The following is a 55192-nucleotide window of genomic DNA, read 5'->3' as shown; positions in this document are numbered from 1 at the left end:
GCCGCTCGCCGTCTTCGGCGGGCTGTACGGCGTGCTGCTCGGCCACGGCGTGTTCCGGCCCGGCACCTTCGGGCCCGCCGGCCTCTACTGGATGGCGGCCTTCCCCCTGTCCCGGCTTCTCCAGGAGAGCGTGGCCGGGGTCGGCATGGCCGATGGTGTGTTCGGCTTCCTCGCCTACCAGGCGATGGTGGCACTCGGATTCGCCATCGGCTTCGTCTGGATGCACGAACGGCTCATGCCGTACTGGCTGCTGCGCCGCGCGGGCGCCAACCCGCGCGCTGAGGCGCTGCTCGGCCTCTATGTGCAGTACGCCCAGGCCTTGCGCGCGAGGAAGGGAGCAAAGCGTTGAACCTGCCCGTCTGGGTCTGGCTGGCCACGATCGGCGGATTCGGTCTCATCCTGGCGCTCGACTTCTGGCTGGTGGCCCGCAACCCACGCGAGCCGTCCTTCAAGGAATGCGTGGGCTGGGTGTCGTTCTACGTCGGTCTGGCCGTCGCGTTCGGCATCGGCCTGCTGGTGGTCTCGGGACCGGCGCACGGCGGGGAGTTCTTCGCCGGCTGGATCACCGAGTATTCGCTCAGCGTGGACAACCTGTTCGTCTTCCTGCTGATCATGAGCCGGTTCCGTGTGCCCCGGCAGTATCGCCAGAAGGTGCTGCTCATCGGCATCGTCCTGGCGCTGGTCATGCGGGGCGCGTTCATCGCGGCCGGGGCCGAGGCGGTCACCAGGTTCGACTGGCTGTTCTACGTGTTCGGTGCCTTCCTCGTCTACACCGCGTGGAAGCTGATCGGCCACGAGGAGGAAGAGGCGGAGTTCTCCGAGAACATCGCCCTGCGCACGGTGCGGCGGGTGCTCCCGACCACGGACACCTACCACGGCGCGAAGCTGACCGTGCACCTCGGCCGCAGGATGGTGACCCCGATGCTGATCGTGATGGTCGCCATCGGGACCACGGACCTGCTGTTCGCGCTCGACTCCATCCCGGCCATCTTCGGCCTCACCAAGGAGCCCTACCTGGTGTTCACCGCCAACGCCTTCGCCCTTATGGGGCTGCGGCAACTCTTCTTCCTCATCGGCGGCCTGCTGGACCGGCTCGTCTACCTGAGCAAGGGGTTGTCGGTGGTGCTGGCCTTCATCGGGGTGAAGCTCATCCTGGAAGCGCTGCACCACGACGGCGTGTCGTGGGCGCCAGAGATCCCGATCCTGGTGTCTCTCGGGGTCATCGTCGGGACTCTCGCCGTCACCACGGTGCTGAGCCTGATCAAGTCCGCCCGCGATGCCAAGAAGGAGCCGGTTTCCGTAGATCGCTGACGATGCCGCGGTGGGGGGTGCTATGGCGGCCCCTGCCGCGGCTCAGCGCCTCGGGGTCTTGCGTACGTCGTGTTCGGCGGCCCACTGCCGCAGGTAACGCTCTGCGTCGTCGGCCGAGTAGTGCTTTCTGAGCGCTGCGCTCAGGCCGATGCCGATCGCCCGGCCATCTGCTGCCTGGCCCGGGGGATCACCAAGGAGAAAGCGGATGAACGCCTTCATGGTCATGCACCTCCCATCCGTGCTGCTCCAGCCTCTACCCGAGGTGTTTCGGAGCATGTCGTTTACTGTGAACACCAGATCAACCCGCCGTCATCCCGCCTGCTGGGCGCGCGGACGGCGGCGGCGCACCGGCTTCGGGGCGGGCTGGACGGGTTCGTTCACCCGCTGCTCCATGTAGGAGACGCGGGTGTGCTCGGTATGCTCGCGCATGATCTTCGCGGCGCGGCGCTCGTCGCCCGCCTCGATGGCGTCGATCAGCGCCGTGTGCTCTTCCCACGAGGCCATGCCGCGCTGGCGGGCCACCGGGGTGTGGTACCACCGCACCCGCCTGGCCACCTGGCTGGCCAGCTCGGCGAGCACCCTGTTGCCGGACAGCGCGGTCACCAGGGCGTGCAGCTCCGAGTTGGTGGCCACGGCCGAGTCGACGTCGTCGGACTGCACCGCCGCGATGCCGCGCGCGCACAGGGCACGCAGCCGCTTGACGCCGTCCTCGCCGGCGTGTTTCGCGGCGAGCCTGGCGGACTCGGTCTCCAGCAGCCCGCGCACCGCGAGCAGCTGGTCGGCTTCCTCTACCGTGGGTACGTGCACGAACGCGCCCTGGCCGGGGTGCAGGTCGACCCAGCCCTCACCGCTGAGCTGCTGCAGCGCCTCGCGAACCGGCTGCCTGGACACGCCGAGGAGATCGGCCAGCTCGCTCTCGACCAGGTGCTGGCCGGGCTTGAGCTGGCCGGAAACGATGAGCTCCTGAATGGCCTCGATGACGCTCTCCCGGAGCGTGGCTGGACGCTGAATCTTGGTGGCCGCCGTCTGACCGGCCTGATCCGACAGCAACATGGTCACGTCTCCAGGGGCTGCGTGGTTTAACGGTTTTTCGTCGACTGCCTACAGCATACCGTTCGCTGGGTGAACCCGGCTGGTGAACCTCGTCACAAGGGGATCGTGGCGGGCAGGCCCGGAATGCGCAGGCGCGGAGTGGCAAGGGCCGGCAGCGCGGCCAGCGCGGCGGCGGTCAGGAGCGCGGCCACGGGCGTGGTGAGCGCGAGAACTGCGAGGGCGACGGCCCCCAGCCCGGCGAGGGCTTTGGCGCTGTAGACGACGGCGTGGATCTCGCCGGCCCGCTCGACGCCGAAGAACTCGCGCACCAGGCTCGCGAGGAGCGGGTAGAACGCCCCGCCGCCCACCCCGGCCGCGATGACGCCCAGCCACAGCAGCACCCCACCGCCTGCCCAGCCCGCGGCCAGCAGGACCTGGCCGAGGGCGAGGGCGCCCAGGACGGCGGCGAGCACCCGCCGGCGGCCGAAGAGCTCCGAGTACCGCATCGCCAGCGACCGGCTCGTGCCGTTCAGCGCCACCAACAGCGCCACCGCGGCCCACGACCCGGTGCTCGCCACCACGATCACGTCGAACACCGATACCGCGCCCGCGAACGTCAGGATGAGGGCGAGCGCCGGCAACGTCCGCGTGCGCAACGCTTGAGGCAGCAGGAACTGCTTGGCGGCCTCGGGGGTGACGCGCAGCCGCGCCGCGTCCAGCGCGTGCGAGCGCGGGTCCACGTCGTCGGGCCACCACAGCGCCGGGGCGAGCCGCAGGTGCCGGGCCGCCGCCCCGATGACGGCCACCGCGACGACCGCGGCGACCAAGAAGGCGGCGGACGTCGCGCCCGGCGCGATCCCCGCCCAGATCAGCAGCGGCACGGCCCCGTACCCGAAGGCGCCGGTGATCAGCCCGACCCGGGCGGCGGGCCGCTCCGGGTACCAGGAGGAGACGACCTCGCCGCACACCCCGTAGACCAGGCCCGCGCCGAGCCCGCCGAGCAGCGCATAACCGGCGACGGTCACGCCACCTGTGAGCAGCGACGACATGTCTCCGCCCGAGCGTGCGGCGGCGGCCAGGCCGATGCCGCTCAGCACGGCGCCCGTGGCCAGGGCGGTACGCACGTCGAGGCGTCCCCGCCGGACCAGGTGGAGCGCGGGCAGCGCGCCCGCCGCCTGGCAGGCGATCCAGATCGCCAGGAGGGTCAGGCCGGCGGCCTGCTGGGTGAGAAGCGCGGCGTAGCCGTACTGGAGCGGGCTGATGGCCGCCATGGCGCCCCAGGCGAGCCAGAACATGCGGGTGCGGTCGGCCGGGACGGGTCCGGGGAGGTACGCGCGCCCCCGCCAGTCCTTGATTGCATTCTCCATACTGTATGGAATATCCAGAAGACCGAGCCCTGTCGAGACCTAGACGGAGAATACTCCATACGGTATACCGTAGACAAAGGAGGCTCGAATGGACCTGTACGAGTACCAGGCGAAGGAGCTCTTCGGGCGTCATGGGATCCCTATCCCGGCAGGCAAAGTAGCGGCCACCCCGGCCGAGGCCCGCGAGATCGCGGCCGAGCTGAACGCGCCCGTTGTCATCAAGGCCCAGGTGAAGACCGGTGGACGGGGCAAGGCGGGCGGGATCAGACCGGCGGCGGGGCCGGTCTCGGCCGAGCAGGAGGCGGCCCGCGTGCTCGGGATGGACATCAAAGGCCACGTAGCCCGCCGCGTGCTGGTCGAGGCGGCGACCGTGCCGTTCGAGGAGTATTACGCGGCATTCCTGGTGGACCGCGCCGAAGGTGGCTTCCTGGCGATGGTGTCGGGCCAGGGCGGCATGGAGATCGAGGAACTGGCGGCCACCGACCCCGACGCCATCGTGAAACTGGCGATCGATCCGGTGACGGGGGTGGACGCGGACACCGCGCGGCTGCTGGCGGCCAAGGCGGGCCTCCCCGAGCAGGCCGCCGACGTGCTGGAGAAGCTGTGGCACGTGCTGGTCGCTGAGGACGCGCTGCTGGTCGAGGTCAACCCGCTGATCTGCACGACCGACCAGCGCATCGTTGCCCTTGACGGCAAGGTGACCTTCGACGACAACGCGGACTTCCGGCACGCCTGGGAGTACGCCGAACCTACGGACAGCTTGGAAGACCGGGCCAGGGCCAAAGGGTTGAACTACGTCAAGCTCGACGGCCGGGTCGGCGTCATCGGCAACGGCGCGGGCCTGGTCATGAGCACCCTGGACGTGGTGGCAGGGGCGGGGGCGGCGCCCGCGAACTTCCTGGACATCGGCGGCGGCGCGTCCGCCAAGGTCATGGCCGACGGGCTGGAGATCATCCTGGCCGACCCGGACGTGCGCTCGGTGCTGGTCAACGTCTTCGGCGGCATCACCGCCTGCGACGCCGTCGCCAACGGCATCGTGACCGCACTCGAGCTCCTGGGCGAGCGCGGCCACGCCCGGCCCATCGTCGTACGGCTGGACGGCAACAACGCCGAGGTGGGGCGGCGCATTCTCAGCGAGGCCCGGCACCCGGCCGTCCGCCAGGTCTCCACCATGGACGGTGCCGCCGAGACGGCGGCCAGACTCGCGGCAGGTGCGTGAGATGGCGATCTTTCTGACCAAGGACAGCCGGGTGCTCGTGCAGGGCATGACGGGCGCGGAGGGCACCAGGCACACTGCCCGCATGCTGGCCGGCGGCACCGACGTCGCAGCCGGGGTCACCCCGGGCAAGGGCGGGCGGTCGGTGGACTTCGGCGAGCGCACGGTGCCGGTGTTCGGCTCCGTGGCCGAGGCGGTGGCAGAGACCGGCGCGGACGTGTCGGTGGTCTTCGTGCCGCCGCGGTTCACCCGCGGCGCCGTGGAGGAGGCGGTGGCGGCGGGTGTGCCGCTGTGCGTGGTGATCACGGAGGGCGTCCCGGTCCACGACGCGGTACGGTTCCGCGCGCTGGCGAACGGACGTACCAGGATCATCGGCCCCAACTGCCCTGGCCTGATCAGCCCCGGGCAGTCCTCGGCCGGGATCATCCCCGCCGACATCACCTCGGCCGGCCGCATCGGCCTGGTCTCCAAGTCCGGCACGCTCACTTACCAGCTCATGTACGAGCTCCGCGACCTCGGCTTCTCCACCGCCGTCGGCATCGGCGGCGACCCCGTCGTCGGGACCACCCACATCGACTGCCTGCGGGCGTTCCAGGACGACCCGGGCACCGACGCGATCGTGATGATCGGCGAGATCGGCGGCGACGCCGAGGAACGGGCCGCGGCGTACATCGCCGAGCACGTCACCAAGCCGGTCGTGGCGTACGTCGCCGGATTCACCGCGCCGGAGGGCAAGACCATGGGGCACGCGGGCGCGATCGTGTCCGGCTCGTCCGGCACCGCGCAGGCCAAGAAGGAGGCCCTGGAGGCGGTCGGAGTGCGGGTCGGGCGCACCCCGTCGGAGACGGCCCGGCTCATGCGGTCGGCACTGGCGGGTGCGTGATGAGGTTTGACGTCAACCTGTCCATCCTGTTCACCGACCTGCCGCTGCTGGAGCGGCCGGCCGCGGCGGCCAAGAACGGGTTCGACGCCGTCGAGCTGTGGTGGCCGTTCGACGGGCCGGACCCGACCGGCGCCGAGCTGGCGGCGCTGCGGCAGGCCATCGAGGACGCCGGAGTGCGGCTCGTCGGGCTGAACTTCGACGCCGGCGACATGGCCGCGGGGGAACGCGGGCTGCTCGCTAGGCCGGACGGCTCGGCCCGGTTCCAGGCCAACATCGACGCCGCCGTGCGGCTGGCCGGCGAGCTGGGCTGCGGGGTGCTCAACGCCCTGTACGGCAACGGCCCGGACGTCGACAGGGACCTGGCCACGGCGAACCTGCGCAGGGCGGCCGACGCGGCCGCCGGCATCGGCGCGACCGTGGTGGTGGAGGCCCTCAACTCCCACGAGAACTCGAAATATCCGATCACGTCGTCGCAGGCGGCGTTCGAGCTGATCGACGAGGTGGACCGGGAGAACGTGGCCTTCCTGGCCGACCTCTACCACCTGCACCGGATGGGCGAGGACGTGCTCACGCTCATCGACCGGCACAGCGCACGGTTCGGCCACGTGCAGATCGCCGACGACCCCGGCCGGGGCCGGCCGGGGAGCGGGCGGATGCCGTACTCGGAGATCTTCGCGCGGCTGGAGGCCGCGGGCTATCGGGGTCACATCGGCCTGGAGTACCGGCACGAAGGGCCGGGCGCGTTCGACTGGAGGCAGGGATGAACATCGGGTTCGTCGGCTTGGGGATCATGGGCAGCCCGATGGCGGCCAACCTCCTCAAGGCCGGACATGCCGTGACCGGGTATGACGTGAGCGCCGAGCGCGTCGACCAGCTCGCCGGCCTGGGCGGCAAGGGCGCGTCGAGCGTGGTCGAGGCGGTCGGGGGCGCGGACGTCGTGATCACCATGCTGCCCGACTCGCCGCAGGTCGAGGAGGTTGCGCCGCTGGTCATCGAGTACGGGCGCCCCAACCTCCTCTACATCGACATGAGCACGATCAAACCGGAGACCTCCCGCTGGGTGGCGCGGCAGGCGGCGGCCGCCGGCGTACGGGCCGTGGACGCCCCGGTCAGCGGCGGCGAGCGCGGCGCGGTCGACGGCACGCTCTCGATCATGATCGGCGGCGCGGCCGAGGACGTCGAGGCGGCCCGGCCGATCCTGTCGACGCTCGGCACGACCGTGGTCCATGTCGGCCCGGCCGGCGCCGGGCAGACCGTGAAGGCCGCCAACCAGCTCGTCGTCGGCGGCATCTACGGGCTGGTGTCGGAGGCGATCGTGCTGCTCGAGGCGTCCGGCGTGGACCCGGCCGGCGGGCTCGACGTGCTCGCGGGCGGCCTGGCCGGCTCCAGGATCCTGGAGCTCAAGCGGCACACCATGGTCAAGCGCGAGTTCGCCCCCGGCTTCCGCATCGACCTGCACCACAAGGACATGGGCATCGCGCTCGCCGCCGCCCGCGAGGCCGGAGTCAGCCTGCCGCTCACCGGGCAGGTCGCCCAGCTCGTGGCCGCGGCCAGGGCGCAGGGCCACGGCTCGCTCGACCACTCCGCCCTGCTCAAGGTCGTGGAAAGGCTGAACGGATGAATCGGATTCCCTGTATGGAGGCCGTGGTGGCGGTGCTGGAGTCGGAGGGGGTGGACACCGTCTTTGGCATCCCCGGGGCGGCCATCCTGCCGCTCTACGCCGCGCTCCAGCACAGCTCGATCCGTCACATCACGGTACGCCACGAGGAAGGCGGCACCCACGCGGCCGACGGCTGGGCCAGGGTGACGGGGAACGTCGGCGTCTGCATCGGCACGTCCGGCCCCGCCGGCACCAACATGATCACCGGCCTCTACACCGCCCTGGCCGACTCGATCCCGATGATCTGCGTCACCGGCCAGGCCATGACCTCCAAGCTGCACCAGGAGGCGTTCCAGGCGGTCGACATCGTGGAGATCGCCCGGCCGGTGACCAAATGGGCGGTCCAGCTCAAGGAGCCCGCCCAGGCACCGTGGGTGTTCAGGGAGGCGTTCAGGATCGCGCGCTCCGGGCGGCCCGGGCCCGTGCTCATCGACCTGCCGATCGACGTGCAGCGCGGCAGCTGCCTGTACGACCGGGACCTGGACGCGCCGCTGCCCGTCGAAGTGCCCAGGCCGCTGCCCAGGGCGGTGAGCGCGGCGGTGGACATGCTGTCGGTGGCCAGGCGGCCGATCATCCTGGCCGGCGGCGGGGTGATCATCGCCGACGCGACCGAGGAGCTGCGCGCGCTGGCCGAGCACCTGCAGCTGCCGGTGCAGGTGACGCTCATGGGCAAGGGCGCCTTTCCCGAGGACCACCCGCTGTTCGCCGGCATGGCCGGCATCCAGACCCAGACGCGGTGGGGCAACGCCGCGTTCCTGGAGAGCGACCTGGTCCTGGCCGTGGGGGCGCGCTTCGGGGACCGGCACACCGGTGACCTCGACGTCTACCGCAGGGGCCGCAAGTTCATCCACGTGGACATCGAGCCCACGCAGATCGGCCGGGTCTTCGAGCCCGACCTGGGGATCGTCGGGCACGCCCGGCCGGTGCTGGAGGAGCTGCTGGACGAGGCACGCCGTCGTACCGCCAGGAGAGAGCCGGGCACGTGGGTGCGCAAGGTCGCCGACCTGCGCCGCACGATGGGGCGGCGCGACGACTTCGACGACGTGCCGATCAAGCCGCCGCGGGTGTTCAAGGAGATCAACGAGTTCTTCGACCGGGACACCACGTTCGTCACCGCGATCGGGCTCTACCAGATCTGGTCCGGCCAGTTCCAGACGACCTACCTGCCGCGCCGCTACCTGGTGTGCGGTCAGGCCGGGCCGCTGGGCTGGGAGGTGCCGGCGGCCATGGGCGTCAAGTGCGCTCATCCCGAGCGGCAGGTCGTGGCCGTGGTGGGCGACTACTCCTTCCAGTTCCTGATGGAGGAGATCGCGGTTGCGGCTCAGTACCGCATCCCGTTCGTCATCGTCATGATCAACAACGAGTACCTGGGGCTGATCAGACAGGCCGAGATCCCGTACGGCATGAACTACGCCGTGGATCTGCACTACGGCGAGGGCGGCATCGACCACGTCAAGGCCATGGAGGCGTTCGGCTGTCCGGCCCGGCGGGTGGAGGTCCCTGGGGACCTGCGGGACGCGCTGGCCTGGGCGTCGGACGAAGCGGCGCGGGAGCGGCTGCCGGTGCTGGTCGAGGTGATGGTCGAGCGCGAGGCCAACGCCGCCATGGGGCCCTCGCTGGAAGCGATCAAGGAGTTCGAGCCGCTGCCCGAGCTCATCACCGCCGACTGGTCCGACTGATTCCGACCCGATACCGACCCGATTCCGACCGAGGAGGGATGTACATGCGGCTCAAGCCGGGTACGGGCTGGCGGGACGCGTACGACCGTTGTTGTGCGGTGGCGCCCGAGGCCTTCCACGACGACCGGGTGCTCAATCACTGGGGCGGCGTCTGGCACCGGGACGGGCGCCCCGTGCCCGGTTTCTCACCGCTGGACGGCACCGCCATCGCCGGACCGCCCAGGCTCGACCGGGCCGGTGCCGGGCGGGCCGTGGCCGGCGCCGTCGAGGAGCACCAGCGCTGGCGGCACCTGCCGCTCGCCGAGCGCAAGGCCATGGTCTCGGCCGCCGTCGACTCCATGGCCGCCCACCGCGAGCTGCTGGCCCTGCTGCTGGTCTGGGAGATCGGCAAGCCGTGGAAGACGGCCTGCGCCGACGTGGACCGCTGCCTGGACGGGGTCCGGTGGTATGTGACGGAGATCGACCGCATGGTCGCAGGACGCCTGCCGCTGCCCGGGCCGGTCAGCAACATCGCCAGCTGGAACTATCCGATGAGCGTGCTCATGCACGCCATGCTCGTGCAGGCGCTGGCCGGCAACGCGGTCATCGCCAAGACCCCCACGGACGGTGGCCTGAGCTGCCTCACGCTCGCCTCCGCGCTCGCCGTACGGGAAGGGCTGCCGTTCACGCTGGTCAGCGGGGGCGGCTCGGAGCTGTCGCCGGTGCTCGTCGGAGGTCGTTCGCTGGGGTGCGTGTCGTTCGTGGGCGGCAGGGGCGCCGGGGCCAAGGTGGCCGGCTCGGTGGCCGACCTGGGGCGCCGGCACGTGCTGGAGCAGGAGGGGCTCAACTGCTGGGGAGTGTGGCAGTACGGTGACTGGGACCTGCTCACGCGGCAGATCCGGGCGTCGTTCGACTACGCCAAGCAGCGCTGCACGGCCTACCCGCGGTTCGTGGTGCAGCGCTCGCTGTTCCACGAGTTCCTGCGGGCTTACGTGGCGGCGGTCGGATCGTTGCGCTTCGGGCACCCGCTCGCCGTCGAAGACCCCGATGACGCCCTGCCTCAGCTGGATTTCGGCCCGTTGATCAACGCCTCGAAGGCCAAGGAACTGTCCGACCAGGTGGACGAGGCGATCGCCCGGGGCGGCGTCCCGATCCATCGGGCGTCACTCGACACCGGACATTTCCTTCCGGGGCAGGATATTTCCGCCTACTTTGCCCCGACGGCCCTCCTCAACCCGCCGCCCTCGTCCCCTCTCCACCATGCCGAGCCCTTCGGCCCGGTCGACACGATCGTCCTGGTGGACACGGAGGCGGAGCTGCTGGCCGCCATGAACGCCAGCAACGGCGCCCTCGTCGCCACCCTGTCCTGCGACGAGGAGGAGACCTTCCACCGGCTGGCGCCCGAGGTGCGGGCCTTCAAGGTCGGCCACAACCGGCCGCGCTCACGGGGCGACCGCGAGGAGCTCTTCGGCGGCCTCGGCGCGTCCTGGCGCGGCGCCTTCGTCGGCGGCGACCTCCTGGTCCGGGCCGTGACCGCGGGCCCGGACACCGAACGCCTCCCGGGCAACTTCCCCCACTACACCCTGTTGCCCTAGATCGTTGACCTGGATCGTTGACCTAGATCAGCCCGAAGCGGGTCGCCGCGAGCAGCACCAGGAAGGTCATCATGGCGACCCGCAACACCTTCGCGCCGACCCCCAGGGACGGCCACGACAGGTACGCCAGCCACGCCACGAACGCCAGCACGACCAGCGCCGCCGCCCCGCCCAGCGGATTGGTCACGGCGAACCCGGCCAGCAACAGCACCACCAGCACCACAGGGGCCACCCACCGGGGCACCTGCGTGAACAGGTAGGTCATCGGCACCGCGCTCCGCTGCTCCACGGCTTTGCGCAGCCCGGTCGCGCCCGGCGTGAAGAACCGCTCACCCTGGGGGAGCGGGCGCTTGTTTTTCGCAGCCACGCCCCGAGCCTACGGGACCCGCGGGCACACCCGCGCAGGATGCGTCGACGAACACCTCGCCTATGGGCCCGTTGTGAACCTTCTTCCCCTCTAGGCTGGTCGCGTGCTCGCCGTGATCAGATACACCGTTCCAGAGTCCCAGTCCCAAGACTTCGTCAAGCAGGCCCACGCGATCCTCGACATGTTCGCCACCCAACCGGGCTACCAGCGTGGCAGGCTGGCCCGGTCGGTGGACGAGCCCAATCTGTGGGCGCTGGTCACCGATTGGGAGGGCGCAGGGTTCTATCGCAGGGCGCTCTCCGCCGCCCGGATGGTGATGTATCCGCTGATGATCCTCATGGTGAACGAGCCCAGCGCGTATGAGGACGTCTACATACAGGACGGGGCGTAAACAATTCTCGCGCGCGAGAACGTGTGACCGTCCCCTAAGCTGGGAGCTCACGAATTTTACTCGCCGACCTCCAGCCGGAAAGAGAACCAACCACAATGGCACGACGCACCGACGTCATGGACACCATCGTCAGCCTCGCCAAACGCCGCGGGCTCGTATACCCGTCGAGCGAGATATACGGCGGACTGCGCGCGTCGTGGGACTACGGTCCCCTGGGCGTCGAGCTGAAGAACAACGTCAAGCGGCAGTGGTGGCTGTCGACGGTCCAGGCCCGCGAGGACATCGTCGGCCTCGACTCCTGCGTCATCCTGGCGCCCGAGGTGTGGCGGGCCAGCGGCCACGTCGACACCTTCACCGACCCGCTGACCGAGTGCCTGTCCTGCCACAAGCGGTTCCGCGCCGATCACCTCATCGAGGCGTACGAGGAGAAGAACGGCAAGACGCCCGAGGGCGGCCTGGCCGACATCACCTGCCCCAACTGCGGCAACAAGGGCACCTTCACCGAGCCGCGGCAGTTCAGCGGCCTGCTCAAGACGTTCCTCGGCCCGGTCGAGGACGAGTCGGGCCTGGCCTTCCTGCGCCCCGAGACCGCGCAGGGCATCTTCATCAACTACCTCAACGTGCAGCAGTCGGCGCGTAAGAAGATCCCGTTCGGCATCGGCCAGATCGGCAAGTCGTTCCGCAACGAGATCACACCGGGCAACTTCATCTTCCGCACCCGCGAATTCGAGCAGATGGAGATGGAGTTCTTCGTCAAGCCGGGCACGGACGAGGAATGGCACCAATACTGGATCGACGAGCGCTTCCGCTGGTACTCCGACCTCGGCATCAACAAGGACAACCTCCGGCTCTACGAGCACCCCAAGGAAAAGTTGTCCCACTACTCCAAGCGCACCGTCGACGTCGAATACCGGTTCAACTTCACCGGCTCGGAGTGGGGTGAGCTCGAGGGCATCGCCAACCGCACCGACTTCGACCTGACCGCCCACTCCAAGGCGTCGGGCGTCGACCTCAGCTTCTTCGAGCAGGACACCGGGGAGCGTTACGTCCCCTACGTCATCGAGCCGGCGGCCGGCGTCGACCGGGCCGCGCTGACGTTCCTGCTGGACGCCTACAGCGAGGACGAGGCGCCCAACGCCAAGGGTCAGATGGAGAAGCGCACGGTCATGCGGCTCGACCACCGGCTCGCCCCGGTCAAGGCCGCGGTGCTGCCTCTGTCGCGCAACGCCGACCTGTCGCCGAAGGCCCGGGACCTGGCCGCGCAGCTGCGCCGCAGGTGGAACGTGGAGTTCGACGACGCGGGCGCCATCGGCCGTCGTTACCGGCGTCAAGACGAGATCGGCACGCCGTTCTGCATCACGGTCGACTTCGACACGCTGGAAGACCAGGCGGTGACGATTCGCGAGCGGGACAGCATGGCCCAGGAGCGCATCTCCATCGACGCCGTGGAGTCCTACCTGCGTCAGCACCTCAATGATTGATTTTTAGAGTTCGTCTCACAGGCCGCTCGCCGTTTCTCGGCGGGCGGCCGTTTTCTTCAAGGGCCAGGCCATCCTTTACGGCAAGCCGGCTCCTCCCGCCGCACTTCGGCTTGCCGTTTTTCTTCAAGGGCCAGGCCATCCTTTACGGCAAGCCGCCTCCTCCCGCCGCACTTCGGCTTGCCGTTTTTCTTCAAGGGCCAGACCATCCTTTACGGCAAGCCACGTGGGCTCCTCCCGCCGCACTTCGGCTGATGGCCCTCCAGGGGGACGCTCCTCCGCCTCACCGGCGCGCCGCCGTGACGCGCGCATGCTCGGCCGGCTCCGTGGTGCCACGTGCCCGTTCGCGGGACGCTGATCAGGACAGGTGGCGGTCGAACCAGGCCAGGACCCGCTCGTAGGCCTGGGAGGCCGCCTGCGCGTTGTACCGCTGTCCCGTGTCGTTGAAGAACGCGTGCCCCACCCCGGGGAACGTCACGATCTCGTGCGTCAGCCCGGCCTTCTGCAGGGCGGCCTCGGCGGCGTCCCTGGTGGCGTTCACCCGGTCGTCCTGCTCGGCGTACACCCCGAGGACGGCGGCCTTGGTGCCGGCCATGTCGGCGTTGTCCGGCAGCGGTCCATAGAAGGGCACGGCGGCGGCCAGGCGAGGCTCCGCGGACGACAGCAGCAACCACGTCATCCCGCCTCCGAAGCAGAAGCCCATCATGCCGAGCTTCGCCCCCTCGGCCCGCCGCTCCAGCTCTCCCACGGCGGCCTTCATGTCGGCCACGAACCGCTCCGGCTGGATCTCCCCGAGCTTGGCGGTGGCCTGCGCGGTGTCCGTGAACGACGCGGTACCGCCCTCCCGGGACAGCAGGTCGAGAGCCAGGGCCGAGTAGCCGCTCGCGGCCAGGCGGCCGGCGACCGAGCGGATGTGGTCGGTGAGGCCGCGGTTCTCGTGGATCACCAGGACGGCGCCCTTGGCGTCGCCTTCGGCGGCCGCCCACGCGGCCTGCAACGTCGTGCCCTCGGGCCCGGCGAACGTGATCGCCTCCGTCGGCAGCGGCGCAGGCCCCGCCGGGCTCGCCGTCGTGGTGGCGGGAGCGGGCGTGGTCGCCGCCGTGGTGGTGGGCGCAGCCGCCTCCTCGGATGCGCCGCAGGCGGCCAGGAGGGCGGTGGCGGCGGGCAGTCCCAGGCCCAGCAGCGCGAGCCGCCGCAGCGCCTCGCGGCGGGGGATGAGGCCGTCCGCGTGGTCGTGGGCCACCTCTTCCGCGAGGTAGCGCTGGATGGGCGTCATGCCGGAGGTCTACCCTGCCCAACCGAAAAATCGTGTAAAGGCGAAGGTTACGCCGGTTTTCGCGGTCGCCTGATGACATGCCTTCTAAGCCCGGAATGGGGCCTATACGAGGGACAAGGGAAACCATGCGTACATCACGTTTCGCTCTTGTGTTGCTGGCCGTAGCCGCAGCGCTGATGACGGGGAGCGCCGCGTTCGCCGAACCTGAGCCGAGCGCGCTGGAGCTACGGGTCGTCATGGACGACTGCCCCCTGACGGAAACGCAGCCATGACGGACCCCGCGCTCCTGGAAAGGGCGCTGTTCGAGGTCAAGCGGGTGATCGTCGGGCAGGATCTCATGGTCGAGCGGCTGCTCGTGGCGGTGCTCGCCAAGGGGCACTGCCTGCTCGAAGGCGTGCCCGGCATCGCCAAGACGCTCGCCGCCGAGACCATGGCCACCGTGGTCGGCGGCACGTTCGCGCGTATTCAGTTCACGCCCGACCTGGTGCCCGCCGACATCGTCGGCACCAGGATCTACCGGCCGTCGACCGAGAGCTTCGACATCGAGCTCGGCCCGGTCATGGCCAACCTGCTGCTCGCCGACGAGATCAACAGGGCGCCCGCGAAGGTGCAGTCGGCCCTGCTGGAGATCATGGCCGAGCGGCAGGTCAGCATCGGCGGCGTCACCCACGAGGTGCCGACGCCGTTCCTGGTGCTGGCCACGCAGAACCCGATCGAGTCCGAGGGCGTCTACCACCTGCCCGAGGCGCAGCGAGACCGCTTCCTCATGAAGATCGACGTGGACTATCCCAGCGAATCGGAGGAGCTGGCGATCGTCTACCGCATGAGTGTGGACCCGCCCACGCCCCAGCAGATCCTCGACCCTGCTCGCGTCGTCGCGTTGCAGCGGCGGGCGGAGGAGGTCTTCGTCCATCACGCGGTCGCCGAGTACGCCGTCCGCCTCGTCTACGCCACCCGCGACCCCGACCGGTACGGGGTGCAGGACGCGCGGCGGCTGCTGGCGTTCGGCGCGAGCCCCAGGGCCACGCTCGGCCTGTTGGCCGCCGGCCGGGCGCTGGCGCTCCTGCGGGGACGCGACTACGTGCTGCCGGAGGACGTACGGGACCTGGCGCACGACGTCATGGCCCACCGGCTGGTGCTCTCCTTCGACGCGCTGGCCGACGGCGTGATGCCCAGGCAGATCGTGGACCGCGTGCTGGCCGCCGTGCCGCTGCCGGTCATCGCCCCGCAGCAGGAAACGCAGCCGCAGGGGGCTGTGGCATGAAGCCGTACCTGATGGCAGAGCCCGCGCTGCGCAGGCTCGAGCTGACGATCACCAGGAGGCTGGATGGATTGCTCCAGGGCGAACACCTGGGGCTGCTGCCAGGTCCCGGGAGCGAGCCGGCGGAGACCCGGCCGTACCAGCCGGGCGACGACGTGCGGCGCATGGACTGGAACGTCACCGCCCGCACGAACGAGCCCTACGTGCGCGACCTGGTCGCCGACCGGGAGCTGGAGATCTGGGCCCTGCTCGATGCCACCGCCAGCATGGACTTCGGCACCGCGGCGATGGAGAAGCGCGAGCTGGCCCTGTCCGCGCTGGCCGCGGTCGGCTTCCTCACCCAGCGGACCGGCAACCGCATCGGCACCCACATGCTGCACGGCGGCGGCGTCAGGACGCTGCCCGCCAGGACGGGCCGGCCGCACCTGATGGCGTTGCTGCAGGCCGCGTTCGGGCTGCCCCGCACGCCGCCGGGGGTGGCCGAGCCGCTGCTCGGCGTGGCGGCCGAGCAACTGGGCCGGGTGGTGCGCCGCCGCGGCCTGATGGTCGTCGTGTCGGACTTCCTGGACTCGCCCGAGACGTGGGAGCTGCCGCTGCGCAAGCTCACCGCCAGGCACCAGGTGCTGGCCGTGGAGGTGCTCGACCCGCGCGAGCTCACCCTGCCGAACGTGGGGATCCTGACGCTGATCGACCCGGAGACCGGGCGGCGGCGCGAGGTCTCGACCGCCAGTGCGCGGCTGCGGCGCAGGTACGCCGAGGCGGCGGCCGGGCAGCGCGACGCCATCGCGCAGGCGATGCGCCGGGCCGGGGCTACCCACCTGCGGCTGCGTACCGACCGGGACTGGGTACGCGACCTGGTCAAACACGTCATGAGACAGCGCCGCCTGGCCACGCTGGCCGCCAGCCCCGCCTTCCCGGCGCGCTCGGCCGGCTCGGGAGCGGTCAGTCCGGGAGCGGTCAGTCCGGGAGCGGTCGGCCCGGGAGCGGCCGGCCCGGGAGCGGCCGGGCCCAGAACGGCCGGGCCGCCCGAGGGAGGTGATGTGGCGTGACGTTGCTCGCGCCAATCTGGTTGTTGTTGCTCATCCCGGTGGCCCTGCTCGCCGTCACCTATGTGGTGGTGCAGCTGAGGCGCAGCGCGTACGCCGTCCGCTTCACCAACCTCGACCTGCTCGACAAGGTCGCGCCGAGACGGCCGGGCTGGCGGCGGCACCTGCCCGCGGCGGCACTGCTGCTCATGTTCGCCCTGCTCGTGGTGGGTTTCGCCCGGCCTCAGGCCGAGGTCACGGTGCCCAGGGAACGGGCGACGATCATGGTGGCGTTCGACGTGTCCGCGTCCATGGGCGCAACCGACGTCTCCCCGAACCGCTTCGAGGCGGCCAAGCAAGCGGCCAGGCAGTTCGTGCAGGGCCTGCCGGAGCGGTTCAACCTGGGCCTGGTGTCGTTCTCCTCGGCGGCCGCGGTCGCCGTGCCGCCGACCACGGACCGGCAGGCGGTGCTGACGGCGCTCGACCGGCTCACCATGGAGTCCGGCACCGCCATCGGCGACGCGGTCTACTCCTCGCTGGAGGCCATCGCCTCGCTCGACTCGGAGGAGGAGACGCCGCCCGCGCACGTCGTGCTGCTGTCGGACGGCTCCAACACCACCGGCCGCACGGTCTCCGACGCGGCGGCGGAGGCGGCCAACCGGCGCGTCCCGGTCACCACCATCGCGTACGGCACGCCGGACGGCACCATCAATCTCTCCGGCCGCGACGTGCCGGTGCCCGTGGACGGCCCCGCGCTGCGCGGGCTGGCCGACACCGCGGGCGGCGGTTTCTACGAGGCGGCGACCGGCGACCAGTTGCAGGCGGTCTACGAGGACATCGGAACCTCGGTCGGTTACCGGACCGAGCGTCAGGAGGTATGGCAGTGGTTCGTGGCGGCGGGCCTGATCTTCGCGTTGATCGCGGCGATGACGTCGATGTTGTGGTTCTCGAGGCTCCCGTGAGGGGGCTGGGCAGCCCGCGCGGGCCCGAGTTCGTCACCCTGCCGATGCAGGACCGCTCCGAAGCGGCCGCGGCGCCCGGCATCACGCTTCCGCAGGGGCCCAGGTCGGCCCCGACGACACCCAAGACCCCGCCCAGGGGACGCCTGCTGGTGGCCGCCGCGCTCGTCGCGGCGGTCACCGGGGCGGGGGCGGGCGTGGTGGGGGGCCGGCTCTTCGAAGGGTCCGAGCCGGCCCCCGCCGCTGCCGCGCTCCCCAGGGCGGCGCCCGTCCCCTCGGCCAGCCTCAGCGGACTCAGCGCGACGGCGGCCCGCGTCCTGCCCAGCGTGGTGTCCGTGGAGGTCGGCCGAGGCGGCGGATCGGGGTTCGTGGTGGACGACCGTGGCCACATCCTCACCAACGCGCACGTGGTGCAGGGCTCCGACCAGGTGACCGTGATACTCAACGACGGCCGCCGGCTGTCCGCCCAGGTGATCGGCGAGGACGACGACGAGGACCTGGCCGTGCTGGAGGTGTCTTACCCGGGCGATCTGACACCCGCCACGCTCGGCAGGTCCGGGGACCTTGCGGTCGGCGACCAGGTGCTCGCGATCGGCTCGCCCCTGGGCCTGTCGGGTACGGTCACCGCCGGCATCGTCAGCGCACTCGACCGCGAGGTGCGGCTGGGCGGCGCCCGGCGGACGGCCGTGCAGACGGACGCGTCGATCAACCCGGGCAACTCGGGCGGCCCGCTGGTGAACACCCGGGGCGAGGTCGTCGGCGTGAACACCGCGATCGCGGCCGGGCGGGGCGGCGGCAACATCGGCATCGGCTTCGCCATCCCCATCGATCGGGCCGCTCCCATCGCGGAACGAATCATCCGAAATTAGGAGTGCCCAAACTAGGGTGCAAGATATGCGACTGCTTGTGGTGGAGGACGAGGAGGACCTGGTCGACGCGTTGCGCGTGGGCCTGGTCAGGGCCGGATACGCGGTCGACGTGGCCTACGACGCGCCGGCCGCGCACGAGAAGTTGCAGGTCAACACGTACGACCTGGTCCTGCTCGACCTCAACCTGCCCGGCGGCGACGGCTTCCAGCTGTGCCGCACCGTACGCGCCGCGGGCAAGGGCGTGCGGATCATCATGGTGACCGCCCGCGACCGGCTGGACGACCGCGTACGCGGGCTCGACGAGGGAGCCGACGACTACGTGGTCAAGCCGTTCGCGTTCCCCGAGCTGCTGGCCAGAGTGCGGGCCCTGCTGCGCAGGGACTCCAGCGGCGGCACGTCGGTGATCCAGGTGGGCGGATTACGGATCGACACCGCGCGGCTGGAGGTCACGCTGGACGGCCGGTCGCTGGCGCTCACTCCCAAGGAGTACGGCGTGCTGCACTACCTGATGACCAGGCCCGGCCACGTCGTGTCCAGCGAGGAACTGCTCGAGCACGTCTGGGACGAGCACGCCGACCCCTTCACCAACACCGTGCGCGTCACGGTCGGCAACTTGCGCCGCAAGCTGCAGGAGGAGGGCCTCATCGAGACGGTGATCAGCCGGGGCTACCGGCTCAAGGAGCCGACATGATCCACACCATTCGCTTCCGGCTCACCGTGCTCTACTCGGGTCTGCTGTTCGTGCTGGCCACGCTCGTACTCGGCGGCATCTACTACGCCGTCTCGAAGTCCACCGACCAGCGCCCGTACACCACCGAGTACGCCAAGGTGTACAACGACGGGCGGTATGTCGACAAGCGTCAGGTCGTCTTCGTCGAGGAGGTGGAGAACGCCATCAACGTCCGGACGATGGCCACGCTCCGCGACTACTCCCTCTACACCCTGGCCGGTCTCTACGTCGCCAGCCTGGGCATCGGCTGGGTGCTGTCCGGCCGCGTGCTGCGTCCGGTCAGGTCGATCACCCGCACCACGGAGGACATCCAGGCCACGGACCTGAAGCGGCGCATCAACCTGAACGGGCCGCGCGACGAGCTGAAGGACCTGGCCGACACGATCGACACCATGCTCGACCGCCTGGAGGAGGCGTTCCGGGCGCAGCGCCAGCTCATCGACGACGCCTCGCACGAGCTGCGCAGCCCGCTGACCATCATCCGGGCGAACGTGGACGCCGTGCTCGCCGACCCTGACGCCAGCGAGGAGGAGCGGGTCAGGGCCGTGGCCATCGTGGACCGCGCGACCACTCGCATGACCAGGCTGGTGGAGGACCTGCTGGCCAGCGCCAGACGGCAGGGCGGCGCGTTCGCCGACACCGACCTCGACCTGTCCCGGGTCGTGGCGGAGGCGTGCGAGGAGCACGTGGCCCCCGCCGCCGCCCGCGACGTGACGATCACCCGCGATCTGGGGCGCGGCCTGGAGATGACCGGCGACTCCGACGCGCTGCGGCGTGCGGTGGCGAACCTGCTCTCCAACGCGGTGCGCCTGTCGCCCCCCGGCGGCACGATCAGGGTCGCGACAGGCCGGTGGGAGGGCTGGTTGTGGGTCGCGGTCCGGGACGACGGCCCAGGGCTGCGAGAGGCCGACCAGGAGCGGGTGTTCGACCGGTTCTGGCGCGGCGAGGCCAGCCGCCGCGACCGCCACACGGGCCTCGGCCTGGCCATCGTCCGGCAGATCGTGGAGTCGCACGGGGGACGCGTCGCGGTGTTCTCCCGGCTGGGCGAGGGGGCGACGTTCGTATCGTGGTTCCCACCGCGCGACGGCGTGCCCGGCGTGCCGCCCGAGGACAACCCGCTAGGGTGACCGCCTGCGGCAGACGGCGCGGGTGACGAGGAAGGCCACCACCGGCAGCACGAACACGGCTGCCCGCAGCCCCAGGATGATCATCTCGTAGGTGGCGGTCGGGACCGTCAGCAACGCGGGCGGAGCAGGTGGCGGCTGCGGGAATCCGGGTGCGGAGTGCATCACGGGCGGGATCTCCGAGACCCACGTCCCCGCCCACAACACGGTGAAGAACGTGATGACCGCGACGCCCAGAGCCGTACGCACCGGCGCCTGCGACGGCCGGTCCAGCAGCTGGTGATGATCCCCGTCGCCGGTGAACCGCCGCTCCAGGAACGGATAGAGCAGCAGCACGCCGAAGAACACCGTCAGGATCAGCGGCGGCACCCACAGCCCTGGCTGCAGCACGTACCCGCCGACGACGATCTCCCACCCCGGCACGAGCCGCTGCGCGCCGTCCAGCACCCCGAAATACCAGAACGGCTGCGCCGACACCGGATAGGCGCCGGGGTTGTACGCCCCGTGCTCCCACACCGGGTTCACTCGCGCAAGCGTGGCAAGGGCCGCGATCGCCCCGATCGTGAACAGCGCCGTCGCCCCGTTCTTGATCGCGAAGTACGGGAAGAAGGGCCCGCCGGTCACGGTGCGCTCGCCGGCCGCAGTGGCCCGGCGCTCGGTATGCTTCTGCCGCCAGGTGAGGATCAGCCCGTGCAGCGGGACCAGCGCCAGCAGGATCCCCGGCACCAGCAGCACGTGCGTGACGAAGATCCGCGGAATGACGTTTCCCGGGAACCCGCCGTCGAACACGAACGCCGACAGGTACGTCCCCACCAGCGGAATCGACAGCAGCAGCCCCTGCGCCTGCCGCAGCCCCGTCATCGCGAGCTGATCGCCGGGCAGCGACACGCCCAGGAACGACTCGAAGAGCACCAGACCGAACAGCACCACCCCGAGCATCCACGTCAGCTCACGCGGCTTCCTGAACGCGCCGGTGAAGAACACCCGGCACAGGTGCGCCACGATCGCCAGCACGAACACGGTCGCCGACCAGTGGTGCAGCTGCCGCATCAGCAGCCCGCCCCGCACCTCCATGCTGATCTCCACGGCGGAGGCGAAGGCCACGCCCGGGTTGGGCTTGTAGAACAACGTCAGGAACGTGCCTGTGAGCACCAGCAGCGCGAACGAGTACAGCGCCAGCTCGCCCAGCAGGAACGACCAGTGGCTGGGGAAGAGTTTGCGAAGCTGCGGCCGGAACCAGCGCGCGAACGGCAGCCGATCGTCCAGATAGATCGCGGCGTCGCGGGCCGTCTTTGCCGAACCGGCGACGATACGAGCGCGCCTCTTGGGCTTGGTAGGAGTGGCCATGGGCGCCTCCTGGCGGGGGTGTGATCCGATTCTGCACCGGCACTCGCCCTTTCACAAGAATTGGTGTAAACCAATTGGTATAAACCAATCTTCCACCGTCCGTCCATAAAATTGGATTAGACCTGTTGTGGGCCCTGTACCAGCAGAAATACCGATATATGAGAGGAGTGCAGTTTCATCATCAATTCCACCGGTAGAGTCCGGGACAGAGGCGTTGGATTGGAGCTGTGGTGGCCAAGCATGTTTACGATTTCATCGAGGGCAACAGGAATCTCAAGGATCTTCTCGGCGGTAAAGGCGCGAACCTCGCGGAGATGACCAATCTCGGGCTGCCCGTTCCCCCTGGATTCACGATCACCACCGAGGCGTGCCGCCACTACCTGGCGGTCGGCGCCCTGCCGGACGGCCTGGAGCAGGAGGTCGCCGGGCATCTGGACGCACTCGAGAAGAAGATGGGCAGGAAGCTCGGGCAGGCCGACGATCCGCTCCTGGTGAGCGTGCGATCCGGGGCGAAGTTCTCCATGCCGGGCATGATGGAGACGGTCCTCAACATCGGCCTCAACGACGAGTCCGTGCACGGCCTGGCCAAGCAGGCCGGCGGCAACGAGCGGTTCGCCTGGGACTCCTACCGCAGGCTCATCCAGATGTTCGGCAAGACCGTGCTGGACATCGACGGCGAGCTGTTCGAGCGCGCGCTCGACGAGCTCAAGGGCCGGCGCCAGGACACCGACCTGGACGCGGACGAGCTGCAGCGCCTGGTGGAGACGTACAAGGGGATCGTGCGCGAGCAGACCGGCAAGGACTTCCCCACCGACCCGCGCGAGCAGATGCGCCTGGCGGTCATGGCCGTCTTCGACTCCTGGAACGCCCCACGTGCCATCCTCTACCGCCGCCAGGAACGCATCCCCGCCGACCTCGGCACCGCCGTCAACATCATGGCCATGGTCTTCGGCAACTACGGCGACGACTCCGGCACCGGCGTGGCCTTCACCCGCGACCCGGGGTCGGGCCGGCAGGGCATCTACGGCGACTACCTGCAGAACGCCCAGGGCGAGGACGTGGTGGCGGGCATCCGCAACACGATCCCGCTGGAGGACCTCGAACGCATCGACAAGCACTCGTACGACGAGCTCCTCGGGATCATGGAGACGCTCGAGACGCACTACAAGGACCTGTGCGACATCGAGTTCACCATCGAGCGCGGCAAGTTGTGGATGTTGCAGACGCGGGTCGGCAAGCGGACCGCGGCGGCCGCGTTCTGCATCGCGACCCAGCTCGTCGACCAGGGCCTGATCACCCTCGACGACGCCGTCACCCGGGTCACCGGCGACCAGCTGGCCCAGCTCATGTTCCCCCGCTTCGACGCGGGCGCCGACAGGAAGAAGATCGCCAAGGGCATGAACGCCTCCCCGGGCGCCGCCGTCGGCAAGGCCGTCTTCTCCTCAGAACGGGCCGTGGAGCTGACCGAGCAGGGTGAGGACGTCATCCTGATCCGCCGCGAGACCAACCCCGACGACCTGGCCGGCATGATCGCCGCCAAGGGCATCCTGACCAGCCGTGGCGGCAAGACCTCCCACGCCGCCGTGGTCGCCCGAGGCATGGGCAAGACCTGCGTGTGCGGGGCCGAGGAGCTCGACGTCAACACCCGGGAGCGGACCTTCACGGCGCCGGACGGCGTGGTCGTGTCGGAAGGCGACGTGCTCTCCATCGACGGCACGACCGGCGAGGTGTTCCTCGGCGAGGTCCCGGTGGTGCCGTCGGCCGTGGTGGAGTACTTCGAGGGCGCCGAACCCGGCGACGAGCTCGTCAAGGCCGTGGACCGCATCATGCGCCGCGCCGACGAGGCCCGCCGGCTGGGCGTGCGGGCCAACGCCGACACCCCGGAGGACGCCGCCCGCGCCCGCCGCTTCGGCGCCCATGGCATCGGCCTGTGCCGTACCGAGCACATGTTCTTGGGCGAGCGCCGGCGGCTGGTCGAGGACCTGGTCCTGGCGGCCACGGACGAGGAACGTCAGACGGCGCTCGACGCGCTGGAGCCCCTCCAGAAGTCCGACTTCATCGGGATATTTCAGGCTATGGGGGGCGACCCCGTTACCATCCGCCTGATCGACCCGCCCCTGCACGAGTTCCTGCCCGACATCGTGGACTTGTCCGTCAAGGTGGCAACGTCGCAGGACGTCACGGACAAGGACCGCAAGCTCCTGGCCGCGGTGAGGCGCCTCCACGAGCAGAACCCGATGCTCGGCCTGCGCGGCGTCCGCCTCGGCCTGGTGATCCCTGGCCTGTTCACGATGCAGGTACGGGCGATCGCCCAGGCCGCCAAGGAGGTCCCCGGCGCGCGCCCGGAGATCATGATCCCACTGGTGGCGGCCGTACAGGAGCTGGAGTCGGTACGCGAGGAAACCGTCAAGATCCTTGCAGAGATGGGCGTCGAGGCCCTGATCGGCACCATGATCGAGGTGCCGCGCGCGGCCCTGACGGCCGGCCAGATCGCCGAGGCCGCCGAGTTCTTCTCCTTCGGCACCAACGACCTGACCCAGATGGCCTGGGGCTTCTCCAGGGACGACGTGGAGTCGTCGTTCTTCCACCGCTACCTGGACCTGGGCATCTTCGGCGTCTCCCCGTTCGAGTCTCTGGACGGGGAGGGCGTGGGCCGGCTGATCAAGATCGCCGTGGAGGAGGGCCGGGCCGCCCGGCCGGACCTGCACCTGGGCATCTGCGGCGAGCACGGAGGCGACCCCGACTCGGTCCACTTCTGCCATGACGTGGGCCTGGACTACGTCTCGTGCTCCCCGTTCCGGATCCCGGTGGCCCGCTTGGAGGCCGGCCGCGCCGCCCTGAGTGACACCGACTCCGACACCCGCTGAAAGGCAAGGCTTCACATAGGGGCGCCAGGGTGGGCGCCGGCGAGAGCCCACCCTGGAAGTGCCCCGCCGGAGGCGTGGGCGCCGCATCGGCTGTCCGCGGCGCGTACCGGCGAGCCGGCGCGCTGCCTGACGATCCTTCATCGAACGGGTACGACCCGACACCGTGCTGACCTTCGGCCCGGACGGTGCTCCAGCATGCCCGTGATGAGGACGTGGTCACCGTGTCAGCACGACGACAGCCCGTGTGAGCGCCGTGAAAGGCCGCGAGCCGAGCCTTCCGCCGTGAGCCCGGTACGGGCCGGTCCGCGGGGAAGGAGACCAGGATGGACCACGAGAAGCTGAACGAGTTCCTTGACCGGTTCGTGACGGACCTGGCGGCGACAGAAGCCGCCGGCTCCGTCGTGATCGGCCACCGGCTCGGCCTCTACCGCGCGCTCGCGCCAGGCCCCGCGACGCCCGAGCAGTTCGCCGAGCGCACCGGGTGCCACCCGCGTTACCTCACCGAGTGGCTGCGCGGCCAGGCCGCCGGCGGGTACGTCAGCTACGATCCCGAGACCGGCCGCTTCTCGCTGACCGAGGAACAGGCGTTCTGCCTGGCCGACCCGAACGGCCCCAACGTGCCGGCCGCGTTCCTCGTCGCGCTGGGAATGTTGCGTGCCGAACCGCGGATCACCGAGGCGTTCCGCACCGGCGCAGGCGTCGGCTGGCACGAGCACGACGAGGACGTCTTCGTCGGCTCCGACGCGTTCTTCCGGCCCGGCTACGTGGCCGAGCTGATCCCGCACTGGATCCCGGCGCTGGACGGGGTCGACGAGAAGCTCACCGCCGGGGCCCGCGTGGCCGACCTCGGCTGTGGTCTCGGATCGTCGTCGCTGCTTCTCGCCGAGGCGTACCCGCGTACCACGGTCATGGGCTCCGACTACCACGCCGATTCGATCGCGCTGGCCCGCAAGAAGGCCGAGGGGGCCAGGCTCGGCGACCGGGTGAGCTTCGAGGTGGCCACGGCGCAGACCTTCACCGGGACGGGCTACGACCTGGTGACGATGTTCGACTGCCTGCACGACATGGGCGACCCGCTCGCGGCCGCGCGCCGGGTGCGGGAGGCGCTGGCTCCGGACGGCACGTGGCTGCTGGTGGAGCCGAACGCCTCCGACAAGGTGGAGGAGAACTTCACCCCGGTAGGACGGCTGTACTACAGCGGCTCCACCTTCCTCTGCGTGCCCAACGCTCTGTCTCAGCCGGGCGGCTACGCGCTGGGCGCGCAGGCCGGCGAGGCGGCCATCCGCGAGGTGGTCGCGGAGGCGGGCTTCACCCGGTTCCGGCGGGCCGCGCAGACCGCGTTCAACGTCGTCTACGAGATCCGTTTGTAAGAGGAGACGTCCAGCAACCGCGCGACCAGGTCGTCCAGCGCGTCCCGATGGTGGCTGAGCAGGTCGAGCTCCTGTAGCTGCCGGCCGGTCGAGAAGAGGTCAGACCGCGGGGTCGAGGCGGTAGCCGGCGCCGCGCACGGTCTGGATGTTGTCGCGGCCGAACGGCCGGTCCACTTTGTCACGCAGGTAGCGGACGTACACGTCGACCACGTTCGAGCCGCCGTCGTAGGCGAAGTCCCATACATGCTCGATCAGATGGGTCCGGCTGAGCACCTCGCCGGGCCGCCGCATGAACTCGTGCAGCAGCGCGAACTCCTTCGGCGACAGCGTGATCGCCGCCTCGCCGCGCCGCACCACGTGGCTGACCGGGTCCAGGATGAGATCGCCGACCTGCAGCACGGCCGGCCGCTCGTGCGGGTCGCGGCGGGTCAGGGCCCGCAGCCGGGCGTAGAGCTCCGACAACGCGAACGGCTTGGTGAGGTAGTCGTCGGCGCCCGAGTCCAGGCCGCGTACGCGGTCGGTCACGGCGTTGCGCGCGGTGAGCATGAGCACCGGGGCCCAGCGGCCCGCCGCGCGCATCCGCCGGCACACCTCGAACCCGTCCGGCGCGGGGATCATGGCATCGAGCACGACGGCGTCGTAGTCGTTCTCCGTGACGCTCCACAGCGCGTCCTCGCCGTTGCCCGCGGCGTCCACGGCGTAGCCCTCGCGGCGCAGTCCGCGGATCAGCATGCTGGACATGCCGGGATCGTCCTCTACGACGAGCACCCTCATGATTCCACCCTAGTCAGGCGAGCAGGTCGTCGATCGTGTGCCGGGCGCCGTTGATGGCGATGGAGAAGCCGATGTTCTGCGCGTCGCCGGCGGCGGCCGTGTTGATGCCGACGATCCGGCCGGATGCGTCCACGAGCGGGCCGCCGCTGTTGCCGGGGTTGATGGCCGCGTCGGTCTGGATCACGTGCTGCAGGCGCGCTCCCGCGTCGGTCTGGACGGTACGGTCCAGCGCGGACACGATGCCTTCTGTCACCGTCGGGCCGCCCGGCAGGGCCAGGGCGTTGCCGATCGCGATGACCGGGTCGCCGACCTTCAGCGTCGAGGAGTCCCCGAGCGGGGCGACCGGCAGGTTCGTGGCGTTCACCCGCAGCACGGCCAGGTCGGCCGCCGGGTCGCTGCGCAGCACCTTCGCCGTTAACGTCCGCCCGTCCCGCAGCGTGACGGTGATGGCCTGAGCGCCCTCGACGACGTGGTTGTTCGTGGCGATGAGGCCGTTGGCGGCGATCACGAACCCGGTGCCGGTGCCCTGCTCGGCCACTGGCTCCATGAGCGCGTTCACCCCGACGGAGCGGGTGCGTACCGTGACGATCGACGGCTCGATCTTGGCCAGGATGGCAGGCGCGTTCACCGCGGCCCCGGACACCGCGGGAACGGTGGCGGTGGTGGGCACACTGGCCCGGGCGACGTCGCGGCCGCCCAGGTAGCCGCCGGCGCCGGCGGCCGCCACCGCGGCGACGATGGCGACGGAGGCGGCCAGCACCCGGCCGCCCACCCGCCGCGACCGGTGAGAGGGGACGTCGGGGGCGGGGTAGGCATGCGACTGGCGTGGCTCGAAGGTGGGGACGCTCATGTCAGGCTCCTCGGGTGACGATCCGGTGTTCGTGACATCAGGATGTGAGCCCGTCGATGAGAGACAGATGAGAGCCGCCGCGGCCTGATCGGGCGGATTGTGCCAGGCTGTGCACGTGCGGCTGCTACCAGGCTCGATGCGGGCCCGTGTGACTCTCGTCACCGCGGCGGGGGCCGCCTGCGTGCTCGCCATCTGCCTCGCCCTCCTGTACGCCGCGCTCGACCGCCAGCTCTGGGCCGCCATCGACGCCGGGCTGACCGCCCGCGCCGGCGACCTGGCCGTGGCGCTCGAGGTCGGCGACGCCGTCGCGCTGACCGACGACCCGATGGCCCAGCTGTACGGCCCGGACGGCGGGGTGATGGCCGGCTCCGCCGCGCTGCGGGAGCGGCGGCTGCTCACCCCCGAGCAGGTCCGCCAGGCGGGGGACGGGACGCTGGCCACGCGGTCGCTGCCGGTCGGGGAGGACGGCGAGACGATCTCCGTACGGGTGCTGACGGAACGCATCGGCTCCGGCGTGCTGGCGGTCGCGGTGTCGGCCGAGCCCGTCCACGCCGCCCGCGACCGGCTGGCGCTGGTGCTCTTCCTCGCCGCGCCCCTGCTGGTCGGCGCGCTGGCCGTCGGCGCCTGGGCGGTCGTGCGCGCCGCGCTGCGGCCCGTCGACGCCCTGACCCGCGAGGCCGCCATCATCTCGTCGCTGGAGAGCGGCAGCAGCCTGCCCGCTGTGCCGGGGGATGACGAGATCGCCCGGCTCGCCCGTACCCTCAACGACATGCTGGCCCGGCTCGGCGTGGCGGCCGAGCGCGAGCGGGCGTTCGTGGACGACGCCAGCCATGAGCTGCGCACACCGCTCGCGGTGCTGCGGGGCGAGCTGGAGCTGGCACTCGACGCCATCGGCGACGACCGCGAGGTCGAGCAGTCACTGCGGGCCGCGCTCGGCGAGGCGGACCGGCTGTCGCGGCTGGCCGACGACCTGCTGCTGCTGGCGCGGGCCCGGACGGGCACGCTCGTCGTCCGCATCGAGGCCGTGGACCTGCTCGACCTGGCCGTCGCCGAGGCACGCCGTCTCGGGCCCGCGCTCGGCCTGCGCATCGAGGCGTCCGGTGAGCCTGTCGTGGTGAATGCCGACCCGGAGCGGCTCCGCCAGGTGCTGGCCAACCTGGCCCGCAACAGCGCGGCCGCCGGGGCGGGCACCGTGCGGATCCGGGTCACGAGCGACCGCGAGTCGGCCACGGTGGAGGTCGCCGACGACGGGCCCGGCTTCCCCGGCGGCCTGCTCGACGCGGCGTTCGCCCGCTTCACCAGAGGCGACGACGCCCGCAGCGGTGCGGCGCCCGGCGCGGGACTCGGCCTGTCGATCGTGCGGGAGGTGGTCATCGCGCACGGCGGCCTCGTCTCGGCCCGCAACGGCGCGCCCCTCGGGGGCGCGGTGGTGATCGCCCGCCTGCCGCTGGGCTAGTTGCCCTTTTCATCCGGTTCTCATGTGCGGCGCGGCACGATCGAGTCATGCAGACCGATCACCACCTCGGCCGGACCTGGCGAAGCCGCTGGGAGCGCCATCCGGGTGTCCGCACGGGCAGCCGGCTCACCGTCGGCGAACGGGCGGCCGACCGGACGCGGCTCGTCATGGGGTCGTGGCCGTTCGTCCTCACCTTCCTCGCCGTGCTCGTCGTCTGGATCATCGGCAACGGCCGGCACGGCTTCGACCCGTATCCGTACATCCTGCTCAACCTGGTGCTGTCGTGCCTGGCGGGACTGCAGGCGTCCGTCCTGCTCATCGCGGGCAGGCGTAGCGACCAGGTGGCCTCGGAGCTCGCGATGCACGACTACCAGACCAACAAGAGCACGGCGGTGGCCATCGACTCGTTGCGTTCCGAGGTCGCCGACCTGGCCACCCAGCTGGCCCGCGTCGAGGCGTTGATGAAGACACGGCTATGAGCTGCGCCGCGCAGCGGCGTATGCAGTGTTAGATTCAAACGTATGCAGACGAAGGACAAGCGGACGAGCTTCTCCCATACCGAGGAGGTCGGCCGGCAACTCGGGAACGCGGCCGCCGCGCACGGGATGTCCGTCTCCACGTACGTGGGCGAGGCCGTCGCCGAGAAACTCGAACGCGATCGGCGCATGGCCGCCTGGCGCGAGCTCGTCGGCTATGACCTAGAGGCGGCCCCGGCCGAGACGCTCGCCCGCGTCCGCGCCATGTTCGACCGCATCGAGCAAAGCCATCGATGACGCTGCGTTTCCTGGACACAGGGCTGATCGTCGATCACGCCGCGCTCGCGGACTGGCTCGGCAAGGACACCGAGATCGAGGTGATCATCGGTGAGGCCGTCCGCCGGGGTTATCCGATCGTCGTCCCGGCCGTCGTCGTGGCGGAGGCGGCCCGCCAGGTCCGCACCGAGCCGGCTCGGGAACGACTCGACGGCCTCCTGCGGGTGATCGCCGACCACGTCGACGAGCTCGGCGCGGACGACGCCGTCACCGCGGGCTCGCTCGCCGCCGAGCACGACACCGCCTCGCTTCCTGCCGCCCACACCGCGCACGTGGCGCTGAGCCGCCGTGCCGAGGTCGGCAACGCCACCGACTGGCGCATCGTCACCCGCGACGCCGGCCCGTACGAGCGGCTGTGCCCAGCCGTGCCGGTCGCCTGGCCCTGACCGCGCCGTCACCATCGCTCCGGTGGAAGGGGACGCCTTCCTTGACGCACAGTTCTCTAACCCCCTGGGCGGTTAAGAGGGAAACTGGCTCTGCGGGAGTCCCCGGTCGGCTACAAAGGTAAAGGTTGTCGGTGGAAACGGTGACGCGGGTGGAGATCATGCGATCGGGGCATCTCGTACGATGGGCGGCCATGGCAGGCGCCCTGCTGCTGACCGGCGCCTGCACCCAGGCCACCGGCCTGGCGGGAGTGAGCGCCCAGTCGCCCTCCACCGCCCCCGCGACGGGCACGCCCGCGGTCACGGCCACGATCCCGACGCCCAGCCCCTCGGCCGAGCACCAGGCCGCCGAGCAGCCGCCGGAAGGCGAGGACCCGGTCAAGGTGCCGCCGCCCAAGTTGTCGAAGTACACGTACACCTTCCCGGTCAAGGGCTGCAAGACGACCTACCAGCGCAGGCTGCTCGTGCTGCCCAAGACGACCATCTGGGCCGGCGAGGGGTGCGCGTTCGTGGCGCCGATCGGCGGCGTGGTGGACGAGGTCAACGTGCAGAACAAGTGGCGGCCGTCCACGGACGCGGGCGCCGACCGCGAGGGCAGGTTCGTCACGATCATCGGTGACGACGGCGTCCGGTACCTGGGCGGCCACCTGGACTCGGTGGCCGACGGTGTCAAGCCGGGCGTGCGGGTGAAGGCGGGTCAGCTGCTCGGGCGGGTGGGCCGGTCGGGCAACGCCCGCGACACCGGCCCCAACCTCTATTTCGCGATCTCGTGGAAGACCGGTCCGTCCTTGTGGTGGGTACGCAGGGGCATGGTCGAGCCGTGGGACTATCTGGACGCCTGGCAGTCGGGCAACCGCACGCTCTCGCCCCGCGAGGAGACGCTGGCGCTGCGCGGCAAGCTCGGCGAGACGCCGCGCTGCACCGTGCAGTGCTCGTCGAAGAAGGTCTCGAACGACGACCGCCCGGAGCCGGAACCGCAGCCGGAACCGCAGACCGGCGACGGCAGCCCGGGCGTGGTCACGACTGGCCCGTAGCAAGTTCCTTGGGGTTGACGATGGCGCGTGATCGGATCAGCTCCTGGATCTCGTCGACGACGTCCCAGACGTTGACGTTCATCCCGGCGATCACCCGGCTGTCGCGCAGCCAGTAGGCGATGAACTCCAGGCTCTCGACGTCGCCGCGGTAGACGATCTCGTCGTAGCCCTCGATGTCGCCGGAGAACTCCATGCCGAGCTCGTACTGGTCGGTGTAGAAGTACGGGATCGCGTCATAGGCGACCTCCTGGCCGAGCATGGAGCGGGCGGCTGCCGGGCCGCCGTGCAGGGCGTTGGCCCAGTGCTCGACGCGCAGGCGCCGGCCGTACAGGGGGTGGAAGGGCTCGGCCACGTCGCCGGCCGCGAACACGTCGGGATGCGAGGTCCGCAGCGCCGCGTCGGTAAGGATGCCCTGCCCGACCTCGAGCCCGGCGTCGCGGGCGAGCCCGACCTCGGGCACGGCGCCGATGCCGACCACGACGAGGTCGGCCGTGAGCCGCTCGCCGGAGCTGAGCCGCACCCCGGTGTCGGTGATCTCCGCGGCGGCGGTGCCGAAGCGCAGGTCGACTCCCTTACGCGCGTGCATGCGGGCGAACATGTCGCCCAGTTCGGGGCCGAGTGCCCGGTTCAGCGCGGTGGGCTCGGGCTCGACGACGGTGACGGCGCGGCCGGCGGCGCGGGCCGCCGCCGCGGTCTCCAGCCCGATCCAGGAGGCGCCCACGATGAGCACGCTCTCGGCCTGCGTGAAGCGTTCTTTCAGCGTCTCGCTGTCCTCGACCGTACGCAGGTAGTGGCCGGGCCCCGGCAGGCGCCTGGGCGTGGCGCCGGTGGCGATGAGCAGCTTGTCGTACGGCTGGCGCGACCCGTTGCCGAGCCTGACCACATGGTGATCGAGCTCGATGCGGGTGACCGGAATGCCGAGCCGCAGGTCCACGCCGTTGTCCGGGTACCACTCGGGAGCGTGCACGAAGATCTTCTCTCGTTCGCTCTTGCCCTGGAGGTAGTCCTTGGACAGGGGCGGTCTCTCGTAGGGCCGTTCGGCTTCCGCACCGATCAGCACGATGTCGCCGTCGAAGCCCTCCTCGCGCAGCGTCTGCGCGGCTTTGGCCCCGGCCAGCCCGGCGCCGACGATCACATATGTGGCCATGGGCGCAGTATCCGCCCACCGCGCACATCGGGAAAGCGGGTTGTGTCAGGTGACCTGCCGCATTGGCAAACCTTGGTCGACATGGGGGCCAAATGCGGGGACGGTTAACGGGAGAGCCGGCGGTGCCAGGCGACGGCCGAGGTGTCGGTCAGCGAGGCGATCTGGTCGATGACCACGCGGACGCGGGCGGCGTTGTCGGGAGCATCCACGTACGCGGGCCGGAAGGCGGGCTCCAGCGTGCCCGGCGCGCCGAGAGTGATCAGCGACGCCAGCTCGGTGATGAGCTCACGCTGCCTGGCCTGGTTGGCGTGGTGGTCCGCGGTGGTCATCACGTAGTGGGCGGTGACGCCTTTGAGCAGCGCGCACTCCAGCCGGGTGGCGTGGGGGACGACGAGGTCGGCGCGGTGGCGGGTGCCGTACACCTCTTTGGTGGCGGCCTGGGCGGAGCGGCAGAAGCGGCCGATGAGGCCGCTGGTGAGGGCCTTGAGCCCGGCCAGGTCGGCGAGGGTGGCCTCGAAACGGCGCGGCCAGAGTTTGTCGGCGATCAGCTTGGCGAAGACCACCTCGAGCTCATTGAGGTCGGCGCCGGGGGCGTACCAGGTGCGGGTGATCTCGCAGACGTGGTGGCGCTCGATGGGCGACTGGAGCGCTTCGGGGGTGACGTGGCCGGAGTGCAGGGCGTCCTCGAGGTCGTGGACGGAGTAGGCGACGTCGTCGGCCCAGTCCATGATCTGCGCCTCGAAGCTCACCCGTCCTTCCGGAGCGCCCTCCCTGATCCACCGGAACACGGGCAGGTCATCGTCATAAACACCGAATTTTGCCGACTTTTCGCATGTCCAAGGATATTTGATGGAAGCGTCCAGCGCCGCCCGCGTCAGGTTGAGCCCGGCGCTGCGGCCGTCCTCGGTGAGGACCTTGGCCTCCAGCCTGGTGAGCAGGCGCAGGCTCTGGGCGTTGCCCTCGAACCCGCCGCACGAGGTGGCAAGGGCGTTGAGCGCGACCTCGCCGTTGTGGCCGAAGGGCGGATGCCCCAGGTCATGGGCCAGGCAGGCGGTCTCGACGAGGTCGGGGTCGACACCGAGGGTGGCGCCCATTTCCCTGCCGACCTGGGCGCATTCGAGTGAGTGCGTGAGGCGGGTGCGCGGGATGTGCTGGCCGCCGCCGAGCGTCTCTCCAGGGCCCACGACCTGCGTTTTCGCGGCCAGCCTGCGGAGTGCGGAGCTGTGCAGGACGCGGGCGCGGTCGCGTTCGAACGCGGCTCGTTCAGGATTGCCGGGAGGTTCCGGAACCCAACGCTCCTGGTCATGCTGGTCGTAGTACGACATCTGTTCAATGATTTTATCCGGTTTCCCGACTCCGCTAGTGTCGAGCCTCGCGAGAACCCATCCCCCGGGAGTCCTCCCCCATGACCACAGCGTTTCGGGCAGTGCTGGCCTTCACCCTGCTCGCCGGCTTCTACGTCCTGGTCGGCCTCATCCTGGTGGCCGCGATCTTCTTCGACGTCATGCTGCTCGTCGACTTCCACGCGAACACCGTCAAGATCGCGATCGTGCTCAGCCTGGCGGCGGGCGCGCTCGTCCGTGCTCTCCTCATGGTGAGCCGCCGTCAGGGCGGCGAGCAGCCGGGTGTGCCGGTGGGGCGTGAGCACGAGCCCGTGTTGTGGCAGACGGTCGAGGACCTGGCCCAGCGGGTACGCACCGCGCCGCCGGACGAGATCCGGCTGGTCCCCGAGGTGAACGCGGCCGTGTCGGAGGACACGCGCTGGCTCGGGCTGCGGGCGACGCGGCGGCGGATGTTCGTCGGCCTGCCACTGCTGCAGACGCTCACGGTAGACGAGATGCGGGCGGTGCTCGGGCACGAGCTCGGCCACTATAGCGGCGCCCACACCCGCCTGGGCGCGCCCGTCTACCGGGGCCGGGTCTCGCTCATCGCCACCGTGCAGGGGCTGGGCAACCACCCGTTCATCCAGCGGCTGTTCTCCTGGTACGCCAAGCTCTACCTGCGCGTCTCGCAGGCCGTCTCGCGCAAGCAGGAGCTGGAGGCCGACCAGTTCGCGGTCGCGATCGGCGGCCGTCAGGCCATGGCGGGCGCCCTGCGCAAGATCCACGCCACCGCGATGGGCTGGGACCTGTACGTCAACAGCTACCTGTCGCTGACGGGCGCGGGCGGGGCCCGTCCCGCCTCGGTGTTCGGCGGTTTCCACGCGATGATGAGCGACCCCGGGCGGCAGGCCGAGCTCGCCAAGCTGGGCGAGGAGCCGGAGGAGGTTTCGCCGTACGACTCCCATCCCAGCCTGGCCGAGCGGCTGGCCGCGATCGAGCACCTGCCGGAGCCGGCGCACGTGCCCGACCCGCGCTCCGCCCTGACCCTGCTGCGTGACGCGAACGTGGCGGTGCAGGCGGTCGAGCAGTCCATGTGGACGCCGGAGGCGCTGACCGGGCTGCGGCCGGTGTCGTGGGAGGAGCTCGTGGCCCACGGCATGTACGCGGGCCGCAACGCCGAGGCCCTGCACGACTTGGCGGTGGCCGGTCAGCGGGTGATGGGGGCGGCGCGGCCGTACCTGGACGCGGCGTTCGAGGCGATCGCACGCGGGCGGCAGGCCGAGCTGGAGGAGCGGCTGCGCGAGCTGGGCTGGAACCCGTCGGACACACTGCTCGCCGGAGTGCTGGGGCAGGCGCTCGAGGCGGTGCTGATCCAGCTCGGCGAGGCCAAGTGGACGTTGTCGTGGTCAGGGCCCGCGCGGCTGCTGTTCGACGACGGTGAGGAAGTGGCGCTGTCGGAGTACGCGGCCCAGGTGGCGGCGAACCCGGCGGCGGTGGCGGGGCTGCGCCGGTGGCTGGGCGATCACGGCATGCGCCACGACTACGTGCCCGTTTCTGAGCTGGCCGCGCACACGGGTTGAGGGTTTTCGGGTGATGTCCTGGGCTTTCGGTGGCAAAGTCTCACAGGGTGGCTCAATGACAGACTTTAAGGCATGACCGAGAGCGAGATCATCGAGTTCGTCACCGGCCTGCCCGGCACCGTCGTCTTCACCCCAGGCCCGGACAGTGAAGCCCCGGAAGTGGCATGGGGAGACACGTTCATCTGGTACGCCCCGGACGGCGAGATCCCCAAGCGGCAGCAACCGTTCGCCACGATCGTCACCAAGGACTACCCGGGCAGCGACACCGCTTCCCACCTCGACAGGCCTGGTGTCTTCCGCCTGAACATCGCCGTCGGGCGCGCCGCCTTCGAGCGGCTCATCGGCTACCCGCCCGCGTCGCATGCCGAGCACCACGCCGACTTCGACTACACCGTCATCGACCGGATCCTGCCGAACCCCGTCTACGCCACCGCGGCCTGGATCTCCCTACTGAACCCCGGCGAGCAGGCACGTTCCTTGCTGACCGACGCACACGCCCGCGCTGTGGCCCGCCACCGCTGACGTGTCCCGCCCCGGCGTTCCCTGCACCGAGTTGTGCCAGGCGGCGTCACCCTGCGCCGTGCTGTGGGATGCTGACCATTCTGGCGGCAGGTGCCGGGAACGTCGGTGGGGCGGCATAGACTCACCGGCGTGGCTGGCCGGATCCGTGATGTCGACATCGCGCTCGTACGCGAGCGTTCACCCATAGCCGATGTGATCGGCGAGCACATCCAGTTGCGCAACGCCGGAGGCGGCAACCTCAAGGGCCTGTGTCCCTTCCACGACGAGAAGACCCCGTCCTTCAACGTCACCCCCGAGCGCGGGATGTACTTTTGCTTCGGTTGTTCCGAAGGTGGCGATGTGATCACTTTCGTGGAGAAGGTCGAGCATCTGTCGTTCAGCGAGGCGGTCGAGCGGCTGGCGCAGCGCGCCGGGATCCAGCTGCAGTACGAGCAGGGCGGCTACGTTCCCCGGCGGGATCACGGCGAGCGGGCCAGGCTGATCGAGGCGCACAAGGCGGCGGCCGAGTTCTACACGGGCAAGTTGTTCGGGCCCGATGCGGCCCCCGGGCGGCGGTTCTTGTCGGAGCGGGGGTTCGAGCGGGCGGACGCTGAGACGTTCGGGGTCGGGTATGCGCCCAACGAGTGGGAGGCGCTGACGCGGCATCTGCTGGGGCGCGGCTTCACCGCCGACGAGGTGGTCAAGGGCGGGCTGGCCAAGGAGGGGCGGCGAGGGCCGATCGACCGGTTCCGCGGGCGGCTGATGTGGCCGATCAGGGACGCCACGGGCGATGTGATCGGTTTCGGCGCACGGAAGTTGCTTGATTCCGATGACGGGCCGAAATATCTGAATACGCCTGACACGCCGCTTTACAAGAAGAGCCAGGTGCTTTATGGGATTGACCTGGCGAAACGGGAGATCTCCAAGCGGTCCCAGGCGGTGATCGTCGAGGGTTACACCGACGTGATGGCCTGTCATCTCGCCGGGGTGCCGACGGCGGTGGCCACGTGCGGCACGTCGTTCGGCGCGGAGCACATCAAGATCCTGCGCCGGTTCCTGCTGGACCAGGCCGAGTTCCGCGGCGAGGTGATCTTCACGTTCGACGGTGACGAGGCTGGACAGAAGGCGGCGCTGCGGGCGTTCGCCGACGAGCAGAAGTTCGTCACGCAGACGTACGTCGCGGTGCAGGGCGACGGGCTCGATCCGTGCGACCTGCGGGTCAAGCAGGGGGACGCGGCCGTGCGGGATCTGATCGCCAGCAGGGAGCCGCTGTTCCAGTTCGCGATCAGGAGCACGATCTCCCGCTACGACCTGCGCAGCAACGAAGGCAAGATCGCCGCGCTGGACGCGGCCGCGCCGATCGTGGCCGGGATCAAGGACGTCGGGCTGCGCAAGCGATATGCGATCGACCTGGACCGGTGGCTCGGCTTCATGGACGAGCGGTTCGTCATGCAGCGCATCGCCGCGGTCGCCGGGGCGCAGCAGGGCCGCCCGCAACGCGCGCCCAGGGCGGCGCCCGTCGATCCGAGCATCCGGGTGGAGGGTGAGCTGCTCAAGCTGGCAGTGCAGCGGCCCGCGCTGCTCGGCCCGCGCTTCGACGCCCTGGACCCGCAGGCGTTCACGGCGCCCGACCATGTCGCCCTGCACAAGGTCATCGCGGCCGCCGGCGGTGTTGTCGCGGCCGGATACGGTGGCCGGGAGTGGGTGGATCTCTTGCTGGAGCATGCCCACGAGGAGGGGGCTCGGACGCTGGTGACCCGGTTCGCGGTGGAGCCGATCCAGGCGGACGCGCATGCGGAGGAGCGCTATGCGGGCGCGATGCTGGCCGCCATGGAGGCCATCGCGGTCGATCGGGCCATCGCTCAGGTGAAGTCGCGGATCCAGCGGCTCAATCCGGTGGAGGAGCAGCAGGAATACAACAAGTTGTTCGGTGAGCTGGTGGCGCTGGAGCAGCAACGCCGGGTCCTGCGCGATCGCGCCGCGGGCAGCCAGTAACGTATCCGTGACCGCCCACGCCCGCGTCCGCCACCGCGCGGGGCCTCGGCTCTGCCCCGCGTAGGGCTGCCGGTGCCGTCGGCCCTACGCCGGAGTGCGAGACCAGGCCGTGTTGTACGGCGCGGGGTGGTGGATGCCTGCCGACCCCCGAGATCATGGCGTTTCGCCGTCGGCGGTTGATAACGGTTTGGCCGCGAAAGCAAGCGGTAAAGCAGAGCGGTTGACCAGGGAACTTGGCCCGGTCCAACATGCGACAAAGGTGATGGACAACGCGACTCAGGCAGTGAGGGAGTTGCGTCCGACCGGGGGGTCGTGCCGGGCGCGTGAATCCTGATCGCGTAATTGACTTTACTTTCCTGATCAAACTATGGCTAAACCTTATTTCGATCTCAATTCGGTAAGCACGATCGCCTTACCTTCGGTGACAAAAATGGGTCTGCCATTTGATGGAACCAATACTGCAGACTGTCTCCCGTGGGTGCATCGGTGCTGCCAAGCAGTCCGCCATCGGTAGATCAGGTGGCGGACCTCGTCGCGAAGGGAAGAGAGCGCGGGAGCGTAACCGTCGATGACGTCGCAGCCGCGCTTGACCGATCCGAGTTGCCGTCCGACGCGCTGGAACGTGTCGTGCGGATGCTCGCCGAGAACGGCGTGGAGGTCCTCGAGCCCCAGGGCGACGAGGAGACCACCCGCGCCGATGAGGAAGACGTAAGCAAGCGGGCGCCGACCAGCGATCTCGTCCGTATCTACCTGCGGGAGATCGGCCGGGTGCCGCTGCTGACCGCCGAGGAGGAGGTGGAGCTCGCCAAGTCGATCGAAGCCGGCCTGTTCGCCGAGGACAAGCTGGCCAACGGGGTCTCGCGTCTGGCCTTCCCGGAGTTCAGGGAGCTCGTCTGGCAGGGCACCCGAGCTAAACAGCGGCTCATCGAGGCCAACCTCAGGCTCGTGGTGTCGATCGCCAAGCGGTACGTGGGCCGCGGCATGTTGTTCCTGGACCTGATCCAGGAGGGCAACCTGGGGCTCATCCGGGCGGTCGAGAAGTTCGACTACACCAAGGGTTACAAGTTCTCCACCTACGCGACCTGGTGGATCCGGCAGGCGATCACCCGGGCCATCGCCGACCAGGCACGGACCATCCGCATCCCGGTGCACATGGTGGAGACGATCAACAAGCTCGTCAGAGTGCAACGCCAGCTCCACCAGGACCTCGGCCGCGAGCCGATCCCCGAGGAGATCGCCAAGGAGATGGACCTCCCTGTCGATCGGGTGGTGGAGATCCAGCGCATCGCCCAGGAGCCCGTGTCGCTGCAGTCGCCGATCGGCGAGGAGGACTCCGACCTCGGTGATTTCATCGAGGACGCCGACGCTGTCGTGCCCATGGAGGCCGCGGCCTTCATCATGCTGCAAGACCAGCTCGACGACATCCTGGCCACGCTGTCGGACCGAGAGCAGCGCATCATCCAGCTGCGCTTCGGCCTGGCCGACGGCCATCCGCGCACACTGGAGGAGGTGGGCAGGGAGTTCGGGGTCACGCGGGAGCGCATCCGCCAGATCGAGTCGAAGACCCTGGCCAAGCTCCGCCACCCGACGCGCGCCCAGATGTTGCGGGACTACCTGGACTGAGAGCAGTGCGAAGCGGGCCGGGGCGACACGACCCGGCCCGCTCGCATGTTCACGAGCAGCCTTCGAACTGCGGGACCGCGATCGTGCTCAGGTCCAGCCCCGACCCGCCGAACCACTTGTGCAGCAGCTTCGCCGCCGTCCCGTCCTGATACATGTCGGTGATCGCCCGGTTGACCGCCTCGCAGCCCGGCACGTCGCCTCTGCGCAGGCCCACCCCGGTGCGTTGCTCGTTGAACTGCGCGTTGTTCAGCCGCAGCCCCGACCCGTCCTGCTTGGCCAGGCCCGCCAGGATGACGTCGTTGGTGGTGACCGCGTCCACCTTCTTGCCCTTCAGCGCCGCCAGGCACTGCGCGTAGTCGGCGAACGGCACGAGCTTCGCCGCCACACTCCGCTCCTGGACGACCCGCTGAGCCGCGTTCGAGCCCTGGACCTCGCAGATCTTCCGGCCCTCGAGATCACGCACGTTCTTGATCGTCTCTCCCGGCCGCGTCAGGATGTCCTGGTACGAGATGTGGTACGGCCCCGCGAACAGAACCTTGGCCTTGCGGTCCTGGCTGATCGTGTACGTCGCCACCACCATGTCGGCCCGCCCGTCGAGCAGCACCTGCTCTCGGTCCGCGGCCAGCACGGGCACGAAGAGGAAGTCCTTGCCGAGCTTGTCCGCGATGTACCGGGCCACGTCCACGTCGAAGCCCTCGTACTCCTCGTCGGGCCGGAGAAACCCGACTGAGGGCAGGTCCTCGCGCACCGCGATGCGCAGGACGTCGTCGTCGTCGACGATCGACTCCGGCTCCCCGGTCCCGCAGCCCGCGACCAGCGTCGCGGCCAGGGCCAGCACCATCACCAGCGCCCGTTTCACCGGTACTCCTTGAGTCGTGGCCACACCCCGGCGATCACCATCAGGCCGATCGCCCCCATCGCGAATTCCTCCAGCGTCCACAGGCTGTCCAGCGTGCTCTCGCCGCTCTTGATCGCGCGCTGGAACTCGTCCTGATGCCGGTCGGTCAGCGCCACCAGCGAGCGGTCGTAGGCGTCGAACGCGTGGCTGACCGGACCGAGCCGCGCCGGGACCGCCTCGGCGACGCGGCCGCTCGTCACCAGGTCCCGGAATGCCTGGTCGGCAGCCTGGAACCGCTGGTACGCCCGCATCACCTCTTCGCCCTGCCTGCCGACGAGTTCGGGCCCCAGCAAGCCGAGGAAGCTCCCCGAGTCTTTGCTCACGATGCCGTGGTAGGTGCTCAGGTTGCCTGCCGGGCTGTAGATGAGCGACAGCGACTTGTCGAGGTAGGTGTGCTCGTAGGTGTCGGCTCGCTCCTTGTCCAGCAGGTAGCGGCTCTGGTCGCCTTGCATGCTGTTGCTGATCGCACGGGCCCTGGCCAGTGTCAGCACCGGGTCGAAGCCGGCCGACTTGGCGTCCCGCAGCGCCTCCTGATCCCGCGCGAGCGCGCCGGCCCCGGAGATCATCGCTACGGCGGTCGCCACCGTGGCCACCAGCAGCGCCGGTCCGAATATCCGCCGGAAGCGCGTGGCCAGGAAGACCTGGAGCCAGACCAGGCAGCCCAGCGCGAGCAGCCCGGCCACCACCACCGCGACCCGCAGGAGGGGCACCGTGACCGCCTTCTCGTCATAGGTGCGGCGCACGATCGTGCCGCTCTCCAGGGTCAGGTTGTACGCCTGCGGCAGCAGCACCTTCCGCATCAGGTCGGTGGCCTGACGGTAGATCGCCACCACGTCCTCGGGCGGTGGCCCCGGCGCGTGGCCGGCCCTCTCGTCGAGCACCAGGGCCTGCCCGGCCAGCCGCTCATACCTGCCGAGCCCGTCGAGCACCGACTGCACGGTCCGCCGCTCGGCCGGGTTGTCGCCCGACAGCTCGAACGCCTTCAGCAGCGCCTGGTTGGCCTCGGATCGGCGCTGCTCGTACCGGGCCATGGCCTTCTGGCGCAACGGGGCCCAACCGTTGCCCATCACCAGGATGTTGGCGACCTGCGCGTCCATGTCGCTCAGCGCGAGGTGCAGCCCGGCGGTGGCGACGACCTGCGGGCCGGCGTCGTGGCCGATGACCTGCAGGCCGTCGCGGGCGCTCGCGCTGCCGACCGCGAGGGCCGCGAACAGCAGCGCCAGCGAGGCGACGGTGATGCCGGAGATGACCCGGATCCTGCCCGGCACGCTCCTGCGGACCGGCGGCGGGGCTGCCCCGGCCGGTGCCACAGGGGCTCGGCCAGGCGCCATCACGGTCATGGTGTGCCCTCCCTGAGGGTGATGACGGTCCACGCGCCCAGGTGGATGCGATCGCCGGGGCCGATCCGAACGGGCACGTTGACCTTGAGGAGCTTGCCGTTCACCTGGGTGCCGTTGGACGAGCCGGGGTCGACCAGCATCCATGAGCCGTCCGGCTGCGCCAGCAGCACGGCGTGCAGGTGCGAGACGCCCGGGTCCTCAGGAGGCCCGGTCAGGTCGATCTCGGGCTCTAGGTTCCTGGCCCGGCTGCGCCGCCCGATGCGCACCTGCTCGCCGTACAGGCCGAAAGAGCGCTCGGGGCAGTACGGCGGGAACGCCACCGCGGCGGCGTCGGGACCGCCCTCGGCGATGACCTTCTCGTAGTAGGCGCGGTCGGCGGCGGTCACGGCCTCCCACCTGGCCCCCGCCGCCCCGGCCGCCGGGGCCTGGACGGGAGCCCCGCTGCCCTGTCCGATTGCCGAGCCTTGCTCGGAGTGCAGTACTCGATGTCCTCGCTGCGCTGCGGATCCAGCACTGCTGTAGTCGTGGCCGCACACCTCGCAGAACTGCCCGGCACGCGGCGTCTGGCAGATGGGGCAGGTCTCCGCGGCGACCGGGGCGGAGGTAGGAGCCGGGGTGGCGGCCTGAGACGTGGGGGCCATCTGGGCGCCGCACACGTCGCAGTAGTCGTCGGCGCCGGACGCGTGCCCCTGCGGGCAGGTCGCCATCAGTTTCCTTCCTTGCGCAGCCGGCTGGTGCGGACCGATCCGGTGTCGAGCTCGATCTCGTCGGCCTTGTCGACGTTCCTGCGCAGCCTGGCCGTGCCGGTGGCGGGATCGACCTCGACCACCTTCTCCAGCAGCCGCGCGGTGTCCTCCCGGCCCGACTCGGCGGCCAGTTCCCTGGCCTTGACCAGGCGGGCGGTGGCGGTGTCGACGTCGCCCATCGCCCGCGCGCTGAGCCCGTCCTGGATCAGCTCGTGCAGCTCCGCCTGGCCGGTGTAGTGGGCGACCTTCCCGTTGATCCGGGTGGACTGCGCCAGGTCGTCGGTCCACTGGGCGAGCACGTTGCCGCTGGCCACGACGTCGCCGGTGTCGGGGCGTACGAGCTTGACCCAGCCCGCCCTGATCTCCTGGCCGATCTGCCCGGGCGGCACCTCGACGCACACGTGGTATTCGCGTTCCTCGGCCCCCCAGGACCCGGTCGGGTAGTCGCCGGTCAGCGGGTTGACGTCGGCACGCTTGCCGGTCAGGTCCAGCAGCACGGGGGAGACCTGCTTGACGAACTTCAGCCGCGCCGTCTGCGGCACCCACACCCGCAGCGACAGCTCGGCCACGGTCTTGCTCATCGACGTCTGCGTGAGTCGGCGGAAATACTCCGGCAAATCCGCCTGGTTACGGACGAAGTCAAACGTGCCGAGCATCGCCTCGGCCACCTTCCGCAGCTCGGCCGGCACCCAGTCGTCGCCGACCCCGAGGCAGTCGCACACGAACTTGCCGCTCCAGCCCGCCAGGACGGAGCTGAAGACCTCGGCGCGCTCGTTGTTCTGGCCGTCGGTCATCAGCAACGCGTGCTTGATGGCCGACGGGTGCGCGTTCAGCACGCTCCCGGCCAGCTTCAGCCATTCGCCGATGGCGGTGCCACCGTGGGCGAGCAGCCGGCCGATCGCCCGCTCGGCGTCCGCCTTGGTGGCGGGGGTGGCCTTGACCATGCGCGGACTGCCGCCTGGGTAGACCATACTGGCCTGCTCGGTCCCGGCGATCACCGCGAAGAGCACGCCGTCGCGCAGCGTCCGCACGGCCGTGGCGGCCGCCTGCCGGGCCTCGCGGATCTTCCCTCCGCTCATCGAGCCCGACGTGTCCACAATGATCACCTCGGCGGCCTCGGCGGGCATGACCTGCGTGGTGACGCCGCCCGTGGAGCCGACGGTGAGGATGGCGTGCACCTCGCGGCCGTCGAGGGGGAGGTACTTGTTCTGGTCAATGGTCAACGTGAAAGCGGGCTGGTCACTCACGGGCATCTCCTAAGGGGATCAAGGCGATCGTCACGTTGTCCTGGCCGCCTGAGTCCAGTGCGTGCCGCAACATCTCGCGGGCCATGTCGAGCGGGGCGCCGGAGGCGGGGAATGCGTAGCCGTCCAGGTAGCGCCACAGGCCGTCGCTGCAGACCAGCAGCAGGCCGGGCGCGAGCGGGGTGAAGGTCCGTACGTGAAGCGTGACGCCTTCGGCGTCCGCCCCGAGCCAGGCGGTGATCTCGCCGGTCTCCACCGCGTCGTCCTCGGTCAGCAAGGCGCTGTGCCTGATTGCCGAGCCGAGCTCGGGGGCCTGTGATGGATGTCCTCGCTCCGCTGCGGATCCATCACAGGACAACCAGTAGGCCCGCGTGTCACCGGCCCAGCCGAGGGTGATCCGGTCCCGCTCGACCACTGCGGCGACGTACGTGCATGCGGGGGCGTCGTACACGGAGGTCGCCAGCTTGGCCACCGCCCGGCCGGCCAGGTCGAACGCCTCCTTCTGTGACAATCCCCTGGCCAGCGCGGTGGCCGCGGTCTCCACCGCCACCGCGGAGGCCTCATCGGCCCTGGGCGAGCTGCCCACCCCGTCGCACACCACGGTCACGACCGTGTCGCCGGACGACAGCAGCGCCATCGCGTCCTCGTTGCGGCTGCGGCGCAGCCCCTTGTCCGTCAGGGCCGCCGCGCCGTTGTCCAGCACGGTCTCCGCGTGGTCCCGCCCGGTGGGCTGGCGCAGGCCGCACCGCTCGCAGTAGCCTTCCGCGTCCACGGCGGCCGCCCCGCAGGACGCGCACGTGGGAGCGCCCAGCGGGTGACCGCAAGCCTCGCAGTAGGTGTCGCCAGCGAGGACGGGAGCTTCACAGACGGGGCAGCAAGCGGCGCGCGCGGTGTCCCCGGTCACAGCCAAGTCCTCGGTCGCACGGCGTTCGCCTGGTCGATGAGCGCGTAGCGTTCCTGCCGGGAGTTGGCCACGACGGCGAGTTTGCGGTAGATGGACTCCAGCTGCCTGCGCAGCCCGGGCTCGGTGAACCGGGCTCCGGCCAGCTCCAGGTCCGGCGGCGGCGCGTTCGTCTCCAGCCAGGTCAGCCCGCCGTGCAGCAACTCGGCGGTGAGCAGGTCGCGGCGGCGCGGGTCCAGGTCCGCCAGGCCCGCCAGCCGGCCGGCCGCGGCCACCAGGTCGCCAGGGGCGATCGCGCTGGAGTCGGGGCGGCGCACCGCGGAGGCGGCCAGCGCCACCTGCGCCGCCATCCGGTAGCTCGACGTGGCGGGTACCTCGTCGAGCACGTCCATCTTGCCGGTCCTGGCCAGTCCGAACGCCGCGCTCACGCAGCCGTGGTCGGTGCGCCAGACGGTCTCGTACCAGGAGGCCGCGGCCTGTTGTCCCGCGCACTCCAGCGCGAACGCCAGCGCCAGCTTGGGCGGCAGCTCACCCGGCAGTATCGACACGCACGAGTCGAACATCGACACGGCCTGCTCCACCTGCCCCGTGGCCAGCGCGAGCACGCCTCGGTACCAGGTGACGCGCCAGTCGCCGGGCAGCTCCGCGGCCAGCGCGCTCAGCGCGACGGGCGTCTCCGCCGCGCCCTCCTCGGCCAGCAGCCTGGCCCTCATCAGCTTCGTCTCGGGCGTCGGGGGCATCGCGGCGAGCTGGTCGATCAGCTCCTTGCCGTCCCGGCCGAGCAGCCCGGCCAGCGCGCCCGCGGCGGGGTCACCCGGGTCGACCAGCGGCACCGGTAGCCGGTGCGCGACCACCACGGGATCGAGCGACCCGAACACCTCGTCGTCCTGCTCAGACAGCGCCGTCCCCACCGCGCCCCGCTCGGGCCCGAACAACGTCGACGGATTCGGGTACGGCACCCCCTCCTCTTGGGCGCAGACCTCGCGCAAGACCCCGAGGAGCTGCTCCTCCATCTCCCACGCGCTCTGGAACCTGTCGGCCGGATGGGTGGCGGTGGCCCTGCGCAGCCAGCGGGTGAACGACGGATGCCCGCAGTCCTGCGGCAGCGGGGCGGTGTTGCCGTTCACGACCGGGCTGAACCCCGGGATCGTCAGCACCGCCAGCGTCCTGGCCACGGTGTAGAGGTCAGAGGTCACCGACGACGGATGCGTCTCCAGCTCCGGTGCGTGATAGCCGCGCGTGGCCCACGACGTGCCGGGCGGCGAGCCGAGCGGCTGCACCGCGCCCAGGTCGATGACCTTGAGACCCTTGCCCACCCTGATCACGTTGGCCGGCTTGAGGTCGCAGTACACCAGGCCGGCCTCGTGCAGGTAGCCGAACGCCTGCAGAATCTCCCGTCCGTAGATCAGGGCCTCGCGCAGCGGCAGCGGGCCCTGGCGGCGCAGCTCGTGGAGGGACTGGCCGCCGACGTACTCCATGACGATGTAGCCGAGCCCGGCCGAACGCTGGAAGTTGAACACCTTGACGATGTTGGGGTGATCGACGGTGGTGAGCACCTTGCGCTCGGCCTCCGCTGCCGCCAGCGCCTCGGCGTCGTTGGTGTTGAGCAGGCCCTTGAGCACCACCCACCGGCCGTCGAGGTTCTCGTCGGCGGCCAGGTAGATCCAGCCGAGCCCGCCGTGGGCCAGGCAGCCCAGCACCCGGTATTGGCCCGCCACCAGGTCGTCCTTGTCCAGCTTCGGGGTGAAGGAGAACGCGGTGCGGCAGTGGGGGCAGAACCCGTCCGTCAGCCCCGGCCGGCCCTCCCTGGAACGGCCGACGGGCTTGCCGCAGTTGACATTGGCGCAGAACCTCTTTTCCTCCGGCACCTCGGGGTTGGTCATCACGGCGGTCGCCGGGTCGCGGTAGGGCACCGACGGCAGGTCGGCGATGGTGGCCAGCACCCCGGCCCGCGACCTGCCGCTGCTCGTCGGCCCGCTCGTCGGCCGGCTCACCGGATTGGTCTGCGGCGACGAAGGCTGGGTCCGATACGAGGCGGGAGGCGCGGGAGAGCTCTCCGCGGTGCCGCACAGGTCGCAGTAGCCCTCGTCGATCGTGCCCGTGCAGCCCGGCTGTGCGCAGCGGCTCATGACGTCCCTCCGTGGATCGCGCGCTGGTAGTCCTCGACGGCGACCGCCGCCTTCGTCAGGTCGCACGGGGCGCTCCACAACAACGCGCGAGCCCGTGCGAACAGGCCGGTGGCGGCCGGGTCCTCGGCCATCCCCTTGCGCACCGCCATCGCCTGGCAGGCGCCGAGCCGGCCGCGGAGCTCGTCACGCCTGCCCACCAGTCCGTACAGCGCCTTCGCGGTGGCCAGCGCCTGTTCGGCCGCCCGGGTAGCGTCGTTTTCCAGCTCCGACAGCCGCTTGGCCCGCAGCACCCAGGTCTCGGCCGAGACGTCGAGGGCGTCGAGCGCGCCGGTCAGGGCATCCACCTTGCTCCTGGGCTGGGCCTGCGGCGGCAGGGCGATCTTGACGACGACCGCGCCGTGGGCCAGCCTGGCCTCGCTCTCGGCCGCGCGTACCCGGTCCAGCGCCGCCTCCAGGTTCTCGCGGCGCCTGGCGTACTCCTGCTTGACGACGATGGCCAGCTCCAGCTCGGCCAGCGACGCGGCCACGAGCCGGGCGACCCGGTCGAGATCGGGCTCGACGGCCGCGCCGAGCGGGTCTTGCACGACGGCGGTACGCATCCGCTTCAGCTCGGCTTCCAGCGCGCCCAGGCCGGCGGCGCTCTCACCGAGGTCCCGCTCCAGCTCGCGGATGCGCCGCAGCTCGGCGTCGGCGGCGTCGAGGCGGGGCAGCAGGGTGTTCCACTGGGCGTCGATGTCGTTGAGGGCGGACGTGACGTCTTGGAACGCGGCGTCCATCTGTGTCACGGCGTCGTCGAGGGTCAGCCGCTCGTCCGCCTGGGGCAGCAGCGAGCGCTGCTCGACGGGCTTGGCGGCGGCCCGCAGCAGCACGGACGCGCCGGCGAGCAGCTCGGTCAGCTCGGCCAGCTGCTCGGTGCTCAGCCTGCTCCGCGTTGCCCTGATCTGCTCGGCGTCGCGTAACACGGCGCGATAGGCGTCGTTCAGCCCCCACAGGCGGACCAGCGACTCCTGCGTCGCGGCCCAGCGGCGTTCGGTCGCGCCGCGTAAGGCGGCCCCCTTGAGCAATTGGTAAGTGGTATGGGATTCGAGATCGAGCAGGTCGCCGGAGATGCGGTCGCGTTCGTCGGCCCGAGCGCGCAGTGCGTGCTCGACGCCTTCCCTGCTCATAGGTGGTCCCAGGCTCATCACGCTCCCCGTGAAGAGGCCCCCCGTGCCCCGGTTATATCGGCTCAACGGTGGGTCTGACCGCTTAAGTTCCTTTAGCTCGGGGGGACCCCTGACTTGTCCCTGATTCAACCCTGTGTCGCCTGCAATCCGCTTAAAGGATCTCTTAGCGTTACGGACATGGGACGCATATTTCTGATCATCGCGGCGGTCGTCGCCGCGCTCGTACTGCTCGGGCCTCTCGTGGGGTTCGCGCTCACGCTCCTCAAATGGGGCCTCATCATCGGCGCCGTCGCTCTCGGCGTCATGTTCCTGTCGAAGTGGGCCCAAAGGAAGTCGGGGCAGAGGACATAGCTTCCTGAGGGATCCCCAGTCATAGTTGGGTGATGGAGGCGCGGCCGGCGGTTGACGATGCCGCGCTCGGGCGCGAGGCAATGGCCGTGCTCGAGGCGAACTGGACGGGCACTGGCACCGTGCCCGCGCCAGGCCTCTATCCGCACCAATGGAGCTGGGACTCCGCGTTCGTCGTCATCGGCCTGGCCAGGCACCGGCCGGACCGGGCCCGCGACGAGCTGCTCAGCCTGCTGCGCGGCCAGTGGGCGACAGGGATGGTGCCGCACATCGTCTTCCACACGCGGGAGGCGTACTTTCCCGGACCCTCCGTGTGGCGCTCACAGGAGCACGAGGCCGCGCCGCACGTGCTCACCTCGGGACTGACCGCGCCGCCGCTGCACGGGCTGGCGCTGTGGTGGCTCTACCAGCACACCGGCGACGAGGCGTTCGTCAGGAAGGCGTACCCGGCGCTGGTCGCCCAGCACGACTACCTCGCCTCGGCCCGCGACCTCGGCGGCGCGGGACTGGCCGCGATCGTGCACCCGTGGGAGTCGGGCATGGACGACAGCCCCGCCTGGGACGAGCCGCTGGCCGCGCTGCCCGTGATCAGGTACGGCTACCGCCACGTGGAGCTCGACGAGCGCCACCCCGACAGCGACCACGACCGGTACGTCTGGCTCGCCATGCGCTACCGCGACGCCGGATACAGCCCCGGCTACCTGCGTGACGAGCACCCGTTCGCGGTCGAGGACCCGATGTTCAACGGGATCTGGCTGGCCTCCTGCCAGGCCATGGCGGAGCTGGCGCCGCTGGCGCACGCCGATCCCGCACCCCACGTCGAGCAGGCGGCGCGCATCAGGCAGGCCATGCTCGAGCGCCTGTGGGACGGCTGCTTCTACGCCAGGGACCTGCGGGCCGACCGGCTGATCAGAGTGTCCACGGTGGGCGGGTTCGGACCGCTGCTCGACCCCGGGCTGCCGAGCGAGCAACTGCACGCCGCCGTCGAGATGCTGGAGTCGGCCAGGTTCATGGGCGCCACCGGCTATCCGGTGCCCAGTTGCGAGATCCGCGCCGCCCAGTTCGACCGCACCCGCTACTGGCGCGGGCCCTCGTGGGTGAACACCAACTGGCTGCTGCGCCGGGCCGCGGCCGTGCACTCGCTCGACCACCTCGCCCAGCAGCTCACCAACGGCACGCTGCGCCTGGTCAGGCAGGCCGGGTTCCGCGAGTGCTTCGACCCCTTCGACGGCAGCGGGCGCGGCTGCCGGGACTTCTCCTGGAGCGCGGCGCTCACCCTCGACCTGCTCGCCGATACCGTTGTGGAATGAGCCTCTTCCGCCGCCTGCCCGCCGACGTGCGCAAATCGTTGACCACCGAGCCGGGGGAGCGCGTGCTGACGTTCGCGCAAGGTCAGGCCGGCGGCTATCTCGTCGCCACGAATCTCGCCCTCTACCTGCCCGACGGGACGCGGGTGCCGTACGAGACGATCGACAAGGCGTCCTGGAGCGAGGAAGGGCTGACCGTCATCACCATGGACGGCGGGTCGCGCGTCGAGCGCATCGACGAGCCGCGCATGCTGCCCGAGACCATCCGGGAACGCGTCAACTCCACGATCGTGGTGAACAAGCACGTCAAGCTGCCCGGCCGGGGCGGTGTGCGGCTGGTGGCCAGACGCCGGCCCGGCGGCGAGGTGCTCGGCTGGACCCTCGTCTTCGACGAGGGCCTCGACCCCGAGGACCCCGGCCTGCGCGCACAGGCCGAGCAGGCCCTGGAGGGAGTGCGGCGCAGCATGGGCGTGTGACCTCCCACACACCCATGCGCTCGCTCTCAGTACGGGATCCCGCTCTCGCGGGCCTTCTTCTCCACGCCCTCGCCCTGGGAGGCCTCCTCGTCCGGCCAGCCGGTGCCGCCGTCGTGCTTATGGGCGTCGCGGCCCAGGAACGGGATCCGCTGCTGCAGCGTGTCGCCCATCCTGGACCTGGCCAGTCCCGCGTACTTCGATGCCTGCGCGCCGACCACGCCCGCGGCCTCCTGCACCCGCGGGTTGTCGGCGACGCGCTGCGCCGCGCGCTTGATCTGTTCGTACCGTTCGCGTCCGGCCCGGCTGCCCAGCACGTAGCCGATCGCCAGGCCCGCAGCGAATGTCATCCGGTATCGCATTTCGCACCTCCGCTGTCTCCGGGCCTACCCCGCTCACGATGCGACACGCACTCCCGGAGTGCGCTAATCTATTCCTGCGCACGGCGAAGGGGCGGGAAGCCCCGATGATCAGCGCAGACGGTGTCGATCCCGCGTAGCTCAACGGCAGAGCAGCCGGCTGTTAACCGGCAGGTTATAGGTTCGAGTCCTATCGCGGGAGCTTTGGTAGAACTGAGGAACACACAGCTCAGGCCCCCTTCCTTGATCAAGGATAGGGGGCCTGAGTCGTTTCCGGGAGCCGCCACCCGGCTTGATCACCGTTTGCCAAAGCCGGGGCTGGGCGACGCGCAGTGACGAACCGGAGGATTCGGGGCGGCAGGTCACCGAGGCCGGTGGCCCTTCCTTTTGCGGCCGGCCGGCACGGCCCGGCGACCGGAGCCATTCTGTGCGGGTTTACGTGCCTGTCGCTGTGCCGGTTTCTCCGCAGGGGAGGCAGGCGTACGGCCCCGCGAGCTGTTCACTGTCCGGCCGCGGACGATGCCGATGAAATCTTCCACCAGGTCAGTGGTTGCGTCCGTGGGCCAGGTCAGCGCGACCTGAGACTGCGGCGCGTCCAGCACCGGCCGGTAAGTGAGATCCTTGCGGTGGTGAAGGCGTGCCAGCGACTGCGGAACCAGGAGAAGCCCAGTGCCGGCCGCCACCAGCTCGACCGCGTCCGCCGTTGTGGCCGGGCGGGTGAACGCGGGCAGCCCGGGCCGGACCGACCACTCGATGGTGTCGTCCAGAGGATGCAACACCTGGTCGTCGGTCAAGTCGGCGATGGCCACCTCGTCGGCGGCGGCCACCTCGTGATCCTTGGGCACCACGACCACCGTGGTCTCCACGTAGAGAGGAATCACGCTGAGCCCGTCCCGGTCGACCGGCAGCCTGACGAATCCGGCGTCGGCGCCGCCATCCCGCAGGAGTGTCACCACCTCGGCGGCGGGAACCGCGACCAGGGTAATCGGCACGCCTGGCATCCTCTCGGCCCAGACGTTGACCCATTTCGCGGGTGTCACCCCGGGCACGTAAGCCAGCCGAAACACTCTGCCGGTCTCTCCATCAGTCACTTCCCCAGGGTACCGATGTCAGGGGAACCCGTTCCGACTGACTACTCTTGGCGCCATGACCTCGCCCAAACCGAAGACCACCCAGACGATGAAGCCCGAGACTGCGGCCAAGAAGCTGGGTGTCCTCCTCTCGGCCACTCCCGCCGAGTTCCAGGAGGGTGTCGTCTCCAGGGACGAGCTGAACGAGTTGCAGTCGAAGCCGCCCGCCTGGCTCGCTGACCTGCGCCGCAACGGCCCGCATCCCAAGCAGGTCGTCGCCGCGAAGCTTGGGGTTTCCATTTCCGGCCTGATCAGAGGCGGGATCACTGAACCGCTGACCACCGCTGAGATCGATGCGCTGAAAGCGGAGAACCCAGCGTGGCTGGAGCGCGAGCGGTCCATCCAGGCCGAGGCCCGCAAAGAAGCACTCCGCCTCAAGCAACGCTAGACAACGGGGATCCCGCACGTCTCCGACCCCAGGCGAACCTACCGCTGAAAGTCTGGTTCGAGACGCGTTTATGGGGACCATAGATCGCTGAAGATCACTTCGGGTGTCTTAAGCCCCGCTTCAGGCGCCGCGTACGACCCTCCTGGTGTCTGAGAATCACCTCGGGAGGGAGATCCCATGTTGAAGAGGCGCCTCGCGACCGTCGGGACGGCGGTCGTGCTCGGGCTCGCCGGCATGGCCGGGACCGCGCTGGCCCACGACGAGCCGATCAGGGTGCACCCCAAGCCGGGCCACGAAGGCTCGGTCAAGGTGCACGCCGAGCCGGCCGAGCCGGTCTTCGTCAGCGGCGAGCTGACGTGCTGGATCGACGGCCGCGGCAAGGCCGTGAAGTTCTCCAAGGCAAAGGTCGCCGAGCTCATCGGTGAGGAGGTCATCGAACCGGAGGACGCCTGGGACATCGCCGCGGACGGCGTCACGGTCGTCCCCGCCGACCGGGTGTCGATCGCCGTTGCCGGTAAGGAGCTGCCGCGCAAGGTCGTCGGCAAGCGCTGGCACCAGCGCCGCGTCATCCACCTCACCTGCGTGTGGGACGAGTTCGCGGCGAAGTAGTGCGTCGTGCCCCCGGGAGCCTCCGGGGGCACGCCCGCATTTCACGCTTTGTGACGCGACGAGCACATGATTTTTCATTTGGCGGGACAAAGGTGGGCCGGGCGGGCAAGGATGGAGGCCCGGTCCCCTGGGCCGGAGCCGCGGGAAGGTCGAGACGGAGGCGAGGAGAGGGCGCCCCCGCTAAGGACGTGCCGCCGAACCCGGAACCGGCGGGGCGATCCGCTGATGGAGAAGTGCTGGTTGCCGCGTGCGTACCTGGATCACGTCCCTGCGTCCCTTCGACGCGCCCGCCGTGCGGTCATGGCTGGAGCGAACCACCGACCTGCGCGAGGCGGAGCGCTTCATCAGGCTCTACCACGCCGAGAACCCCTCTGCCGGCGGCCTGTACGCCCGGCTGCGCGACGTCGCCAGGGACGTCGGCCGCACCGGGACCTACACGCACACGTTCGAGGAGCTCGAATTCGGCGCCCGGGTGGCCTGGCGCAACAGCAGCCGCTGCATCGGCCGGCTCTACTGGCGCTCGCTGCGGGTACGCGACCGCAGGCAGGTGAACACCGCCGAGGGCGTGGCCGTCGAATGCGTCGACCACCTGCGCGAGGCCACCGGCAACGGCAAGATCAGGCCTACGGTCACCGTCCTGCCGCCCGACACCCCCGCCCTGCCGGGCCCTCGCATACTGAACGACCAGCTCGTCCGCTACGCCGGGCATCGGCTACGTGGCGGCGGGATCGTCGGCGACCCCAAGAACGCCGAGCTCACCGACATGGCCAAGGCGCTGGGGTGGCCCGGCGGCACAGGCGGCCGCTTCGACGTGCTGCCGGTGATCATCCAGCCGGGGCTCGGGGGTCCGCTCCTGTGCAACCTGCCCGGCGACGCCGTGCTGGAGGTGCCGCTGGTGCACCCGGAGTACCCGTGGTTCGCCGATCTGGGGCTGCGCTGGCACGCCGTGCCGGCCATCTCGGACATGTGCCTGGAGATCGGCGGCATCTGCTACCCGTGCGCGCCCTTCAACGGCTGGTACATGGGGACCGAGATCGGCGCGCGCAACCTCGCCGACACCGACAGGTACGACCAGCTCACGGTGGTGGCCGAGCGGCTGGGCCTGGACACCTCCACCGAGCGCTCGCTGTGGCGCGACCACGCGCTGGTGGAGCTGAACGTGGCGGTGTTGCACTCGTTCGAGCAGGCCGGGGTGACGATGACCGACCACCACACCGAGTCGCGGCGCTTCCTCACCCATCTGGCGAAGGAGGAGAAGGCGGGGCGCGTCTGCCCGGCCGACTGGTCGTGGATCGTGCCGCCGCTGTCGGGCAGCGCCACGCCTGTCTTCCATCGCTACTACGACAACAGCGTCCTCACCCCGGCCTTCGTCCACCACCGCTAGCCCGTTCCCCGCAACGTCACCGCGACTGGCCCGCGCTCCTTCACCACCCTCCGCACTTCGCGCAGGTCCTTGAGAGAGGGGCGGAGGTCCCTTCCGGGGCCGCCATGGACCTGCGGACACTGGTGTCGCCGCGTCCCGTCCCCTCCGTCCTTCCGAAGGGGACCGCCAACGGTGACGGCGGGGGTGCGGGCACGTCGCGATGACGTGCCGGAGGCGGAGCTAGCCGCTCTCTGTCAGTCGCTCGCGGACCGCGGCCTGGTCGGCTGCGCTCACGTAGGCGTCGAGGCGATGGAGGGCGTCGAGCGCGGCGAGCACAGCGTCGCGCGCCGTGGTGCCCGCCCTGGCCAGGTACGCCTGCACCCGCAGGTCGTCGTCTGGCTGGCCCAGCTTGGCGTAGAGCGGGCGCAGGCGGGCGGCCGACCGCTCGTAGTCGGCCAGGATGTCCGGCGCGCCGACCCCGGCCAGCGTGAGCAGCGCCATCGTGATCAGGCCGGTGCGGTCGCGTCCTGCCACGCAGTGCACGAGCACCCCGCCCGGGGGCGCCTGCGCGATCGCCCGCAGCACGCGGGCGCATCGCTCCGGGTGCCGCTCCAGGAAGGCGCGGAGATAGAGCGGCGTGCCGCCGTGTTCGTGAGGCTCGCCGGGCTCGTGCAGCGGCACGTCCATCACGGTCATCCCCGGCCGGCGGTGACCCTCGCCCGCTGCCCGGTGCTCGCCCGGCGTGCGCAGGTCCACGATCGTCCGTACGCCGTGGGCCGCAGCCGCCGCCCAGCCCGCCTCGGTCAGCCGATCCGGCGTGTCGGAGCGCACCACGGCTCCCCAGCGGGTACGCCGCCCGCCGGCGGCCGGTAAGCCGCCCAGGTCTCGGACGTTGTGGCAGCCGTCCCAGGCGAGGTCACGGTCCATGGGGACACGCTACTTGCCGTTCCGGGCTAGAACATGGTTCGGTTGGGGCATGGCGGAACTCGTGCTCTCAGCTGTCGACCAAGGCGTGCTCACGCTCACCTTCAATCGTCCCGACACGCTCAACGCGTGGACGGACGCGATGGGGCGGCGTTACTTCGACCTGCTGGCGGAGGCGGAGCAAGACCCCGGCGTGCGGGCCGTGGTGGTCACGGGGGCGGGCAAGGGGTTCTGCTCCGGGGCGGACTTCAAGACCCTGAACGCCATCCAGACGGGCTCCTACGACGAGACCCCCGATCCGCGGCCCAACACCTTCCCGACGACCATCGGCAAGCCGATCATCGCGGCGGTCAACGGGGCCTGCGCCGGGCTCGGCATGGTGCACGCGCTGGTCTGCGACCTGGTCTTCACGGCCGAGTCCGCCAAGTGGACCACCGCCTTCCCGCGGCGTGGGCTGATCGCCGAGTACGGGTTGTCGTGGATGCTGCCCCGGATCATGGGGCAGCAGCGGGCCATGGACGTGCTGTTGTCGGGGCGGGTGTTCACTGGGCGGGAGGCGTACGAGCTGGGGCTGGTCAACCGGGTGGTGCCGGGGGACGGGGTG

The 55192-nt window shown here is 70.3% G+C and carries 55 protein-coding genes and 1 tRNA gene (2 of these 56 only partly in view); 36 read left to right on the top strand and 20 right to left on the bottom strand.

Translation table 11 applies throughout. The features are described from left to right. Positions 1-349, top strand: the 3' portion of a protein-coding gene (locus ACTWPT_RS13370; RefSeq protein WP_443177646.1) for a hypothetical protein. Its footprint begins 140 nt before the window's first position; only the last 349 of its 489 coding nucleotides appear in the window; its start codon lies beyond the left edge, outside the window; the stop codon is at positions 347-349. Then, positions 346-1311, top strand: a complete 966-nt coding sequence (locus ACTWPT_RS13365) for a TerC family protein (protein WP_443177645.1) — start codon at positions 346-348, stop codon at positions 1309-1311. The genes ACTWPT_RS13370 and ACTWPT_RS13365 overlap by 4 nt, the downstream gene beginning before the upstream one ends. Before the next feature lie 42 nt (positions 1312-1353). On the opposite strand, the gene ACTWPT_RS13360 is transcribed toward ACTWPT_RS13365, so the two are convergent. From ACTWPT_RS13360 to ACTWPT_RS13350, 3 genes are all read right to left on the bottom strand, one after another. Next, entirely contained in the window at positions 1354-1530 is a 177-nt protein-coding gene (locus tag ACTWPT_RS13360) for a hypothetical protein (RefSeq protein ID WP_443177644.1), read from the bottom strand. Between the two features lie 90 nt (positions 1531-1620). Further along, a complete protein-coding gene (locus tag ACTWPT_RS13355) occupies positions 1621-2364 on the bottom strand; it encodes a GntR family transcriptional regulator (RefSeq protein ID WP_443177643.1) in 744 nt (247 codons plus the stop codon). Between the two features lie 92 nt (positions 2365-2456). Beyond that, entirely contained in the window at positions 2457-3710 is a 1254-nt protein-coding gene (locus ACTWPT_RS13350) for an MFS transporter (protein ID WP_443177642.1), read from the bottom strand. Between the two features lie 88 nt (positions 3711-3798). Between ACTWPT_RS13350 and sucC the strand changes: the two genes are divergently transcribed. The 6 genes from sucC to ACTWPT_RS13320 are packed head-to-tail and all read left to right on the top strand — an operon-like array spanning position 3799 to position 10722. Then, a complete protein-coding gene (sucC, locus tag ACTWPT_RS13345; protein ID WP_443177641.1) occupies positions 3799-4929 on the top strand; it encodes an ADP-forming succinate--CoA ligase subunit beta in 1131 nt (376 codons plus the stop codon). A gap of 1 nt (position 4930) precedes the next feature. Continuing rightward, positions 4931-5809, top strand: a complete 879-nt coding sequence (gene sucD, locus ACTWPT_RS13340) for a succinate--CoA ligase subunit alpha (RefSeq protein ID WP_443177640.1) — start codon at positions 4931-4933, stop codon at positions 5807-5809. Next, positions 5809-6573, top strand: coding sequence for a hydroxypyruvate isomerase family protein (locus tag ACTWPT_RS13335; RefSeq protein WP_443177639.1), 765 nt, complete (start codon positions 5809-5811; stop codon positions 6571-6573). Before sucD ends, ACTWPT_RS13335 begins: the two co-directional genes overlap by 1 nt. Continuing rightward, positions 6570-7430 (top strand): NAD(P)-dependent oxidoreductase, encoded by an 861-nt coding sequence (locus ACTWPT_RS13330; protein WP_443177638.1) that lies wholly within the window; start codon positions 6570-6572, stop codon positions 7428-7430. Before ACTWPT_RS13335 ends, ACTWPT_RS13330 begins: the two co-directional genes overlap by 4 nt. Beyond that, positions 7427-9148 carry a glyoxylate carboligase gene (gene gcl, locus ACTWPT_RS13325; protein ID WP_443177637.1) on the top strand — a complete coding sequence of 574 codons (1722 nt, stop codon included), beginning with the start codon at positions 7427-7429 and terminating at the stop codon, positions 9146-9148. The genes ACTWPT_RS13330 and gcl overlap by 4 nt, the downstream gene beginning before the upstream one ends. Positions 9149-9186: 38 nt before the next feature. Next, a complete protein-coding gene (locus tag ACTWPT_RS13320; RefSeq protein WP_443177636.1) occupies positions 9187-10722 on the top strand; it encodes an aldehyde dehydrogenase family protein in 1536 nt (511 codons plus the stop codon). A 22-nt stretch (positions 10723-10744) separates the two neighbouring features. On the opposite strand, the gene ACTWPT_RS13315 is transcribed toward ACTWPT_RS13320, so the two are convergent. Continuing rightward, positions 10745-11089, bottom strand: a complete 345-nt coding sequence (locus ACTWPT_RS13315) for a DUF6703 family protein (RefSeq protein WP_443177635.1) — start codon at positions 11087-11089, stop codon at positions 10745-10747. Between the two features lie 103 nt (positions 11090-11192). On the opposite strand from ACTWPT_RS13315, the gene ACTWPT_RS13310 reads away from it, so the two are divergent. Together ACTWPT_RS13310 and ACTWPT_RS13305 are read left to right on the top strand one after the other, a co-directional pair. Beyond that, positions 11193-11480: an antibiotic biosynthesis monooxygenase family protein gene (locus ACTWPT_RS13310; RefSeq protein ID WP_443177634.1), complete on the top strand. Its 288-nt coding sequence runs from the start codon at positions 11193-11195 to the stop codon at positions 11478-11480. A gap of 95 nt (positions 11481-11575) precedes the next feature. Continuing rightward, the gene (locus ACTWPT_RS13305; RefSeq protein ID WP_443177633.1) at positions 11576-12961 is read left to right on the top strand and encodes a glycine--tRNA ligase; all 1386 of its coding nucleotides are present in this window, start codon (positions 11576-11578) and stop codon (positions 12959-12961) included. Between the two features lie 355 nt (positions 12962-13316). Here the strand turns inward: ACTWPT_RS13305 and ACTWPT_RS13300 are convergent, their stop codons facing one another. Further along, the gene (locus ACTWPT_RS13300; RefSeq protein ID WP_443177632.1) at positions 13317-14234 is read right to left on the bottom strand and encodes a dienelactone hydrolase family protein; all 918 of its coding nucleotides are present in this window, start codon (positions 14232-14234) and stop codon (positions 13317-13319) included. A gap of 125 nt (positions 14235-14359) precedes the next feature. Here ACTWPT_RS13300 and ACTWPT_RS13295 point away from each other — a divergent pair, with 125 nt between their 5' ends. From ACTWPT_RS13295 to ACTWPT_RS13265, 7 genes are read left to right on the top strand one after another with little or no spacing between them, the layout of a single operon-like run. Continuing rightward, positions 14360-14506 (top strand): hypothetical protein, encoded by a 147-nt coding sequence (locus ACTWPT_RS13295; RefSeq protein WP_443177631.1) that lies wholly within the window; start codon positions 14360-14362, stop codon positions 14504-14506. Next, on the top strand, positions 14503-15498 hold the full coding sequence (locus tag ACTWPT_RS13290) for an AAA family ATPase (RefSeq protein WP_443177630.1): 996 nt from the start codon (positions 14503-14505) through the stop codon (positions 15496-15498). The genes ACTWPT_RS13295 and ACTWPT_RS13290 overlap by 4 nt, the downstream gene beginning before the upstream one ends. Beyond that, complete coding sequence (locus ACTWPT_RS13285) at positions 15495-16544, top strand: DUF58 domain-containing protein (RefSeq protein WP_443177629.1); 1050 nt, start codon at positions 15495-15497, stop codon at positions 16542-16544. The genes ACTWPT_RS13290 and ACTWPT_RS13285 overlap by 4 nt, the downstream gene beginning before the upstream one ends. Then, positions 16541-17482, top strand: a complete 942-nt coding sequence (locus ACTWPT_RS13280) for a VWA domain-containing protein (protein WP_443177628.1) — start codon at positions 16541-16543, stop codon at positions 17480-17482. The genes ACTWPT_RS13285 and ACTWPT_RS13280 overlap by 4 nt, the downstream gene beginning before the upstream one ends. Then, positions 17479-18348 carry a S1C family serine protease gene (locus ACTWPT_RS13275; protein ID WP_443177627.1) on the top strand — a complete coding sequence of 290 codons (870 nt, stop codon included), beginning with the start codon at positions 17479-17481 and terminating at the stop codon, positions 18346-18348. The genes ACTWPT_RS13280 and ACTWPT_RS13275 overlap by 4 nt, the downstream gene beginning before the upstream one ends. A gap of 25 nt (positions 18349-18373) precedes the next feature. After that, a complete protein-coding gene (locus ACTWPT_RS13270) occupies positions 18374-19039 on the top strand; it encodes a response regulator transcription factor (protein WP_443177626.1) in 666 nt (221 codons plus the stop codon). Next, on the top strand, positions 19036-20205 hold the full coding sequence (locus tag ACTWPT_RS13265) for a HAMP domain-containing sensor histidine kinase (protein WP_443177625.1): 1170 nt from the start codon (positions 19036-19038) through the stop codon (positions 20203-20205). The genes ACTWPT_RS13270 and ACTWPT_RS13265 overlap by 4 nt, the downstream gene beginning before the upstream one ends. Here the strand turns inward: ACTWPT_RS13265 and ACTWPT_RS13260 are convergent. Then, positions 20197-21549 (bottom strand): cytochrome b, encoded by a 1353-nt coding sequence (locus ACTWPT_RS13260; protein WP_443177624.1) that lies wholly within the window; start codon positions 21547-21549, stop codon positions 20197-20199. The two genes, ACTWPT_RS13265 and ACTWPT_RS13260, sit on opposite strands and share 9 nt — an antisense overlap. 230 nt (positions 21550-21779) lie before the next feature. Between ACTWPT_RS13260 and ppdK the strand changes: the two genes are divergently transcribed. Beyond that, positions 21780-24416, top strand: a complete 2637-nt coding sequence (gene ppdK / locus ACTWPT_RS13255; RefSeq protein ID WP_443177623.1) for a pyruvate, phosphate dikinase — start codon at positions 21780-21782, stop codon at positions 24414-24416. A 323-nt stretch (positions 24417-24739) separates the two neighbouring features. Then, positions 24740-25786, top strand: coding sequence for a class I SAM-dependent methyltransferase (locus ACTWPT_RS13250; RefSeq protein ID WP_443177622.1), 1047 nt, complete (start codon positions 24740-24742; stop codon positions 25784-25786). Between the two features lie 99 nt (positions 25787-25885). Here the strand turns inward: ACTWPT_RS13250 and ACTWPT_RS13245 are convergent, their stop codons facing one another. Both ACTWPT_RS13245 and ACTWPT_RS13240 read right to left on the bottom strand, forming a co-directional pair. Further along, complete coding sequence (locus ACTWPT_RS13245) at positions 25886-26560, bottom strand: response regulator transcription factor (RefSeq protein ID WP_443177621.1); 675 nt, start codon at positions 26558-26560, stop codon at positions 25886-25888. 13 nt (positions 26561-26573) lie between these two features. Next, a complete protein-coding gene (locus ACTWPT_RS13240) occupies positions 26574-27410 on the bottom strand; it encodes a S1C family serine protease (protein WP_443177620.1) in 837 nt (278 codons plus the stop codon). A 115-nt stretch (positions 27411-27525) separates the two neighbouring features. Here ACTWPT_RS13240 and ACTWPT_RS13235 point away from each other — a divergent pair, with 115 nt between their 5' ends. From ACTWPT_RS13235 to ACTWPT_RS13215, 5 genes are all read left to right on the top strand, one after another. Then, entirely contained in the window at positions 27526-28866 is a 1341-nt protein-coding gene (locus ACTWPT_RS13235) for a sensor histidine kinase (protein ID WP_443177619.1), read from the top strand. A gap of 47 nt (positions 28867-28913) precedes the next feature. Further along, a complete protein-coding gene (locus tag ACTWPT_RS13230) occupies positions 28914-29345 on the top strand; it encodes a DUF1003 domain-containing protein (RefSeq protein ID WP_443177618.1) in 432 nt (143 codons plus the stop codon). 42 nt (positions 29346-29387) lie between these two features. Next, on the top strand, positions 29388-29639 hold the full coding sequence (locus ACTWPT_RS13225) for a hypothetical protein (RefSeq protein WP_443177617.1): 252 nt from the start codon (positions 29388-29390) through the stop codon (positions 29637-29639). Next, positions 29636-30064, top strand: coding sequence for a hypothetical protein (locus ACTWPT_RS13220; protein WP_443177616.1), 429 nt, complete (start codon positions 29636-29638; stop codon positions 30062-30064). The genes ACTWPT_RS13225 and ACTWPT_RS13220 overlap by 4 nt, the downstream gene beginning before the upstream one ends. Before the next feature lie 131 nt (positions 30065-30195). Continuing rightward, complete coding sequence (locus ACTWPT_RS13215; RefSeq protein WP_443177615.1) at positions 30196-31095, top strand: M23 family metallopeptidase; 900 nt, start codon at positions 30196-30198, stop codon at positions 31093-31095. Here the strand turns inward: ACTWPT_RS13215 and ACTWPT_RS13210 are convergent. Both ACTWPT_RS13210 and ACTWPT_RS13205 read right to left on the bottom strand, forming a co-directional pair. Further along, positions 31079-32242, bottom strand: coding sequence for an NAD(P)/FAD-dependent oxidoreductase (locus tag ACTWPT_RS13210; RefSeq protein WP_443177614.1), 1164 nt, complete (start codon positions 32240-32242; stop codon positions 31079-31081). The genes ACTWPT_RS13215 and ACTWPT_RS13210 overlap by 17 nt on opposite strands. Positions 32243-32346: 104 nt before the next feature. After that, positions 32347-33567 carry a deoxyguanosinetriphosphate triphosphohydrolase gene (locus ACTWPT_RS13205; protein ID WP_443177613.1) on the bottom strand — a complete coding sequence of 407 codons (1221 nt, stop codon included), beginning with the start codon at positions 33565-33567 and terminating at the stop codon, positions 32347-32349. Positions 33568-33647: 80 nt separating this feature from the next. On the opposite strand from ACTWPT_RS13205, the gene ACTWPT_RS13200 reads away from it, so the two are divergent. The 4 genes from ACTWPT_RS13200 (at position 33648) to rpoD (ending at position 39263) form a co-directional block, all read left to right on the top strand. After that, positions 33648-35144, top strand: coding sequence for a M48 family metallopeptidase (locus ACTWPT_RS13200; RefSeq protein ID WP_443177612.1), 1497 nt, complete (start codon positions 33648-33650; stop codon positions 35142-35144). Between the two features lie 72 nt (positions 35145-35216). Then, positions 35217-35666 carry a DUF6194 family protein gene (locus ACTWPT_RS13195; RefSeq protein WP_443177611.1) on the top strand — a complete coding sequence of 150 codons (450 nt, stop codon included), beginning with the start codon at positions 35217-35219 and terminating at the stop codon, positions 35664-35666. 129 nt (positions 35667-35795) lie between these two features. Further along, positions 35796-37640: a DNA primase gene (gene dnaG, locus ACTWPT_RS13190; RefSeq protein ID WP_443177610.1), complete on the top strand. Its 1845-nt coding sequence runs from the start codon at positions 35796-35798 to the stop codon at positions 37638-37640. Between the two features lie 519 nt (positions 37641-38159). Further along, complete coding sequence (rpoD, locus tag ACTWPT_RS13185; RefSeq protein ID WP_443177684.1) at positions 38160-39263, top strand: RNA polymerase sigma factor RpoD; 1104 nt, start codon at positions 38160-38162, stop codon at positions 39261-39263. A 49-nt stretch (positions 39264-39312) separates the two neighbouring features. Here the strand turns inward: rpoD and ACTWPT_RS13180 are convergent, their stop codons facing one another. From ACTWPT_RS13180 to ACTWPT_RS13150, 7 genes are all read right to left on the bottom strand, one after another. Next, entirely contained in the window at positions 39313-40122 is an 810-nt protein-coding gene (locus ACTWPT_RS13180) for a transporter substrate-binding domain-containing protein (RefSeq protein WP_443177609.1), read from the bottom strand. Then, positions 40119-41501, bottom strand: a complete 1383-nt coding sequence (locus ACTWPT_RS13175; protein WP_443177608.1) for a hypothetical protein — start codon at positions 41499-41501, stop codon at positions 40119-40121. The genes ACTWPT_RS13180 and ACTWPT_RS13175 overlap by 4 nt, the downstream gene beginning before the upstream one ends. Continuing rightward, entirely contained in the window at positions 41498-42208 is a 711-nt protein-coding gene (locus ACTWPT_RS13170) for an FHA domain-containing protein (protein ID WP_443177607.1), read from the bottom strand. The genes ACTWPT_RS13175 and ACTWPT_RS13170 overlap by 4 nt, the downstream gene beginning before the upstream one ends. Continuing rightward, complete coding sequence (locus ACTWPT_RS13165) at positions 42208-43494, bottom strand: vWA domain-containing protein (protein ID WP_443177606.1); 1287 nt, start codon at positions 43492-43494, stop codon at positions 42208-42210. The genes ACTWPT_RS13170 and ACTWPT_RS13165 overlap by 1 nt, the downstream gene beginning before the upstream one ends. Next, on the bottom strand, positions 43487-44263 hold the full coding sequence (locus ACTWPT_RS13160) for a PP2C family protein-serine/threonine phosphatase (protein ID WP_443177605.1): 777 nt from the start codon (positions 44261-44263) through the stop codon (positions 43487-43489). Before ACTWPT_RS13160 ends, ACTWPT_RS13165 begins: the two co-directional genes overlap by 8 nt. A 128-nt stretch (positions 44264-44391) precedes the next feature. After that, positions 44392-46521 (bottom strand): tetratricopeptide repeat protein, encoded by a 2130-nt coding sequence (locus tag ACTWPT_RS13155; RefSeq protein WP_443177604.1) that lies wholly within the window; start codon positions 46519-46521, stop codon positions 44392-44394. Beyond that, positions 46518-47687, bottom strand: a complete 1170-nt coding sequence (locus tag ACTWPT_RS13150; RefSeq protein ID WP_443177603.1) for a hypothetical protein — start codon at positions 47685-47687, stop codon at positions 46518-46520. The genes ACTWPT_RS13155 and ACTWPT_RS13150 overlap by 4 nt, the downstream gene beginning before the upstream one ends. 177 nt (positions 47688-47864) lie before the next feature. Here ACTWPT_RS13150 and ACTWPT_RS13145 point away from each other — a divergent pair, with 177 nt between their 5' ends. The 3 genes from ACTWPT_RS13145 to ACTWPT_RS13135 are packed head-to-tail and all read left to right on the top strand — an operon-like array spanning position 47865 to position 49818. Beyond that, complete coding sequence (locus ACTWPT_RS13145) at positions 47865-48038, top strand: hypothetical protein (protein WP_443177602.1); 174 nt, start codon at positions 47865-47867, stop codon at positions 48036-48038. A gap of 32 nt (positions 48039-48070) precedes the next feature. Continuing rightward, positions 48071-49345 carry an amylo-alpha-1,6-glucosidase gene (locus ACTWPT_RS13140; protein ID WP_443177601.1) on the top strand — a complete coding sequence of 425 codons (1275 nt, stop codon included), beginning with the start codon at positions 48071-48073 and terminating at the stop codon, positions 49343-49345. Further along, positions 49342-49818 carry a hypothetical protein gene (locus ACTWPT_RS13135; protein WP_443177600.1) on the top strand — a complete coding sequence of 159 codons (477 nt, stop codon included), beginning with the start codon at positions 49342-49344 and terminating at the stop codon, positions 49816-49818. The genes ACTWPT_RS13140 and ACTWPT_RS13135 overlap by 4 nt, the downstream gene beginning before the upstream one ends. Positions 49819-49844: 26 nt before the next feature. Here the strand turns inward: ACTWPT_RS13135 and ACTWPT_RS13130 are convergent, their stop codons facing one another. Next, a complete protein-coding gene (locus tag ACTWPT_RS13130; protein WP_443177599.1) occupies positions 49845-50177 on the bottom strand; it encodes a YtxH domain-containing protein in 333 nt (110 codons plus the stop codon). A 127-nt stretch (positions 50178-50304) separates the two neighbouring features. On the opposite strand from ACTWPT_RS13130, the gene ACTWPT_RS13125 reads away from it, so the two are divergent. Then, positions 50305-50376, top strand: a tRNA-Asn gene (locus tag ACTWPT_RS13125). A gap of 160 nt (positions 50377-50536) precedes the next feature. Here the strand turns inward: ACTWPT_RS13125 and ACTWPT_RS13120 are convergent. Continuing rightward, the gene (locus ACTWPT_RS13120) at positions 50537-51214 is read right to left on the bottom strand and encodes a LysR family substrate-binding domain-containing protein (RefSeq protein ID WP_443177683.1); all 678 of its coding nucleotides are present in this window, start codon (positions 51212-51214) and stop codon (positions 50537-50539) included. 106 nt (positions 51215-51320) lie between these two features. Here ACTWPT_RS13120 and ACTWPT_RS13115 point away from each other — a divergent pair, with 106 nt between their 5' ends. From ACTWPT_RS13115 to ACTWPT_RS13105, 3 genes are all read left to right on the top strand, one after another. Next, the gene (locus ACTWPT_RS13115; protein ID WP_443177598.1) at positions 51321-51692 is read left to right on the top strand and encodes a DUF5997 family protein; all 372 of its coding nucleotides are present in this window, start codon (positions 51321-51323) and stop codon (positions 51690-51692) included. 177 nt (positions 51693-51869) lie between these two features. Then, on the top strand, positions 51870-52301 hold the full coding sequence (locus ACTWPT_RS13110; RefSeq protein ID WP_443177597.1) for a hypothetical protein: 432 nt from the start codon (positions 51870-51872) through the stop codon (positions 52299-52301). A gap of 247 nt (positions 52302-52548) precedes the next feature. Continuing rightward, positions 52549-53685 (top strand): nitric oxide synthase oxygenase, encoded by a 1137-nt coding sequence (locus ACTWPT_RS13105; protein ID WP_443177596.1) that lies wholly within the window; start codon positions 52549-52551, stop codon positions 53683-53685. Positions 53686-53904: 219 nt separating this feature from the next. On the opposite strand, the gene ACTWPT_RS13100 is transcribed toward ACTWPT_RS13105, so the two are convergent. Then, positions 53905-54591, bottom strand: coding sequence for a tyrosine-protein phosphatase (locus ACTWPT_RS13100; RefSeq protein ID WP_443177595.1), 687 nt, complete (start codon positions 54589-54591; stop codon positions 53905-53907). Between the two features lie 49 nt (positions 54592-54640). On the opposite strand from ACTWPT_RS13100, the gene ACTWPT_RS13095 reads away from it, so the two are divergent. Then, on the top strand, positions 54641-55192 hold the 5' portion of the coding sequence (locus tag ACTWPT_RS13095) for an enoyl-CoA hydratase-related protein (protein ID WP_443177594.1). 222 nt of this gene lie beyond the right edge of the window; only the first 552 of its 774 coding nucleotides appear in the window; the start codon lies at positions 54641-54643; its stop codon lies beyond the right edge, outside the window.

Source organism: Nonomuraea sp. 3N208, assembly GCF_052245935.1.
Classification (GTDB): domain Bacteria; phylum Actinomycetota; class Actinomycetes; order Streptosporangiales; family Streptosporangiaceae; genus Nonomuraea.
Note: the sequence above shows the minus strand (reverse complement) of the source record. Positions and strands in the feature narration are given on the sequence as shown.

Bases quoted from the DNA above. Each gene is read 5' to 3' on its own strand.
- ACTWPT_RS13360 (WP_443177644.1), bottom strand. From the start codon at position 1,530: ATGAAGGCGTTCATCCGCTTTCTCCTTGGTGATCCCCCGGGCCAGGCA.
- ACTWPT_RS13355 (WP_443177643.1), bottom strand. From the start codon at position 2,364: ATGTTGCTGTCGGATCAGGCCGGTCAGACGGCGGCCACCAAGATTCAG.
- ACTWPT_RS13350 (WP_443177642.1), bottom strand. From the start codon at position 3,710: ATGGAGAATGCAATCAAGGACTGGCGGGGGCGCGCGTACCTCCCCGGA.
- sucC (WP_443177641.1), top strand. From the start codon at position 3,799: ATGGACCTGTACGAGTACCAGGCGAAGGAGCTCTTCGGGCGTCATGGG.
- sucD (WP_443177640.1), top strand. From the start codon at position 4,931: ATGGCGATCTTTCTGACCAAGGACAGCCGGGTGCTCGTGCAGGGCATG.
- ACTWPT_RS13335 (WP_443177639.1), top strand. From the start codon at position 5,809: ATGAGGTTTGACGTCAACCTGTCCATCCTGTTCACCGACCTGCCGCTG.
- ACTWPT_RS13330 (WP_443177638.1), top strand. From the start codon at position 6,570: ATGAACATCGGGTTCGTCGGCTTGGGGATCATGGGCAGCCCGATGGCG.
- gcl (WP_443177637.1), top strand. From the start codon at position 7,427: ATGAATCGGATTCCCTGTATGGAGGCCGTGGTGGCGGTGCTGGAGTCG.
- ACTWPT_RS13320 (WP_443177636.1), top strand. From the start codon at position 9,187: ATGTACATGCGGCTCAAGCCGGGTACGGGCTGGCGGGACGCGTACGAC.
- ACTWPT_RS13305 (WP_443177633.1), top strand. From the start codon at position 11,576: ATGGCACGACGCACCGACGTCATGGACACCATCGTCAGCCTCGCCAAA.
- ACTWPT_RS13300 (WP_443177632.1), bottom strand. From the start codon at position 14,234: ATGACGCCCATCCAGCGCTACCTCGCGGAAGAGGTGGCCCACGACCAC.
- ACTWPT_RS13295 (WP_443177631.1), top strand. From the start codon at position 14,360: ATGCGTACATCACGTTTCGCTCTTGTGTTGCTGGCCGTAGCCGCAGCG.
- ACTWPT_RS13290 (WP_443177630.1), top strand. From the start codon at position 14,503: ATGACGGACCCCGCGCTCCTGGAAAGGGCGCTGTTCGAGGTCAAGCGG.
- ACTWPT_RS13285 (WP_443177629.1), top strand. From the start codon at position 15,495: ATGAAGCCGTACCTGATGGCAGAGCCCGCGCTGCGCAGGCTCGAGCTG.
- ACTWPT_RS13270 (WP_443177626.1), top strand. From the start codon at position 18,374: ATGCGACTGCTTGTGGTGGAGGACGAGGAGGACCTGGTCGACGCGTTG.
- ACTWPT_RS13265 (WP_443177625.1), top strand. From the start codon at position 19,036: ATGATCCACACCATTCGCTTCCGGCTCACCGTGCTCTACTCGGGTCTG.
- ACTWPT_RS13260 (WP_443177624.1), bottom strand. From the start codon at position 21,549: ATGGCCACTCCTACCAAGCCCAAGAGGCGCGCTCGTATCGTCGCCGGT.
- ACTWPT_RS13250 (WP_443177622.1), top strand. From the start codon at position 24,740: ATGGACCACGAGAAGCTGAACGAGTTCCTTGACCGGTTCGTGACGGAC.
- ACTWPT_RS13245 (WP_443177621.1), bottom strand. From the start codon at position 26,560: ATGAGGGTGCTCGTCGTAGAGGACGATCCCGGCATGTCCAGCATGCTG.
- ACTWPT_RS13240 (WP_443177620.1), bottom strand. From the start codon at position 27,410: ATGAGCGTCCCCACCTTCGAGCCACGCCAGTCGCATGCCTACCCCGCC.
- ACTWPT_RS13230 (WP_443177618.1), top strand. From the start codon at position 28,914: ATGCAGACCGATCACCACCTCGGCCGGACCTGGCGAAGCCGCTGGGAG.
- ACTWPT_RS13225 (WP_443177617.1), top strand. From the start codon at position 29,388: ATGCAGACGAAGGACAAGCGGACGAGCTTCTCCCATACCGAGGAGGTC.
- ACTWPT_RS13220 (WP_443177616.1), top strand. From the start codon at position 29,636: ATGACGCTGCGTTTCCTGGACACAGGGCTGATCGTCGATCACGCCGCG.
- ACTWPT_RS13210 (WP_443177614.1), bottom strand. From the start codon at position 32,242: ATGGCCACATATGTGATCGTCGGCGCCGGGCTGGCCGGGGCCAAAGCC.
- ACTWPT_RS13205 (WP_443177613.1), bottom strand. From the start codon at position 33,567: ATGTCGTACTACGACCAGCATGACCAGGAGCGTTGGGTTCCGGAACCT.
- ACTWPT_RS13200 (WP_443177612.1), top strand. From the start codon at position 33,648: ATGACCACAGCGTTTCGGGCAGTGCTGGCCTTCACCCTGCTCGCCGGC.
- ACTWPT_RS13195 (WP_443177611.1), top strand. From the start codon at position 35,217: ATGACCGAGAGCGAGATCATCGAGTTCGTCACCGGCCTGCCCGGCACC.
- ACTWPT_RS13175 (WP_443177608.1), bottom strand. From the start codon at position 41,501: ATGACCGTGATGGCGCCTGGCCGAGCCCCTGTGGCACCGGCCGGGGCA.
- ACTWPT_RS13170 (WP_443177607.1), bottom strand. From the start codon at position 42,208: ATGGCGACCTGCCCGCAGGGGCACGCGTCCGGCGCCGACGACTACTGC.
- ACTWPT_RS13155 (WP_443177604.1), bottom strand. From the start codon at position 46,521: ATGAGCCGCTGCGCACAGCCGGGCTGCACGGGCACGATCGACGAGGGC.
- ACTWPT_RS13150 (WP_443177603.1), bottom strand. From the start codon at position 47,687: ATGAGCAGGGAAGGCGTCGAGCACGCACTGCGCGCTCGGGCCGACGAA.
- ACTWPT_RS13145 (WP_443177602.1), top strand. From the start codon at position 47,865: ATGGGACGCATATTTCTGATCATCGCGGCGGTCGTCGCCGCGCTCGTA.
- ACTWPT_RS13140 (WP_443177601.1), top strand. From the start codon at position 48,071: ATGGAGGCGCGGCCGGCGGTTGACGATGCCGCGCTCGGGCGCGAGGCA.
- ACTWPT_RS13135 (WP_443177600.1), top strand. From the start codon at position 49,342: ATGAGCCTCTTCCGCCGCCTGCCCGCCGACGTGCGCAAATCGTTGACC.
- ACTWPT_RS13130 (WP_443177599.1), bottom strand. From the start codon at position 50,177: ATGCGATACCGGATGACATTCGCTGCGGGCCTGGCGATCGGCTACGTG.
- ACTWPT_RS13115 (WP_443177598.1), top strand. From the start codon at position 51,321: ATGACCTCGCCCAAACCGAAGACCACCCAGACGATGAAGCCCGAGACT.
- ACTWPT_RS13110 (WP_443177597.1), top strand. From the start codon at position 51,870: ATGTTGAAGAGGCGCCTCGCGACCGTCGGGACGGCGGTCGTGCTCGGG.
- ACTWPT_RS13100 (WP_443177595.1), bottom strand. From the start codon at position 54,591: ATGGACCGTGACCTCGCCTGGGACGGCTGCCACAACGTCCGAGACCTG.